The following is a 42,472-nucleotide window of genomic DNA, read 5'->3' as shown; positions in this document are numbered from 1 at the left end:
GCGCGGTCGGGCGAGTAGTAGAACATGGCAGCCGGCGGCGCGTGCCCGGCAAAGGGACGGTCGTCGCGCACATAGGTCCAGACGCGCCCCGTGCGCGTCTTGCCCTTGGCCAAAACCGGCACCGTGGTGTCGTCGGCGTGGATGCGCTCGCCGGCAAGCACGTGCGCCTTGATCGCCTCGACCAGCGGCATCAACGTCGCAGCCGCCGCGCCGACCCAGTCGGCCAGCGTCGAGACGTCCAGCGCCACGCCCTCATGCGCGTAGGTCGTGCTCTGCCGGTTGAGCGGCAGATGCAGCCCGTATTTGGCGAACAGGATGTGTGCGAGCAGGCGCGGCCCCGCACGTCCGCGCGAGATCGGATGGAACGGCGCCGGCGGCTGGCTGATCGCCTCGCAGCCGCGACAGGAGAACTTCTCGCGCACATGCTGGATCACCTTCCACTGCCGTGGCACGAGCTCCAGCGTCTCGGTGACGTCCTCGCCGATCTTGCGCAACCTGTCACCGCCGCAGCACGGACAATTGGCCGGTGCGGGATGTACGACGCGCTCGCGCGGCAAGTGCTCGGGCAGCGGCCGCCGTGCTGGGCGCCTGCGTTCGAACGGATGGACATTGATCGTCTCGGCCTTGGCCCGCTCGGCGGCCATCTGCGCCGCAGCTTCAGCCTCGGCCGCATCCTCTTCGAGATCGGCGAGTTCGAGCTCGAGTTGCTCCAGCACCGACGCCCGCTCCGACGACGGCCCATACTGCTCGTGCTTGAGCTTGGCGATCGTGAACTTCATCTGCTCGATCAGGAGCGTGCGGGCGCGGACCTCGGCTTCAAGATTGCGTGCCTTGGCTTCCGCCGCGAGCTGCGCCGCCTGACCGGCGAGCACCAGCGCCTTCAGCGTCGCGACATCATCGGGGAGCGAATCGGCTGTGATCATCGCGGGAGATGGAATCACAGCGCCGGTCGGCGCGCATCAGCGCTGTCACGTTCGAGCGCTCAACCAACAGCTTCCGGCCGCCACGTCCGCTGCGGATGCCGCCAATCGATGCCTTCGAGCAGATAGCCGAGTTGCGCCGGCGTGATTGTCAACGCTCCGTCCACAGCCTGTGGCCAGATGAAGCGGCCACGCTCCAGCCGCTTAGCGAACAGGCACATGCCCTGGCCGTCGTGCCACAGCACCTTGATCAGGCTGCCGCTGCGGCCGCGGAACACGAACAGATGGCCGCCATGCGGATCGCGCTTCAGCGTCTCTTGGACCAGCAGCGCCAGACCGTCGAAGCCCTTGCGCATATCCGTGTGCCCGGTCGCCAGCCAGACCTGGGTGCCGGAGGGGATCGGGATCGTCATCGCGAGCCCACCCGGAGCGCCGCGATCACCGCCGTCACCGTCGCGGCATCCGCCGGGCCGCTGATCCGGATCTTCGTCTCAGTCCCGATCTCGACCTCGATCAGCCCTTGCGTGCAGGCTGGCGCCGCATGCGGATCGGCCGCGATCGTCACCGCGGCAAAGCCGGGCGACGGCGTCTCCTTCCCGCACAGCTGCTGACGCCAGCGGAACACCTGACTGGAATGCACACCGAACGCTCGCGCCACGCCCAGGATCGTCGCGCCTGGCTGCAACGCTGCAGCCACGACGCGCTCCTTGTCCGCCCGCGACCAGTGCCGGCGCCGCCGCTCCGACGTGATCACTTCCACTTCCGACTTGGCCATAGGACTAGCTCCAGGACTAATCCTATGGCTTCGCGAAGCCTCACTGCCGACGCAAGGCGGCCGTCACCGGGGGGTTACATCGCAGGCGCACAAGCGTGTGATCGTGCTCCGCGGAACCGATTCAGGCGCGGTTCATTCCCCAGAACGTACGCAATGCTGCGCTGTCTGTCGTCGTAGCCATTGTCCCACAGGAGATCCTCATGCGCATGTTCGTCCGGACCACCTTCGTCGCGCTGGCCATTGCAGGCTCGGGCGCCGCGATGACGGCCCTTGCAACGCTTCCGGCCCTTGCGCAGGCGGCCAAGGATTCCCCGGCGCAACCGCCGGGTCCGACCATCAGCCAGCCGCCGCAGCTCAAGCAAATCGCCCTGACCGACAAGCAGATCGAGAACGTTCTGGCGTCGCAGAAGGACATGGACGCGATCACCGACAAGCTGCCGGACAACGCGCCGCCGGACCAGAAGGTGGTGACGCAGCTCGACGGCGTCGCCAAGAAATACGGCTTCGCCAGCTACGACGATTTTAACGTCGTGGTCGACAATATCAGCCTGGTGATGGGCGGCATCGATCCGAAGACGAAGAAGTATGTCGGCCCCGAAGCCGTCATCAAGGACCAGATCGAGCAGGTCCAGGCCGACAAGAAGATGAAGCCGGACGACAAGAAGCAGGTCCTCAACGATCTCAACGCGGCCCTGAAGGCGAAGCCGCCGGAGGTCGAGAACAAAGGCAACATCGATCTCGTCGTGAAATATTACGACAAGCTTGCCGCGGCTTTCGGCGAGGACGACAACTAGACGAGCGTTTGGAACAGCTCGTTTCCGGGTCGAGTTCTCGCCATCTCCACCGCCGTCAAACTTCGCGAAGCTGGGCATCCAGTCCTCCGCGGCAGAAGAGATTTCACCGAGGTGTCACGGCGTATTGGATCGTCCGCTTTCGCGGACGATGACAGCCAGGGTTATATGATCAGTGTGCCGGGACTCGGAAACGCCCGTCTAGGAACAGCGGCTGCTAGGGACAAAAGATTCGCCTCTCGCCTACAGGCCACCAAGCCCCGACCAGCGGTCGGGGCTTTTTTATGCGGCTCGCGCGAGCGAGGCGCGCGAACGCTCACCGGGCGAACGCCGTCTCCATCTGCTTGCGATACTTCACTGTCTCGTCCGCCGCATCGGCTGCGACGTCGCTCCAACGCACCACGTGGCCGTGCGCAACGTCGTTCACCAGCTTGACCCGATGCGCCAATCCAATTGGCAGCGCGCCGAGCTGCAGGCTGGCGCTGGCGGGCATCACCTTGCCCCACACCGTATAGCCACCTTCGCCATCGAGGATCTCGCCTGCGCGCAGATCCTTCTTGGCGACGGCGACGACATCGCCGCGGAAGCAGAGCGGCTGCCCAGTTGGTTCGCTGCGTAGCGCGGCCGAAAGCACCGACACGTTCAGCTCGAGCCCGATCAGATGATAGGGCTTGTACATCGCGGCGTAGCGCCCGGTCGCGTCGGTCTTCAGTCCGTATTGCTTGAAGCAATCCGCAGCGTAGTCGTTCGGTGCTTCGAGCACGACATAGACACCCCAGCGTAAATCACGAAACACCGGGCGACCGTCGCGCTCGAGCGACGACACCACCTCGACCATGCCGGAACGCTCCAGCACGCCGCCGCGCTCGCGCGGCCGGAGCACTTGCGGCAGGTCGTCGACGCCGCAGGGCGGAAACAACAGGCCGTCGGACGGCACGTCGAGTCCGGTCGCATTGGCGATCGCCGCCATCTCGATGGCCGACTTCGTGCCGTCGAGAAAGGAGTTGAACATCTGCGGGTTCATGCCGCCGGACTGCGCCTCGCCCGCGGTAAGCCCGTAATGCTGCCAGACGCCATCGGGCGTCACGTCGTGATAGGCCGGCAGATATTTGGTGCCCTTGCCCGCGGCCACGACATGAAAGCCGGTCGCGCGCGCCCAGTCGACGAGCTCGGCCGTCAGCGCCGGCTGGTCGCCATAGGCGAGCGAATAGACCACGCCGGCCTTGCGCGCCTCGTCGGCCAGCAGCGGCCCGGCGAGCACGTCGGCCTCGACATTGACCATCACGATGTGCTTGCCGGCCCTGATCGCCGCGCGCGCATGCCGGATGCCGGCAGCCGGACTGCCGGTCGCTTCGACGACGACATCGATGGAGTCGGCGAGCGCCTTGGCGCTGTCGGCGCTGAACGTCGTGCGTTCGATCAGCTCGGCGCTCCAGCCGACCGTGCGGCAGGCTTCGCGCGCCCGCTGCGGATCGAGATCGATGATCACGGGCACGTCGAGACCGGCGACATTCGGCACCTGCGACAGGAACATCGAGCCGAACTTGCCAGCGCCGATGAGTGCGACGCGCACCGGCTTGCCGGCAGCGGCGCGGGCTTGGAGGAGGGCGTGGAGGTTCATTCTGTTATCCGGCTTCAAGGATTGTCGTGTGACAGGCAGCTACCAACCCAGTCGTCATGGCCGGGCTTGACCCGGCCATCCATCTCCTCACAAGGCTCGCTCTTGCTCAGAGGATGGATGCCCGGGTCGAGCCTGGTCGAGCCCGGGGCATGACGACCTCTTTTGTGGCGAGCGCTGTGCCTTACTCCGCCGCCTCGCGATGCGCCCGCGCCAGCTGCAGCAATGCATCGTCCGGCAACGTCTCGATCGGCGTGAAGTCGCGATGCGCGATGTACTCCGGCCTCGTCGGGGTGCGAATGTGGTTCGAGACCGCGTTCAGCGTCAGGTACACGATCTTACGCGGGTAGGGCGTGATGTTGCCGGCGGAGCCGTGCACGAGATTGCCGTGGAACATCAGCATGCCGCCGCGCTTGCCGGTCGGCGCCACAATGCCGCCTTGGGCGACCAGCCGCGTCACCGTCGCCTCGTCGAGCGTCCACAACGGATAGGACGTCGTGGCCAGATCGTGTGAGGCCTCGAGATCGCCTTCGTGCTGGCTGCGTGGCACCAGCATCAACGGGCCGTTGATCGGCATCACCTCGTCGAGGAAGATCGCGATGTTCATCGCGCGCGGCTCCGGCATGCCGTCGTCGCGCTTCCAGGTGCCGTAGTCCTGGTGCCACTGCCAGACGTCGCCGGTGAAGGCGGATTTGGCGTTGATCTTGAACTGATGCATGTAGAGCTTCTCGCCGAAGATCTGCTCGATCGGCTCGATCATGCGCGGATGCGCCGCGAGCACGCGGAACGCGTCATTGTACAGATGCGCGGCAAACGCCGTGCGCGGTACGCCGCTCTTCTCGCGCCAGACCTCGGGCCTGTCGGCGGCGTAGATCGCCTCCGCCTCGCGGGCGAGGAAGGCGGTCTCCTCCGGGCTGAACAGTTCCGGCAGGAACAGCCAGCCCTCGCGGTTGAAGAATGCGATCTGCTCCGGCGTCAGCTTCATGGTGGCCTCTCTTGCTCGTTTCCTCTTGGAGGCGCCCGGTCTTCGCCGGGCTGCGTCCGACGCGAAGCTACATCTTCTTGCCCTGCTCGATCAGCATGCGGGTCATCAAATACAGGCGAGGGACGATGGTGGTCGCGTCGATGTACTCGTTGTGCGCATGGTAGTTGAAGCCGGCGATACCAAAACTCTCGACCACGATGGCCTTGCCGCTGCGATTGGCCAAGCCGGCATCGGTGGCGCCGCCGGTCATGTCGACCAGCGCGAGCGGCCGTTCCATCTCGGCGTAGATCGCCTGCGCCTCCTTGCCCAGCGCACGGCCGCGCTCCGAGGCGATGAAGGGCGGACGGCCCTTGTCGATCCTGACCTTGACCTCGGTGTCCGGCACGAGATGAGTCTTGATCGTCTCGTCCAGCGCGGCCTGCAGCTTCTCGACGCCGTCGGCCACCGTGAGGCGCACGTCGCCGCCGGCGCTGGCCTTCTCGGGAATCTGGTTGCGCACGGTGCCGGCGGTCGCGGTCGTCCAGTTCAGCTGCGTGCCCGGGATCGACTTGGCGATATCCCTGGTCTGCAGCAATTGATGCGACAGCTCGATCAGCGCGTTGCGGCCGCGCTCAGGGGCGGCGCCGGCATGCGCGGCGCGGCCGGTCACCTCCATCGTGGCGGTAGCCGTGCCGCTGGCGCCGAGCAGCAGGCTGTCGACCGGCGCGGCAGGCTTCGCCGCCGTCGGCTCGCAGGACAGCACGACGTCGTGCTGATCGGCGAGCTCGGCGATGAACTCGCCGGAGCCGATCGAGCCCACCTCTTCGTCTGGATTGAAGGCGACGGTCAGCCTGGCGTAGTCGCGCCAGCCCATGTCCTTCAGGATCTGCAGGCTGTGCAGGATCACCGCGATGCCGCCCTTGTCGTCGGCGATCCCCGGCCCGTAGATCAGGTCGCCTTCGACATGATAGGGCTCGGTCTTGAGAATGCCGGGCTGATACACCGTGTCCATATGCGCGATCAGCATCAGCTTGCGGCGGCCGGTGCCCTCGAAAGTGCCGATCACCATGTCGGCGCCGACGCCCCGCGTGGTCTTGCGCCGCTCCGTGGTCGCGCCGAGCGCCTTGAGCCGGGCTTCGGTGAGGTCGGCCATCTTCTTCAAGCCCTCGACGTCGCTCGATCCGGATTCGATCAGCACCATCTCGCGCAAGCTGTCGATCACCGCCGGCTTGGCCTGCTCGGCGGCGGCTCTGATCTTGTCGTCGGGCGCCGCGTATGCGGCAGAGACGGTGGCTGAACTTGCCAACAGGACGAGGGCGGCAAGGCGGGAGGTCGAAGGCGTCATCCGGGGTCCTTGTATTCAGCGGCTCGCGGCGGGCCTCGCCCGGCGGCGGCTGTCGACATTGGCAGAATCCGGGTGGATCGCAACATTCTCCAAGCCTATTTTGACCGGCAGATGATACGGGGCAGAGCGACGAGGAGCCCGCCATGACAGACCACTTCATGACAGACCAGTTGATGTCAGACCAGTTCATGACAGACCAGAGCTACGCCATGTTCGAGACCGCGATCGGCACCTGCGCGATCGCCTGGGGCCCGCGCGGCATCAACGCGGTGCAGCTGCCGATGGGCGGCGTGGCGCAGCTCCGCACGCGGATGCAGCAGCGCTCCGCCGGCATTGACGAGGCTGAGCCGCCGCAGCATGTGCAGCGCGTCATCAGCCGCATCACGGCGTTGCTGGCCGGAGAGCCCGATGACCTCACCGACATCGATCTCGACCTCGACGGTGTCAGCGCCTTCCAGCGCGGCGTCTACGCCATTGCGCGCCGCATCCCGCCCGGCCGGACCTTGACCTATGGCGACATCGCCAAGCAGCTTGGCGGCGTCGAGCTGTCGCGCGAGGTCGGCCAGGCGCTCGGGCGCAACCCGTGCCCGATCGTGGTGCCCTGTCATCGCGTGCTGGCGGCAGGCAACAAGCCGGGCGGCTTCTCCGCCAATGGCGGCGTCGATACCAAGCTGAAGATGCTGGCGATCGAGGGCGCGGCGGTGAACCACCAGCCCAGCCTATTCGATTAAAGGCGCAGCTCGGAGGCTCACTTAGCTGTCGTCACCCGCGAAAGCGGGTGACCCAGTATTCCACCGGCGGTCGTTTTCTGCGGAAAGTTCACGGCGTACTGGATGCCCCGCCTTCGCGGGGCATCCAGTGGCGTTAAAGTCAGACCGCCGCGCAGGCGAATGCGTTGCCCTTGCGCCCGATGCGGCCGATGGAGGGCGAGGGGAAATGCGCCGTGCAGCACAGCGTCGCCGTGCCGCAATAGCGATCGAGAAAAGCGCGTCGGGTCAGGGCGGCGAGCTTGCCGTCGACGTCGAACTTCGGTGACAGCTCGGGATAGGCCAGCTGCAGCGGCGAATGGATCAGATCACCGGCGAAGACTGCGTCGTCCCTCTCCTTGCCGACGGCGATCGCGACATGGCCGGGCGTATGCCCCGGCGTCGGCAGCAGGCGAACATGGTCGCCGATCGCGAAGTCGCCGCCGACGATATCGGCGCGGTTGGCCTCGACGACCGGCAGCACGCTGTCGGCAAAGGGCGGCACCTCGGCCTTGGCGTTCTGCGCCACCCAGTAATCATATTCGGTTTGCGCGAACACGTAGCGCGCCCGGGGGAAGGTCGGCACCCAGCGGCCGTTGTCGAGCCGCGTGTTCCAGCCAACATGGTCGGTGTGCAGATGCGTGCACATCACGACGTCGATGTCGTCGACCGAAACGCCTGCGGCGGCGAGCGCCCGCATGTAGGTCTCGTCGCTCTTCATGTTCCAGACCGGCCGAGCGCGCGGCTTGTCGTTGCCGATGCAGCTGTCGATCAGGATGGTGTGGTGAGGCGTCTTCACCACGTAGGACTGGAAGCAGAGGATCAGCATATCCTGTGCGTCCAGCGCCTTCGCCGCTTGCAGCGCGGTGCGCTCGGCCGCGAGCATCTCCGGCGTGAGATCCGGAAACATCTCGCGGGCCGGCAGGAACGTGGTCTCCTGCTCGATGATGCGATGGATGGCGGTGTCGTTGATCGAGAATGTCAACACGGGCACGTCTCTGCGAAACGATCAGGCCGCCGGCGGCACCGAGATCTTCACCGACTCGCGCTGCATCGTCTTCTGATAGAAGGCCTCGAGCGCCGGATATGCCTTGCGCCAGCCGCAATCGGCAAAACGGAAATCTGCGTAGCCGAGCACGCAGACGAGGCCGATCGACACGATGTCGAACGGGCGCGTGAGCAGGTCGCTCTGCCCATTGAAGCGCGCCATGCCCAGCCATGCGCGGTTCCAATGGTCGTCGGACCACGCCTGCCAGCGCAGGCCCTCCGGGCGCACCAGCGCCTCGTAGCGGCACAGCAGCATGGAATCGAGCATGCCCTGCAGCATCGAGTGCTCGCTCTTGACCTTCCAGCGCGACGGGCCGGAGGCGGGGATCAGCTTGTTGCCGCCAGCGAGCTCGTCGAGATATTCAACGATGACGTAGGAATCCAGGATGACGTCGCCATTGTCGAGGATCAGCACCGGCAGCTTCTTCAGCGGCGTGATCTTCGAATACTCGTCGTTGGCCTGACCGGGCACGACGGCCGCTGGCACGAACGCGAGTCTGTCGATCAGGCCGAGCTCGATGGCGGCGATGCGCACCTTGCGGGCGAATGGCGAGGCGGGCGAGAAGGTGAGTTTCATCGACGTCTTCCTGTTGGCTCGATGCGGATTGTTGTTCGTCATTGCGAGGAGCGAAGCGACGAAGCAATCCAGAGTCCCGAGGTTGCTCTGGATTGCTTCGCTTCGCTCGCAATGACGGAGGGTGACGTTAAGCCTCGACGATCACGCCTCGACGATCTCCTGGCGCTGCTCGCCGAGGCGCTCGATGCCGAGCGTCACGACGTCGCCGACATTGAGGAAGGTCGGCGGCTTCATGCCCATGCCGACGCCCGGAGGCGTGCCCGTGGTGACGATGTCGCCCGGCAGCAGCGTCATGAACTGCGAGACGTAGGAGATGCACTTGGCCATCGAGAAGATCATCGTCGCGGTGGTGCCGGTCTGGCGGCGCTGGCCGTTGACGTCGAGCCACATCGACAGGTTCTGCACGTCCGGAATCTCGTCCTTGGTGACCAGCCACGGACCGACCGGACCGAACGTGTCGTGCGACTTGCCCTTGGTCCACTGGCCGAGGCGCTCGATCTGGAAATTGCGCTCGGAGACGTCGTTGCAGATCGTATAGCCGGCGACGTGGTTCAGCGCGTCGGCCTCGGACACGTACTTCGCGCGGGTGCCGATGATCGCGGCGATCTCGACCTCCCAGTCGAGCTTGGTCGAGCCGCGCGGCTTCTCGACCTGGTCATAGGGGCCGCACAGCGAGGTGTTGGCCTTGAGGAAGAAGATCGGCTCGGCCGGGATCGGGTTGCCGGTCTCCTTGGCATGATCGGAGTAGTTGAGGCCGATCGCCACGAATTTCGAGATGCCGGTGACGGGCGCGCCGAGGCGCGGCGTGCCGGAGACGGCGGGCAGGGAGGCCGGGTCGAGCGCGGCGAGCTTCTTCAGGGACTCCGGCGCATAGGCGGCGCCATCGAGGTCCTTCACGTGGGCCGACAGGTCGCGCAGCTGGCCGGAGGCATCGATCAGGCCCGGTTTTTCCGCGCCTTTGTCGCCGTAGCGAACGAGCTTCATCTGGTTTCTCTCCCTCAGTTCCTTGGTATTCCAGAGCCCTGTCATGGAGCATGGCGGGACGAAATTCAACCTTGCGGGCTATGCGCTGCCGCTGCCCGGCACTGCCTGAAAGCGGAACGCCGCGCCGTCGCGGCGGATCTGACCGGCATCGAAATGGCCGCCGATCACCAGCGTGCCGGTATCGGCGAAACGCGAGAACAGCGCCTGCCGGGTGGCGATGGCCTGGGCAGGGTTGAAGTCGACGGTCGAGCTCCAGTCCAGATGTGCCATCTGGCAGGGATGATGTGCGACATCGCCGCTCAGCAGTGCCTCCGCACCACCGGAGCGGATGTGCAGGCTGACATGACCGGGGCTGTGGCCCGGCGTCGGGATCAGCGTGATCTCGTCGCTGATGACAGCGTCGCTCGCAACCAGCTCGGCCCTGCCGGCCGCGACGACCGGCTGCACGGAATCGGCGAAGGTCGCGGTTTCGTCGGCAGCCTCGCTGTAATCGCGCCAATGCTCATATTCAGTGCGGCCGAACACGTAGCGTGCGTTGGGGAAGGTCGGAATCCAGCGGCCGCCGACCAGCCGCGTATTCCAGCCGACATGGTCGACGTGCAGATGCGTGCAGATCACCATGTCGATGCTCTCGGGCGGAAAGCCGGCCGCGCTCATCGTCTCCAGGAACGGCGTGCTGCGGCCGTTCCACACCGGCACGCTGCGGCCCTGCTTGTCATTGCCGAGGCCGGTGTCGACGACGATGCGCCGCGTCGGGGTCTCCAGCACCAGAGTGTGGATCGACATCTTCAGCTTGCCTTCGGCCGTGGCGAACTCCGGTGTGATCCAGGGCAGCGCGCGGATGGCCTCGGGGGCCGACTGCGGCAGGATGAAGCGGGTGCCGCCGACCGTTTCCAGCTCGGCGAATTTGGTGATCCTGACCCGGCCCACCGTCCACTGCATGCGCGCTCCCCGCTTGTTTCTTCGCTGCAAGTGACGATGCCGCGTCGCGCGCCGCAGCGCAATGGATCGAGTCGCGGGAACACGCGTTGTCGTGGCCAGTCCACGAGGAGACATGTCATGCCAGAGTTGACGATATCGCCCGAGAAAGTGGCATTCCTGATCGAGAAGGCGCGCGAGTTCGACGTCAAGGAGCAGGTGAGCGACCCCGACTCCGGCTCCAATGCCGCCGACGACGACATGATCGACGTGCTGGAGGATACTGGCGACGATCCGGTGGTGCGCGAGATCACCGGTTTCATCAATGCCATGAGCGAGGACGAGCAGGTTGATCTCGTCGCCCTGATGCGGCTCGGCCGCGGCGACGGCGACATCGACGAATGGGACGATCTGCGCCGCGAAGCCGCCGGCCAGCGCGACCGCCACACCGCGCGCTATCTGCTGGGTGAGCCGATGCTGGGCGACCTCCTGGCGGAGGGCCTTGACGCGTTCGGCATCGACTGGACGGACGCACGCACGACGGCGGATTCGTCGAGCCCGAGCGAGCGCGACGAGGATGAGATCACGAAGCAGTAGGATGAAGGAAGGACCGCGGGTGGCGCGACGCCGTACGACCGGTCACGACACGTCAGCTCGCTCGCCGGAGGCAAGCTTTTCCCGCAACGGAAGTGCGCTCCCTCTCCCCGTTCTTCACGGGAGAGGGTTGGGGTGAGGGGCAGCCGCACGGGCGGTGTGAGAAGGGCACACGCGCCGGGAGTGTTCGCGGACGGACCTGTACCCCCCGGATCGTATCTGGCGATGCGATCCGACCTCTCCCCGCAGGCGGGGAGAGGCGCAGACCGAACAAGCGGCGAGAGCTCTTTACTCCACTCTTGCAATACGACCTACAGCGTGCCCGGGAATGCACCACCGTCCAGCAGGATGTTCTGCCCGGTGATGTAGCCGGCCTTGGCGGCGCACAGGAAGGCACAGGCGAGGCCAAATTCTTCGGGATCGCCGAAGCGGCCGGCGGGGTTGGTCTTGGCGCGGTCGGCCAGGATCTGCTCCGGCGTGACGCCGCGCTTCTCGGCTTCGCCCTTGGCTGTCGAGCGCAGCCGGTCGGTCTCGAACGGGCCCGGCAGCAGCGCATTGATCGTCACATTGTTGATCACCGTCTTGCGCGACAGGCCGGCGACGAAGCCGGTGAGTCCGGCGCGGGCGCCGTTGGACAGGCCCAGAATGTCGATCGGCGCCTTCACCGCGGCCGAGGTGATGTTGACGATGCGGCCGAACTTGCGCGCCATCATGCCGTCGACGGTCGCCTTGATCAGCTCGATCGGCGTCAGCATGTTGGCATCGAGCGCCTTGATCCAGTCGTCGCGGGTCCAGTTGCGGAAGTCGCCGGGCGGCGGGCCGCCGGCATTGTTGATCAGGATGTCCGGATCCGGGCAGGCTTTGAGCACGGCGGCGCGGCCTTCCGGCGTGGTGATGTCGCCGGGCACCTCGGTCACGGTGATGCCGGGATTGGCGGCGCGGATCTCCGCCGCGGTCTTGGCCAGCGCCTCGGCGCCACGCGCGGTGATCGTGACGTCGACGCCCTCATTGGCCAGCGCGATGGCGCAGGCGCGGCCCAAACCCTTGCTGGAGGCGCAGACGATGGCGCGGCGGCCCTTGATCCCGAGATCCACGATTGATCACTCCGATATGTGTGGGGTGGAAAAACGATGGGTGCATTCTAACCAACCGGACCGCGGCTGATAAGAGCAGCCGGCCTGTGCCGAATTGCATGGCTCTGAGCGCACGTCGCGCAGCATCTTTTCGGAAAACCGGCTCGCGTTTTTCCGGATCGACCGTCAGATCCGCCGTTCCTGCTTCAGGCGATCGATCAGGCTCGCCACCTCCGGCGGCAGCGAGCGGAAGCCTTTCGCGCCCGCGAGCGAGAGGATCGGCCGCAGCCGCGAGCCGTCCAGGAAGCGCGGCTGGCGGTCCGGCGGGACGATCCGGTCGAACACCAAAACGAGCGTGATCGCAACCATGCCGACGCGCACCGCGCCGAGCAGGGCGCCGGCGAGCCGGTCGCCGAAGCCGGCGTCGGGGCCGATCGCCTCGTCCAGCATCATGCGGCCGACCTTGCCAAGCGCGACGCCGATGACCAGAAAGGCGGCGAAGAACTGCAGCCAGTTCTGCGCCAGCGGCGCGCCATGCACGTCCTGCAACTGCGGGCTCATCGCCGCGACCGCGCCCATCGCCAGCGGCATGGCCAGGAGATATGCGAGGATCGTGATGGCGCTGCGCAGCAGCCCGGTCGAGAAGCCGCTGTAGACGGCAATCATGAGGGCGGCACAAGCGGCGAGGTCGAAACTATTCATGGCTGTTATGCTGTGGTTGTAGACAGCCCGAGTAAACAAATCCGGTTTGCGCTGCTTCAAATCGTCTGTATCAATGCGCCGCAACAAGAGAGGAAACACGAGGGTAATATCATGTCCGACCTGTTCGATGTCAGCCGTGAGGTGATCCTGATCACCGGCGCAAGCCAGGGACTCGGCCGGCAGTTCGCGCGGGTGCTGGCGGCGCATGGCGCAGCGGTCGTGCTCGCGGCGCGGCAGATCGGCAAGCTCAAGGCACTGGAGGACGAGATCAAGGCCAAGGGTGGTCGCGCGGTCGCGGTCGAGATGGACGTGACGAATACCGCCTCGATCGCAAGAGGCCTCGATGCCGCGGAGGCCGCGCTCGGCCCGGTCACGGTGCTCGTCAACAATGCCGGCATCGCAGTCGAGAAGCTCGCGCTCGAACAGAGCGAGGCCGACTGGGACGCCGTGATCGGCGCCAATCTGAAGGGCGCCTATTTCGCCGCGACCGAAGTCGCGCGCCGCATGATCGCGCGGAAAGCGCCGGGCAACATCATCAACATCGCCTCCGTGCTCGGCTTGAGCGTGGTGAAGTTCATCGCGCCCTATGCGATCTCCAAGGCCGGCGTGGTGCAGGCGACCAAGGCGCTCGCGCTGGAGCTTGCCAGCAACAACATCCGCGTCAACGCGCTGGCGCCGGGCTATATCGACACCGACATCAACCACGATGTCTGGGAGACGCCGGCCGGCGAGAAGCTGATCAAGCGCATCCCGCAGCGCCGCGTCGGCCATGAGAGCGATCTCGACGGCGCCATCTTGCTGCTGGCGTCGAACGCCTCGCGCTACATGACCGGCAGCGTCATCACCGTGGACGGCGGCTTCCTGCTGACTTGATCCATTCGGATTTGAATCAATCCGGCAAAGCTTCCTCAAAAGGCGTGCGGTATTGCTGGCGGGATCTCGAGGGAGACCTGTCGGCAGGATGCGACAGCGTTCCCTGGAGTTGGTGACAGAAGAGGGGCAGGCCTGATGGCCAGGCTGTCCCTGGCTCGATCGAGCAAGTCGGAACAGGGGATGTCTGAAATGAAGTACCTGGTTTGCGCAGCTGTGTTGTTTGCAGCCACCGCGGCTTCGGCCGAAACCTACACGACCACCGTCAACCGGAGCGCCGACACGGTGACGACCACGGCCTCGAACGGCACGGTTGCGACGACGCAGATGTCGCGCAACGGCAACACGACGACATACACGACGACCGTTACGCGGGGCGGCGCCGCCTCCTACCAGCCGATGGGCTCCGGCGGCTACAAGCCGATGGGGCGCTGAGGCTCTCAGCGCCGATAGCCGCGGCTGCGGTCTGTGATGGCACGATTCAGGACTCGCGCAGCTCCGCCTTGATCATATCGGCCGCCTTCTCGCCGATCATGATCGTCGGGGCGTTGGTGTTGCCGCCGATCAAAGTCGGCATGACCGAGGCATCGACGATGCGCAGGCCGGAGAGTCCGTGCACCTTGAGGCTCGGATCGACCACCGCGAGCGGATCGGCACTGCCCATCTTGCAGGTGCCGACCGGGTGATAGACGGTGTCCACGCGGGCCCGCAGGACGCTGCGGATATCGTCGTCGGTCCTGACGTCGGCGGTGAACAGGTCGCGCGTGGCGAGGCTGCGCATCGCCGGCGTCTCCATCAGCCGCCGCGTTGTCTTGTAGCCTGCGACCATGGTTTCGACGTCGTCCTGCTCGCCGAGGAAGTTCGGATCGATCAGCGGCGGCGCCAGCGGATCGGCGCTTCCGAGCGCCACCCTGCCGCGGCTCTTCGGCCGCAGCAGGCAGAAATGACACGAGAAGCCGTTGCCGTGGCGCTTGCGGCCATGATCATCGGTGACGGCCATGCCGAAATGCAGCTGGATGTCGGGAATGTCGAGATTCGGAGCGCTCTTCAGGAAGCCGCCGCACTCGGCGAAGTTCGATGTCAGCACGCCGCGGCGCTCGCGCCGATACTGCCCGATCCCGGCCAGCAGCCTGCGGATGCCCTTTGGCGAAAGCGAGTTGAAGTTGGGATTGTCGGACGTATAGGCGAAGATGAAGTCGGGATGGTCCTGCAGGTTCTGGCCGACGCCCGGCAGGTGATGGACGCTGGCGATGCCGTGCCTTGCCAAGGCGCCCGCATCGCCCACGCCGGAGAGCATCAAGAGCTGCGGCGTCTGGAAGGCGCCGGACGCCAGGATCACCTCGCGGCGGCAGCGGATCTCCTTGATCTCCTTGCCCTGGCGATACTTCACGCCGACGGCGCGCTTGCCATCGAACAGGATCAGCGAGGCCTGGGCCCTGGTCTCGACGCGCAGATTGCGGCGCTGACCCAGATGCGGCTGGATGTAGGCGCGCGCTGCGCTCCAGCGCTCGCCATTCTGCTGGGTGACCTGATACAGGCCGAGACCTTCCTGGGTCTCGGCATTGAAGTCCTCGCGGATCGGAAACTGCGCCTCGCGCGCCGCCTGCAGGAAGATCTCGTGGACGGGATTGTCGGTGCGCAGGCGATTGACCGGCAGCGGGCCCGACTGGCCGTGATATACGCCGTTGAACTCGGCATTGTTCTCTGCGCGCTTGAAATAGGGCAGCACGTCCTCATACGACCAGCCGGCGTTGCCGAGCGCGGCCCACTGATCGTAGTCGGCGCGGTGGCCGCGGATGTAGACCATGGCGTTGATCGCGGAGGAGCCGCCGAGGCCGCGGCCGCGCGGCTGATAGCCGATGCGGCCGTTGAGTCCCGGCTGCGGCACCGTCGTGAACGACCAGTTGTTGACGGGGCCGGCGACCATCAGGAACAGCATATAGGGGGTGGTGACGATCCAATTGTCGTTGCGCCCGCCGGCATCGAGCAGCATCACCGATGTGCCCGGATCCTCCGACAGCCGTCCCGCGACGGTCGCTCCGCCACTGCCGCCACCCACGACGATGAAATCGACCTCGTCCGCCACGCGCGTGTTCTCCCTGATGTGTCTTTTTGTTTGTTGAAGTCATTCCGGGGCGCCGCGCAGCGGCGAACCTGGAATCTCGAGCTTGGCTTGCGTCGCAATCATCTCCGGATTCCAGTTTCGCGCTACGCGCGCCCCCCGGAATGACGGATGTCTCCGTCGCTAGCTCAGAAACCGCAGCAGCTTCTCGATTCTCGCGACGCTGGCGCCATAGGGCGGATAGAGATCCTTCATGCGGTTGAACGGCGAGCGGTAGAACACCGGCTTCAGCTTGCTGAAGCTGTTGAAGCCCCATTCGCCGTGATAGTGGCCGATGCCGGAGGCGCCGACGCCGCCCATCGGCTGGTTCATCTGGGCGAAGTGCAGCAGGCAGTCGTTGATCGTGACGCCGCCGGAGACGGTGCGTGCCAGCACCTTGTCGCGCGCCGCCTCGTCGGTGCCGAACCAGTACAGCGCCAGCGGCCGGTCATGCGCGTTGATGAAGCGAATCGCCTCGTCGGCGTCGCGATAGGACAGGATCGGCAGCAGCGGACCGAAGATCTCCTCCTGCATGATCGCCATGTCGGACGTCGCGCCGACGACGACCGTCGGCGGGAATTTGCGCAGCTTCTTCCAGGCGGGATCTTCCGGGCTGGTGACGGTCAGCGGCTTGGCGCCGCGGGCGATCGCATCGCGCAGCAGGCCTTCGAGGCGCTGATAGTGCCGCTCGGAAATGATCGAGGTATAGTCGCCATTCGCCGGATGGGTGCCGAACATGCGGACCATGTGGCCGTGCACCTTGCCGGCGAACGCGTCACGCTGCGCTTCCGTCACGAAGACATAGTCCGGCGCGATGCAGGTCTGGCCGGCGTTCATCAGCTTGGCATAGGCGATGCGCTCCGCGGCCTCATCGATATTGGCAGAGACATCGACGATGGTCGGCGACTTGCCGCCCAGCTCGAGCGTGACCGGAGTGAGATTGCGTCCCGCTGCCTCGGCGACGATGCGACCGACGCGGGTTGAGCCGGTGAACACGAGATGATCGAATGGCAGCGCGGCGAAGGCCTGCGCGATTCCATCCTCGATGCCGGTCACCGTGAGATCGTTCGGATCGAAATGCGCGGCGACCAGCTCCTTGAGCAGCGCCGAGAAGCCCGGCGTCAGCTCGCTCGGCTTGATCAGCACGCGATTGCCGGCCGCGATGGCGCCGATGGCGGGCGCGAGCGTCAGCTGCAGCGGATAATTCCAGGGCGCGATGATGCCGACGACCCCGAGCGGTTGCGGGATCAGCCGATTGCGGGCGGGAAAGAACTGCAGCGAGGTCGCGATCCGCCGCGGCGCCATCCAGCGCGGCAGCATCGTCATCGTGTGCTTGGTCTCGGTCTGCAGGAACAGCGTCTCGGCGATCGTGGTCTCGACCGCGCAGCGATGACCGAAATCGGCCGAGATCGCCTGCTCCAGCTGTTTCTCATTGTCGGAGATCATCGCGCGCAAACGCTTGAGGCGATCCAGCCGGTCCGCCAGCGGCGGCGGAGGCGCGCTCCGCGACGCCTCCACCATGGCGTGGAAGGCGTCATCGAGCGCCGACACCGGGGGGCTCTTCAGGGATTGATCCATCGCCGTCTCCTCCTGTGTGCTGGCGGCCGTGGCCGGGCCGTCGTTCTCTGTCGAAGCTGCCGCGTTGCGGAACCCTTGGCAAGCGCAAGCGGGCTAGGTCTGGCGACAGGGGGCGATCCGCGTTGCGGAACTCCTGCCGCAGTCCGCGCTGGTCATCCGCGTGCCGTCGTCCACGATCGTCCGGAAACGCCGTGCGCGAGCGAAAGTTTGCTCCCCAGGCACAACCAGCAATCATCTCGGTTTCGCTATAAACTATTGACTGAACGAGAACATTTCACCGGTAAAAAGTCTCGCGGCGACTGTCACAATAAGGCAAAAAAACTTCCCGAAAGCCCTTTCCAAACCGGCTTCGCATTGGTACATACCGCCCGCACCCGATGGCCGACGCGGCCAACGGGCTCAAGCCTTCTCAGGAAGCCTTTGGGATGGATCGGCAGCGCTCAGGAGCGCTAGCCAGGAGCGCCCGATAATTCTCTGAAGGCCGTGCACCAGTTAACGCGGGGTGGAGCAGCCCGGTAGCTCGTCAGGCTCATAACCTGAAGGTCATAGGTTCAAATCCTATCCCCGCAACCAACGCCCCCCTAGACTCTAGGGGTTCAGCCGCCCTCTCAGAAATCCTGAGCAGGGCGGCGAGTTGGCCATAAATCTCGATCTGCACGGGTTTGTACCGGCCCCGTGGATGAACGACCACTTTCTCAACAATCTCCCGAATTGCCTCATGGGCAGCCGTACGGCTGTCCTCATCCGACTCTGCCAGGGCCTTCTTCAGGTTCCGCACCTTGCCGCGGTAGGCGTCCGCAGCATTGGCGTGGAATTCCACGATTGGCGGAACGACCTCGGCGATGTCGACCTCGATCTGGTCGCGCTCGGCCTCTAGGGCCGCCAAGCGCTCGCGGAGGGCACGGCTGGGAGCCTCGCCGAGCAGGGCGTCCACAGCCTTCGAGATCGCGCCGTTGACGTTGCCTAGCCGCTTTTCAAGGTCGCGCCGCCGATGCGCGGTGGAGCTGTGCAGCTCGCGCGACATCCGGTGATATTCTCGCACGTACTCGGCAATCAGTTCGGGCGCAGCCAGGTTCTCTTCGATCCCTTTCAACACCAGCGCCTCGATCGCCTCGCGTGGCACGGTGCGCCGGTTTTCGCAGAGCCCGGTTTCCTTCATGCGGGTGCAGACCAGGATCGAGCCACGTTTGTCGTTGCCGCCGACCACATAGCCCGAGCCGCAGCAGCCGCATTTGATCAGACCCGAGAGCAGGTTTTTCGGCCGGGTGGCATAGGTGCCTTTCGGTCCGCCCCTTTCCTCCCGGCGAGCCCTGACCTTCGACCACGTATCCGCGTCGACGATGCGCAGGTGTTCAGCGTCGGCCGTCATCCACTGGTCGCGCGGGTTCTCGCGGCTGATGCGCTTGCCGGTCTCAGGGTCTTTGACGAAGCTCTGCCGGTTCCAGATGATCCGGCCAGCGTAGAGTTCATTTTGCAGGATGCCGTTCAGGCGCTTGCGGCTGCCGGCAATGGTCGACGCATTCCAGACGCCGCCGCGTGGCCCCGGCACGCGCTTCTTATTCAAAGCCGCGGCGATGTCCCGCGGCGAATAGGCGTTGAGGTAGTCTGCAAAGATCTGGCGGACAACCGCCGCCTCGGCCTGGTCGATCTCAAGCTCTCCCGGCTTTCCAGGGATAGCCCGATACCCAAAGCTGCGCCCGCCATTGTGGCGGCCGTCGCGAACAACGCCCGCTTGCCCGCGTCGCGTCTTCTGCGCCAGGTCTTTGAGGTAGAGCGAGCCGAGCAGTCCCTTCACGCCGATATGGATGTCGCCGGCAATGCCGTCCTGCGCGGTCCGGATGTCCACGCCTGCGAAGCGCAGCCGCTTGTGAATGCCGGCCAGGTCTTCCTGGTCCCGCGATATGCGGTCGAGGGCTTCGGCAACGACGACATCGAACTTGCCGGCCTTGGCATCGCGCATGAGGCGCTGCCAGCCGAGGCGGTTCACCGTGCTTGCGCCCGAGATTGCTCGGTCATCGTAGACCGCAACGACAATCAGCGCCTCGCGTTCACAGATGGCGCGGCAGAGCGCAACCTGATCTTCGATAGATCGGTCGGTTTGCTTGTCCGAACTAAACCTTGCGTAGATTGCCGCTTTCATTGTCGCTACTCGCGTCCGTTAGGCGGTTCTGCCGCTCATAATCGGCGATTGCCGCCGCGCGAGCAAGGGCACGAACGAATCGCAGCAATGCGTCCTTGGAATCGCTCTCGCTGGTCGTATCCTGAACGCCGGGCGCGGCTCCGTCGCCGCTTCCCTGGAGCGACGAAGGCCGAAAATCGACGCGGCAAAGCTCGTCCTGCTCGCGACCAGCCAAGCTGATCACTCCCATCAAAGCGCAATCGCACGTATTGCCGACCACGGCCCCATGTCAGGGCATGGCATGCGCCACTGCGTGCAGGGCGCATCCGCTCGGAAACACGTAGCTGAATGTTCAGCGGCTATGGCTTGGGAAGTTGCTGCTCAGACGGGCTGGTTCGGTTTTAAGAAGCTTTTGCTGGCCTGGGATGAGGTGATTACCACCGGGTGGCCGATATCAATTTTAAAGCGCTTCTGTAGAGCCCTTAGCGACTCGGAACCTATCGTAAGTAGCCTATCCTTTCAAGACGGTTGCGCTCCACTGTGCGAGGAGTTGAAGCGAAGGGCTCGGTTTAGCCGTCGGGGAGCTTGTAGTTGAAGTTTGTGGTTGGACGACCTATACAGGTTCTGCCACTGACTTTCATGGCGTTAGCAAAAAGGGGCCGTTCGTGCGGCCCCTTTCGCTTTGGGTGCAACAGCTTACCGTGCCAAGATTTTCCTACGGAGCTGCTCAAACCGTTCGATCAGCTTGCGCGTTCGTTCGGCGTCGCCTTTCAACTCGTCAGCCAACCTGAGATAATGTGCCGATCCGGCATCGGTACCCACCTCAGCTGCGGCTTTTACCACGTCATCGATGGTACTTTCGAGACGCCTAAGCCGCTCTTTGTTGTCCAGCAATCTGGCGTTCAATCTGTCCAATAAAATCACGGTCGCTCTCTTCCTGGACGGTCGCCTCCAGATGAACGAGTAAGCCGCGCCGTAACCGTTCGAGCAGGTAACGCTCGCGATCTGTCGTGGCCAGTTCCTGCCTTGCGACGAGCTCGGCATCACGCTTGTTGAAATCATCGTAGGCTGTTTGGAGATTTTTTAGGTCCATAGGACGACACATGCGCTCAGCTCGTCAGCCTCACAAGTGTTGGTACTGATCCGGTGCACATTATTTAAGCATCATCCGCGCTCAGGATCTTTCAATCTCGAAATTGTCGAACAGCTCACGTCATAGTCACGCGCAATGAGCTTCTGCGGCTCACCGGAACGCCTACGGGCAAGAGCAGATGACCGTTGCTCGGCCGTAAGCTTCGGCTTTCGACCGAACCGGACTCCGTTCTTGAGCGCCCGTTCGCGGCCTGCACTTGTGCGGCGAAGAATATCCTCGCGCGTCTTTCGGGCAATGTAGCCCACCAGCGCCGCCAGCACTTCGCCGAGCTCATGCGTGGTATCTGCCCAGGGCTCAGCAAGAGATCTGTAGCTGGCGCCGCGAGAGGTGATGTCGGCGAGCACGCTCAGCATCTTGAAGGGGCCGCCACGGGTAAGCCGATCGAGCGCAGGGACGATGACGGTATCGCCCTTGCGGAGACGGCGCAGCAACCGCGCCAGTTCTCGGCGTTGATCGTTAACCCCGCTCTGCTTCTCGCAAAGGATGCGCTCGCAGCCCGCCGCTTCGAGCTGCGCGATCTGAATATCCAACTCCTGGCCGGACGTACTGACGCGGGCGTAACCGAAGATGGTCATTGCCGCCGGCCACCTGTTGCAAAACTCCTGAATTTTGCAAGGCCATCGGCAATGGATAGGCGAGGGGGCAACAAATCGCCGCTTTCCTGAGTCTGATCAACAGCTTGTACAACTGACTCAGGGCCTGCGATTGTTTTCATCCAAAGCTAATTCTGCGCTCAGACCGCCGTGTGCGCAATTCAGGAGTTTTGCATAGAAACGGAGACCTTTTCTGAGGGGTCTCCGATGAGTGCCGTCGCTGTTTTGCTGCCGTGGCCGGCCCTGTTCTTGCGAAGAAGGGCGGTCCAAGTCATCGCCGCACTGCTCTGCATGCTCGCCACCAGCGCCCATGCCGCCAAGCTTTACGCGCCGGTCTACGTCAAGCAGACCACCGCCGCCTGCCGGAATCTCGCCAGCGTGCAGTATCGCGACTCGCTCATCCGCGAGCAGCGCACCGAAACGCTCTCAGGCATCAACACCATGGCGACATTCACGGGCGAGTGCGGAAACGCGCCCGAGGGGCAGTGGATGTTCTTCGACCAGTCCAATGGGAACTACGCCTGCCTCAGGCCCAGGCTCGGTGCCGACTGCGCCTGGTTGCGCAAATCGGCGCTCGGTGAGATCGTCGAGCTGACCACGCCCGCCAACAAGCCAAACTGTTCTGCGCTATCGGCCGCCGTGGAGAAGTCAAAGAAGTTCGAAGCCGAGCTAACCGAACGCTGGAGGGCCGAGCGGCCCAAGAGCAGGGCGGAAGATTTTGCGCGGGGAATGCTCGGCGACATGCTTGGCATGGTCACGGGCGTTGACGGTGGCCGCGTCGACCACGCCAAGAACTGCTTGTACTACGCTATCAGCGCCCAGGAGAAGGCCAGGCGTACCCTGATTTTTGAGGCTTGCCCCGTTCTCGGCAATGCCGCGCAGGAACGCCAGTATTTCTCGGCGCTGAACAGGACGATCAGCGACACCTGCGCGCCCCACTAACGCACCAAGGAAGTTCCGCATCCCCTACCGGGAGTCTGTAGTGTCATGATTTTCTTGTTGGTGCTCGTGATCATCGCCGTGGTTGGCGGCGCCCTCGTCCACGCCGACAACTGGCTCGATGGGCTCGCCATGCTCATTATCGTCCCGTTGGGAATCTGGGGCTTCCTCGCCCTTCTCAACTACATCTTTCGTCTTCCCTAGCGAGCGCGGAGGGCAGCGGCAGCGTCAGTTCACGAATATCCTCTCGCACCGCGCCAGCGCCGTCCGAGCAAGGGTCACGCCATCAGCCCGGCATGGTGCCGCAGCTGATACACAGGAGAGATCCGATGAGTATCTTCGGTAAGCCTACGCATTCTTCTTCCTTCGGCGACAGGGCAACGGGCAGGTCGACGCCCACTCACGCTGCCTCGTTCGGTGAACGGGCGACGGGCGCGGCTGTTCAAGTCTCCGCCGCCTCCGCGGGGCAGCGTGCCTCGGGTTCATCAACGCCGACGCACAGGGCCAGCTTAGGCGAACGGGTTTGCGGCCAATCAACCCCGACCCATTCGAAGGACTGATGATAACGGCCGCGCGGTCGCTCCGAGTGCTGCGCGGCCCATCGCCTGAACGCCTGGCATTGATTTAGAAGCATTGTAGTGGCCCGTACTGAGGAGAGTTTCGCCTTCGCGCCGACAAATGCTTAAAACGACGTTTGGGGACGTCGGTGGTGTATGCGTCAGTGAGTGCAGATCGGATAGGTGGACGTGCGAGCGTATCCAGTTTGGGAAACCGGACCCTGTGGATGTGGCAGAACCTTTCGCATCTCAGCATGAAGTTGTCGGCTATTTCGATAGTCGAAGTACGGTTTGTCAAAAACAAACCTCGATAGGTGATATACGGTTTTGTCAAAACCGTTTGTCAAAAATGGGTATTTTGGGGAAAAGCAGATAGTAGAGCGTGCAGTTTGATCCAAGGGCTGCGCGGCTCACTGCCCGAACGCCTTGCACGGGCTTTAAAAGCGCTTTAGCAGCCCATCCTGAGACGGCCTTCGCCTGGGAGCGGAAAAGTGCTTTGAGCGGCGTTTGGTATCGTCGGTGGTGTATGCGTCAGTGAGTGCAGATCGCATAGATGACTTACAAGCTTTGGACGACCATGGACGTCCATTAGCTCTTCCCCTTCTCTTCTTTTTTGAAGAAAGAAGAAAACAGCCGAAGGCGTTTTAAGAGGTATTCATAGTTTTAAATAGTTTTAGCTCCGCCGAGCCTGGGGATATGTCAAATCGGCCCGAATCAATTCATGCGCTTGGTTGGAAAAGCGATAGGCGATATACGGCGCCAAAATAGGTGATATACGGTTTGTCATAGGCGATATACGGTTTGTCATAGGTGATATACGGCCTTTGGTAGGTGATATACGGCTTTGTCAAAATTCGACCGCCACCCCGACTGGACGATAGGTGATATACGGTTTTGTCAAAAATTCTCTGTCAAAAACCGGAAGTCGGATAGGTGATATACGGTTTTGTCAAAACCGTTTGTCAAAATCAGCCCAGCAAGGGGATCGAAGCTTTAGCCTTGGGCGCCTTGGTCCCTTCCCCGCGATAGCGCATCCACAACAGTTCTCCGCTCTGGCCTTCGATCAGATCGATGTCATAGTCGGGAAGTGGAAACATTTTGCAATGGGCCACCAGCTTTCGCAGGATCTGTGCGAACTGAGGCAATGCCTGGGGTGACCCGCTACGCTTGTGGACCTCCAAAATTGAGTATCGGGCCTCTGTGCGCCCCGCCGCCCGCCGCGCCAAGCGGTAGACCATGCGGCCGAGGCCTTGGCTAATGAGGAAATAGTCGGGATTGAGTGTCAGGATCTGCGGCGTTCCTTTCTCCCGTACCACCGATTCATAGACCCAGCTGGGAATATAGATCTCGATGTCGTCGACGTGGCCCGTGGAAGTGGCGCTTACCACACGGTACTTGTCGATCAGCGGGACATTGACCACCTCTCGGCGTCGTCCGCCCCGGAGATTCGCGACCTTCAAGCGTGTGCCTGACAGACGATCCAGCGCGGCTTCTAGGCTCTTGTATTGCAGACCGCCTGAGCCGCGCCGGCAGAATTTGAGGATGTGCGAGGCTTTGGGGCGGTAAACCTGCGCCGGCAGACTTGGGCGAAGTCCCTTGGCAGCTTCGATATGATAGCGCCTAGCCTCCTCAGCCAGATACGTGACCATGTGCAGGAAGATGTCGTAGTCGAAAACGGTGGCAAGGCCGTGCTCCGCGCTCCCATCGACGGTGACAATGCAGTCGTTCAGTTCATACCTGATCGCGGTATTCCGGCGACTTTTGGAGATTGTGAACGGGGCGACATCCATCAGGTTGACGTCGTCTTTGAGCGGAGCGTCATAGATGACGGGAACGAAAAGCGACAGTTGCTGATCATCCGTAGGCGCTTTGCGCAGGATCGGACCCGGTAGCTCCGATTTCAGCATGCCTACGAGATCATCTTTCCGCTCGCTATCCTTGATGGTCTCCCCAAGGCTCCGTAAGGCTGCAGCCAAATCGGGGTCAGCGATATTGAGATCGGTCTTCCCCCGCTCCAAGTCAGCGAAACTGCGGCGCAAGTAGAACCGCCGCAGACGGGCCAGGCCGTCCTTGTCCAAGGCGACGGGCGCGCGACCGGTCTTCTCAGCAAATTCGGCCGTGAGCTTTTGCAGGTATTCATTGCGCTCTTGCAAGTTCAGCGCCGCGAAAGCATCGCGAGACATCAGATCGAGCTTGAGCGGTTGCATGTCCGCAGAATACCGCGTCCCCTTCCCGCTCACGAGGGAGCCGCCAATCATTTGGGCAGCCTTGTCGATCGCACAGTTCGCGAAAAACTGGCGGCTTTCAGCGGAATCCGTCGTTCGTGCTGCTATACTTGCATGCTGATATACTGTCATCATGGTGTCCTGCCATGCTGCCATCGCAGGATGGCGTTGTAGCAAAATGCTGCCCTGCTGCTGTTCTGAACGCGGGGTGCCGGGCTGCTATGCTGTCGTCTTAGTGTACTGACACAGCAGTATGGCAACAGGCTGTTGTAGTGTTGTAACAGCCTGTCAGTGAACTGCTGTGCTGTCATGGTCGTCGCATCCAGCTTGCCGCTATGGTGGATGCATGAAAGTGATCAGCTTCGTTAATCAGAAGGGTGGTACCGGCAAGAGTATGCTTGCCATCAACATCGCCGTGGCGGCCGAGGGTACGGGCGAGCGCGCCTGCCTGGTCGACCTCGACCCACAAGGGACGGTGAGCAACTGGTTTGATACGCGGACGGCAGAGACGCCGCCGGTTGTCAGCTACGAATCCGCGACGGATTTGACGAGGACCCTGACCGCGCTGGAGAAGGCAGGGTTCACCCTCGTTATCATCGACACCAAGGGGGAAGACGGGCACGCAACCCGCGCCGCCATGCGCGAGGCGGACCTTTGCCTGATTCCGGTACGTCCGGCGGGGCCCGACCTTCATGCGACGCGCACAACCATGGACGCGTTGCGGACGATGCGGCGGGACTTTGCCCTTGTGGTCAACCAAGCCACGCCGAACAAGGCGGCAAAACTGACGTCAGCCGTCATGGCAGGCTTGGCGCAGAGCGGGACGGTCGTCCCGATCCCGTTGGCCTCACGGATGGACTTTCAATACAGTTACGCTCTCGGGCAGGGGGTTGCTGAGCATGCGCCATCGTCGAAAGCAGCGGAGGAAATCGCGGAGCTTTGGGCCTGGTGCCGGAAACGTATCAACAAGGAGAAAAACGGTGAGCAGCAAGAGCGACGCCGCGCGTAATGCCGTAGCCGCGGCTGCGGCCAATGGATTTCTGCGGCCCAAACCGGCTCAGCCCGTCGAGGGGCGATCTGGCAACGTGGTGGAAATCAAGCCTGAGGCCGCGCCCGTGGATATCGAGACCACGCCGAAAGAACGGGGCAAGCCCGCCAAGGCATCGGAAGGCAAGGTCCGGACGACATACAAGCGCTCTATGCTGTATCTGCCTCCAAAGGCAAAGAAGAAATTCAAGGAGATTGCCTTCATCTCTGACCGTAAAGAGCACGACATCTATCTTGAAGCATTGCGGGAATACCTGGAAAAGCTAGGCCATCCCGGGCTGCTATAGCAGCATGGCAGCATACTAACACGCTGCTGCTTTCGGACGATGGATCTCGGGCCTACCAAGAGATCTCGACGTCGAAGCCATCGGCCTGCCGACCACCTTCCACAGTCGCGGTGCGGCTTATCCAATCGAGGTGCAGGCCATTTTCCTTGGCCCACGCCTTGAAAATCTCAGCGCCGTCCGTCTTGCGCAGGTCAATTCCATCGGGCAGCAGAATGCGGAGCGCGCGGTGGCCCTTCTTGGCAGCGCTGTGCAACTCCATCTTGATTTTGTCGCTACGCAGGTGTTTGGCTGCCAGGTCTTCGAGCGCATGCGCGCAGGAGCGCTCAAGTTCAGGCACGAGCTTCGAGAGAGGGGCTTTCATGTCGCGGACGACTCTGCGCCTTTGCGAAGCGGCTGCCAAGATAGGTGTCGGTAATGGCCAGCCGAGCATGGCCGAGCTCGCTGGAAATCTGTCGCCGGGCGCGGAAGTCCGCCGCTTTCTCGGTACGGCTCAAACGCTCATAGGTCGCCCCGCCGGATGCAGGGCAGGGGCGGCCGGTGAGTGTCTCATAGCGCCACTGGGCGTACCAGTGCCGGTGGCCGTGCATGTTACGAATGCCGGCGCCCCAGGTCACACGCTCAACCTCTTTGCGAAAATCCACGTACTTCTGGCCCTGCGGGATGAGCGAGCCGTCGCCGCAGACCTGGCGCAGCTCATCCAGCAATGCTCGCTGGCGCGGATGCGTTACCGGGATCTCGCGGGCGCGACCGCCTTTGCACCAGCTCGACTGCATCGCCAGGCGGTGGCCCTTGTCGGCCTGGCTGACCCGAAACTTGAGGCTTTCCTCCAATCGCATGCCGAAGGCCATTTGCAGCCGCAGCGCCAGCTGAATGCGGTGGGGCAGGGCGGCCATCTTCTCAGCTTGTGTGGTGTGGGCGCGGTTGCCGTTGAACGCGGTGCGGTTCTCAATGCCGGCGCTCTCGTTACCGCGGGGCACCACATTGGCCTTGCGGACGCGGCCCGCCCACCAGCGCAGCCAGCCCATGCGGTTTTTCAGGGTGCCGGTCGAGAGCTCGGCGGTCTGCCAGTGGCTGATCAGCGCCTCGACGTGGCGCGGCTTCAACGACGACGCGGCCGGGAGCTTGAACCCCAGGCCGCGCAGTTCGCGCGCCATCAGTTGCAAGCCCCGGTGCCGCTGGTTACGCGTCAGGTACGACCCTTCGCCATCGCCCAGGGCGATGCGTTTGAGATCGTAGGCCAGCGCGTCCATCGTCGTTGTCTCCGTTAGTGTTCATGACCGCCGTACCAGCCTTGGCATGATACGGCCCGCCAACATGGCGGAGAGGTCGTGGCAACGCGGCGAGCGACGCCGCGTTGTCGCGTTCTAGTCTGTAATCGGTTCGCTACCGGCATGCGGCCAGCTCCTTCCAGGCTGGGCACGGGCATTGCCGAGTCTATAGCCATTCCTTGTCATTACTCACCTCGTATGGGTCGCGGCCGGCATTGCCCGTAGGGTTGCACTGGCGGCGGGATTGCTGGGAGGCGCCCAGCTCGCTTGCGTCTCGTGGTCATCGGTTTGCTCCGTTGGAAAAGGTCGTGGCCTCACGGCCGGGGATGTTGCGTGATGGTCGTACAACAGCCTGGCGATTGGCTTCTGGCACTCGCCGGCACTCATAGCTTGCAGAGACCGTGCCTAATCGGCACGTCGTGCAGAATATTTGCGCGGAATTGGGCCAAATCTGTCTGACAAATCCTGCAGCGTGCCCGGAGCTTGCGCCCTCACTACCGTAGCAAGAAGGTAGTGAGGGCGCATTCAGCGCCTGTTGCCGACTTGTCGGCATCGGGGCGGGGAGCCTCCCCGAACCCTTCCCATGGCCGCTTAGGGCTCTGCCATCCAGCGGCCAGCGGCGGCCTTGCGCAGGCCTCCGCCCTCCCTGCGACCGGGGACGCCCCGGCCCCCCCCCAGCGCCACGAACGGTTAGTTATGCGTGCTTACTTGTTCAGCAACAAACGCCGCTGACCGCTTTACCCCGAACGCCATCGGCGCAGCATCGGACCACAGCATCTCGCTGGAAACACCCCTCGTTTTGTAAAGGAATAGCTATGTCCGAGAGTCGAAAGCCATCGCACGATGCCTTCGCGGTCGCCGGTACTGGTCGAAACGCGACGTGGACGCGTATTGGGGCTGCCTGGCCGAACGAAGACGGGAAGGGCTTCAATATCGTCATCGCGCCAGGTGTGGCGGTGTCGGGCAAAATCGTCCTGCGCGAGCCACGCGCTCCGACCGATCCGGAAGGCGAGTAGAGGCGGCCTTGATCCTACTCGCGACGTGCCAGGCTCTCCTTCGGGAGAGCCGTTTTATGTCGGGCGTGTCCTGCGGCCGGGCTTAAGGCTGCGCCCGGAGCCGCTGTGGCGTCTCCGCCCTTGCGGGTCATAATCCCTCACGCGAAGGCATCCGGAGCCCTCGGCCGGGCGCAGTCGGTCCCGCATCCCGCGGGCGCGGCGCTATGCTGATGCTCCTGCGGCTGCGCTCTTAACCGATCCTCGGGCTGGCGAATGGCCTGCGCTTCGCTGCGGCTGATACGCCGCTCTTTCTCTCAGGAAGACCACACCCGACCGAGCGCATCAAGGCCAAGCCCTTCGGGCGCTACGCGGCCTTGACCCGCTCGGTGCGTGGTGTGGAGTATCGTCTGCCGTTGGTCTAAGCCGGGCTGCGGCTTCGGTACGCCACACCACTGACGCCTAACGAGGCGGGCGGTGAGACAGTTCAGCGGCTTAGTCCTATTGTCCGGCTTATGCGTGCGCTTTTGCTCGGGGTGATGCTGGCCGGTGTGGCCAGCGCTGCCGTGGCCCAGGATTGGGGCAACATGGCGATTATCTCGTCGACGCTTGGCAATAACACCAATCGGCTCTGCATCGGCGATCACTCCCGGGCGGGAGACATCGGTTGTCCGACGTATGCGCCCAGTCTGACCACGGCGGGTGACTTGACGGTGAGCGGCATGGTCAGCGCTGCTGCGTTTGTTGGTGACGGCTCGGGTCTCACCAATATCGGCGCGGCAGGCCGCTCCGATCGCATCGTCAGCGGCACCGGCAGCGCCACCAGCATGGTCGCTATCAGTGATACTGGCATCATCTCGGTGACGCAGAATGGCACCAATACAGCTTATTTCCATCCCAGCATGGGCCTAGTCACGGTCGGTGTCAGCAGCACCGGGCCGATCAGCGGCACAAGTGGCTATCTGAGCGGTGGGCTCACAATTGTTAACAACCCGATCTACATGAACTCTCTGCAGGGGATGTATTGGGGAAACAACAGTAACAATAGCATCACCGGGCATGCCACTCAGAAGTACATAACATTTTATACCTCTGGCACGGAGGCCATGCGCATCGTCAGCTCCGGTTACGTCGGCATCGGAACGAGCACACCCGGAAATCTGCTCGAATTATTGACAGCGTCTAACGTGAATGGCCTCCAAATTAGACGGACGGGTTCATTAACGAATAACGCTGCGATCCTGGGATTCCGCAATTCGGCAAGCGCGAGCAGTACGAATTCTGCGGACATTAGGGCGATCCGAATAAACTCGCCGCAGGCAGGGGATACGGCATTGACGTTCAATGTAACCAGCAACCTTGCGCTCGCCGAATTTATGCGTATCGACAGTACCGGCAATGTCGGCATCGGAACAGCAACGCCCACCACCGCGCTCGAAGTCTCGGGCACGATCAGCGCCACGAATTTCGTCGGTAACGGCTCTGGCCTGACCGGTGTTGTAGCCGGCAGCAGCGACCGGATTGTGAGTGGCACCGGAAACGCCACCTCCATGGTCGCCATCAGCACCACCGGCATCATCTCGGTGACACAGAACGGCACGAATACAGCGTATTTTCATCCCCAACTCGGGCTGGTGGCGGTCGGAATTTCCACAACCGGTCCCGTTAGTGCAACCGAGCTGTATAGCTCCGACGAAGTAAATGCAGTTCGTTGGTTCCGCACAGCCTATGGCTTGGGCACTGGAGCGCTGGGCTCAGGTACGCCGCAAACCCGCATCGATCTGGCGACGCCGAATACCATGGGCCTGTTCTCCGGCGGTCAGCAGAATGTCAGCCTCACCTCTGGCACCATCATTCTCACCACTTCCGGCACCGAGGCGATGCGCATCGTCAGCAGCGGTAACGTCGGTATCGGCACGGCTACGCCAGCTTCTAAGCTTGAAGTAAATGGTAGCGCTAAAATAAACGGTTCGGGAACGTTCGGAGGCGGCTCAAACTACGTTTACATTTCATATAATGGTCCTGTAGGCGGTGCCGCAAACGTGATGGGCGGAGGGGCTTACCCGCTGGTGCTTGGCACCGGCTCGACCGAGCGTATGCGCATTACTTCCACCGGCCTTGTAGGCATTGGAACCCTCACTCCCACGACGGCTCTCGAAGTCTCCGGCACCATCAGCGCCACCAACTTTGTGGGCAACGGCTCCGGCCTGACCGGTGTAGTCGCCAACAATAACGACCGGATTGTCAGCGGCAGTATCAATATGATCGCCGAGCAGACCAGCGGCACGGTGCGGGTGAGCGGCACCTTGGCGCTCAATAATACAGGGAATGAGGTGTGCGACGCAGCCCATTACTACACGCTGCGCATTAATCCGACCACACAGCGACTGGAGATGTGTCGGCCGTAATGGGTTGTAGCTCGCAAAAGAAAGCCCCGCAGGGCTGGTTGCGGGGCTTTCGGCCGGCGGCGGGTTCAGGACAGCCGCCAGCTTGTCTGCGCTCAATATCGGCCACCCGCCGGGGGCGCAACTCCGTACCCTTGCGGAGATGATGTAGAGTGACGGCAAATCGTGTGTTTATCGGGTGCAGATGAAGTGAGCTGTGGAATGCTGAGCAGGGCGACGCTGGCGCTTTTCGCGCGCGCTGCTAACCTTGCGGGCGAATCATCGGTGTGAGAAGTCCAGGTCACGGCCAGCTGGGGGGAGGGCAATGGCTCCCGTTTTGCGGCGATTGCCCCGGTGCCGCGGGAGCGTGCCGCGCAACCTATCCGCGACTGAGTGTGCTAAATGCCGGGTTGCCCAAGAGGTCATCACAACCCAACGGATTGTCCGCCATGAGTGTTCCGAGAGACCACCATTATATCCCGGTGTTCTATTTGAATCACTGGTGTGGGCCGAACGAAAAGCTGGTCGAGTACGCGAGGCCGATAGGTCGCAAGGTGGTCGTCAAGGACGTCGGACCGAAGGCCACGGGATTCAAACGGGACCTTTATGCGTTTTTGGACTTGCCGGAAGAAACGGCCCAGTTTCTTGAATCCCACTTCCTCGCCAAAGCAGACGAACTGGCATCGATAGTCCACAAGAAGCTATTGTTGGGCACGGCAACGCCTTGGACGCCGGAGATAAGGAGTGCCTGGTCGAGGTTTGTGATGAACTTTCTCGTTCGGCATCCAGATCCGTTCGCGGAGATCAAGGCTGTCGCCCATGCAGCGTGGCTGCAGCCGGACGGAATAACTCAGCAAAGATACGAGGAGCTGAGACGTCCTGACGATCCGGCGACATTCGAGGAGTGGGTTCTCGCTCAAGGTGAGCACCTGGCAGACCGGATACGAATTCGCCTGATCCAAAGCGTGATGGATAATATACGCGTAGGCGGCAGGTTGAATGGCATGAACTGGAATGTGCTGGACCTTAGCGCATCCCGATTTCGATTGCTGACCTCTGACTGGCCTCTCTTCCGGGAACTCAAAGGAGAGCGAATGTTGTTCGCGTTGCCTATTAGTCCGACTAAGCTTTTCACGGCTGTTACGCATCCCGACATCTTGCAGAAAATGCGCCAAGAGAAGCCGGATGAGGTTGTGAAAACGATGAACGCCGCAACGGTCGCTGCGGCTCGCCGGTTCGTCTACGCCAGCGATCGATCTCAGGATCGCTTTATCCGCAACCGGATATCGACGGCAATGGTCAAGGAGCCGTTCTTCCCAAGCCTTGCTGCGGTCGCAGCCGGAGGGTAAGCAGCTGCATGCGGAGAGTTCTGGGGCTCCTTAGGACGATCAGCCCAGCGATGGAACGACCTCAGGGTTCAGACCGCCGGTCAGAACGGCGCGATGCCTTTAGGCTGGCGCCCTGGACAGAACACCGCCACCCGGCCACAGGCCAAGGGTTTGTGTTCCCACAACCACACTCTTTCTGGCGGTTTCTGCCATCTGGCGGGGGTGTTAAGCCCCAGGCGACCTTAGGATGATGTCGTGGGTGGTGTCTGCGCATGCGCCCAATTGGCGAGCAGCTGTCTCTCCGTTGCATGAATCTAAAGAACTGCAAGACTGGTAGTGACGGGGGGTGCCGGGGCTTTGACTGTTGGGAAAGTCCGTGGCCGGCTCGCCAGCTGATGTACCTAGCGAGGCGGCCAGGCCGGGCATACGGGACTTGAGCGGCTCACGGAAATAACGCTACACTGCAATACTTGCTAGATGTAGCCAACAGGTGGAGAAGCAATGATTTTCTACACAAGATCGCTTGGCCTGCGCGAGGATGATGCGATCTATAGGTTTAACCTTGCGAGGTTCTTTATAGGTCTTTTCCTTGTCGGTGGTCTTATCGGCGCATCGTTTCTTGCCAAACGGATGGATTGGTCGGGTGGAGCTGACACGCTACTAGACTTCAGCAAGATCGCCTTGGGAGGCTTGGTTGGGCTGCTCTTTGGCGAGAAGCAGGCGTTGACAGAGGTGCGGTCCAAAACTCGAAACCGCTCTCACTGATTGCCGTACGCCCGCTCGTTTTGCGGGTGCCGGTCGGGATCGATGTTTCGAGCGCGCCAACTCGCTTCGTATGCAGCGACAGGCGCGAGATTATCCATTAGTGTTTGGTTGTATTCAAGCAGGGTGGCATGATGTGAGGAATCCAATCGGGTGATTGGCCCATTCCCACCAGTGCTTATGCGAGCCAAGAGACCTCCGACAAATGAATAAAGGTCTCGTCCAGACAATATTCCGTCTGTCGCGGGCGTAAGCGGGTGAAGCGGCGGCATCCCCGGGTTGGTGCGAACCGGCGTCGTAAGCAAGTTCAATGAACGCCACAGGCGGTAAGCGCTTGGGGGGTGGGAGCGTTTGGGGACGTCGGGAGACCGCGGATCGGAAAAGAACTTGTCATCGTTACCCTTGCCGACAAGTGCAATTGATAGAATCATGGAGATGAGCGTTATATTGAGGCGGTCGCTCTTCTTGCAAAATGCGAAATGACCAGGGTCTTGCTGCCACGGCTTAGCTTGATAATCGTGCTCCTTCTCGAAGATTCTAAGGGATGTTAGGAAGCGGAGGGTGGCGAAGTCATCTGATTGTGATTCGATTAGCTGAGCGACCCAATCTGACGACCTGAGGGCGTCTGGCATCTCGTAGTGTCCCCATACGATGTGGGTTGTCTCGTGGACGAGTATCCATTCCAGAGCCTTGTACATCAGCGTGTAAATTAAAACTTGCCGCCAACGTTCCTGCGGCAAAATTGGGCCAAAGATGCCAAAGCGTAGCATCTCTAATGTTCGCTCATGGCCTTCGTTTACCGTGGCCCTAACAGACGGATCGTAATGACCTAAATTTATGGCTAGCGGAAATAGCGTCTCGATCGTTCTGGCGACCGCGTTTGCGTAGTAAAATGCTTGAATGGCGAGACCTACCGAGAGGGTGACTTTCGCAGTCTTTAAAAGTCCTTTGTCTACATATGCCGTTGAATCATATGTCCTTAAAAGCGAAAGGCTCGCCCGGCGCGGCGGTTTTAGCTGGTAGGTCAGGTTAGATAGGCGAAATGAGAGTTCTGCTTGGATCTGTTGAAATATCTGTGCACGTAGAAATTCTGCTTGGGCTTCGGCAATCGCGTCAGAAAGTTCCCTGTCCATCGGAGACCCTCCAAGAAGCAGGTTGTTGCGCATGGTAGCATCGCTAGTCCGTGAAACGAAATGAAATTGTTCAAAAAAGTGTCGGCTAGGCTCATGTTCGTTGCGGCTCTGGGGTGCACCCAATTGCCACAGTGGGTCTGGCCCAAAAAAGTGTGTCACATAAATCGATGCTGGCTATTGTTGACACGTGAGTCATCACCTCTCAGAATCCACGCCACAGAATGAAAGCATGGGAAGGTGACGGGACAGGTTGTCGGTTATGTACGGGTGAGCACACTCGACCAGAAGACCGATCGGCAGCTTGTTGGCGTCGACCTTCATCGCACCTTCACCGACCACGCCTCCGGTAAAGATACCGATCGGCCCCAGCTTGCCCAGATGATCGCCTATGTGCGCGAGGGCGACACGGTGGTGGTCCATTCAATGGATCGCTTGGCGCGCAATCTTGAAGATCTGCGGGCCTTGGTGCGGACGCTCACCGTGAAGGGCGTCCGCGTGCAGTTCGTGAAGGAGAGCCTCACGTTTACGGCTGAGGCCTCGCCTATGTCCCAGCTGTTGCTCAACGTCATGGGCTCCTTTGCCGAGTTTGAGCGGGCGCTCATCCGCGAGCGCCAGCGGGAAGGCATCGCAGTGGCCAAGCGCAAGGGCGTTTATAAAGGGCGTAAGCGCGTTCTCACGCCTGATCAAGTCGCTGAGATCGTCAAGCAGGTCGACGCCAGGGCGAAGAAGGCCAAGCTTGCCCGCGACTTCGGCGTCAGTCGCGAGACTATTCACCGCTACCTACGGGCTGCGGCTTCGGCCGCTGCCGCCGAACAAGAACAACAAGAGGAGGAAACTGCATGACCGCCATCATGCTCACCCGCATCAATGACAGCCGCAACATGGCGCGGTTCTACAAGCTGGACGTCCAGCCGACGCTCTTCGGCGAGTGGTCGTTTGTGAAGGAGTGGGGTCGTATTGGGCGGGCTGGCACCGTTCGCGTTGAAACGCACCAGACGCGGGGCAGTGCCGATCTGGCCTTGGCTTCGAATTGGGTACGCAGGCTCAAGAAGGGCTATCGGTAGCTAAAGTACCCTGCAATCGCAGTTACGATTTTACGATTCTTCCATAGGCTAATGAACTCACTATTGTCTTCAACAGGCCGTTCATGAATGAGCGTGCCAGCCAACACTCACCGCCAATCCAGCCGCTCCGCGTCTTCGTCGTGAGCCTTTGCCTGACGATCATAATCTTTGGCAAGATTCTCTAGTATTCCCGACGTACGCGGCCAATCGAAGGCCGTGGCCTCGGACCAATCACGGTATTGCTTGGCGAGTCTCCGTTCCTGACCACCGCCAGCCCCAGATGGACGCGACGTCACACCCCGGCGGTTAAACTTCCCGACCATGACTCCGGTTTCGAGGTCGCGACTGCGGATCGCTTCGATTACCTCACGGACGGCAACAGCGGGCCAGATGCCGTCTGCGTCAACCTCAGAGGCCGACAGCATCTCCCCAATCTTCTGATCGGCAATCAACCCTCGTCCCACCGTATGGGCGAGTTTGCGGGCTTCTTTGATCCAGCCTTCGAGCTTCGCGCCGTCAATAGATCCGTCGGGTTGGGTACCTGGGATCACATCCCATAGCCTCAGGAGCCTATAGGCCTGGTTTGCGACGGCCCGCGCATGCTCCTCATTTTCGGCGGGGGGATCGACAACCCCACTGTCCGGGCTCGGCCGATAGACCGCCGCGATCAGTTGAACGAAAAGGTCGGGATTGGAAGCAAGCTCTGCCATGACCCACTTTGCTTTGCGCTGTGAGTGCTCAAATAGAGGCAGATAGAGCCATTCCAGCTTGACGAGGGTATCAGTCGACACATCTTTCGCCTCGTCCAGGCGTTTGAATATCTCCTCCGCATAGTACTGGAGCATCTGGTCGTTCCCCTCCGGATCGCTCTCGACTGGCCGGCTCCCTGCCTCGAACAGTGCTCTAGCCAGCAGCTCAGAGGCGAATGTCGTTCCGTCATTCAGGTGATGACCAATGAAGTGAATACTGGCTCGAGCCCGTCCGGCCTCGATCAGCTTCTCAATGGCGTAGGCGGGGTCGGCATCGTCTTCCTTGCTCCAAAAGCTGTTCAGCCGCTTCCAATAGGACCCTTCGTTGGTCTCGCCAGCCCGTCTGGTCAGGGCCCACACCCAACCTGTTGAGGGCAGCGCCAGAAGGATCGTTAGGAGCGCCTTATCGCCCCAGTGACCCGACACCGCCTCATCGAACAAGCCTTCGGCCCATGCGCGGCCAGCACTCCGGTACTTGGTCCAGACCAAACCTCGCGCGAAGACCTGATCCGCATCTCGTTCGCTGCGTAGCGCCTGCACCAGAAGTGTTCTCCGAACATCTTCACGTGTATCAGATTCCGCGATCGCCTGACCGAGAAATCCGGGTTCACGGACCGTCCCGATCAGGTCGAAGAATCTCTCTGTGCCATAGTCCCGGAGGAGAGCAGATGCTGCAGCCGCTCTTTGAGAGTGAAGGAGCTTCTCATCCTTGTCCCAGTCGCCAGTAGGGTTGGGCAGGGACACCGATGGGTCAAACAACCAAGCAACACTCTCGATTGGATCCAGCGGCGCGAGGGCGTCGTAAATGGCCTGAAGTGCTGCGATGTCCTCCTCGGGAAGAGCCCAATCGGCATCCCTGAAGCTGCGATGATGGTGCAGCACGCCCCTAAGTTTGGCGCGAAGCAGCTCGCGGTCGTCCTTTGTGGGATTGCCCTGAGCGACTTGCTTTAGCTGCTCGGCCGCTTTTTGGCGGCGGTCGCCCAAATCACTCCATCGGTCAAGTAGCGCGACCCAGCGGGCGGCGTTCGAGCCAATGTCTTCCAAAAGGCGATCCAGAACCGCTTCCGCCCCTTTGCCGATGAGCTGATAGGTGACGACTTCCTTCTTGTCGGTCGAAAAGTCTCGCCACCGCGTGGACGGCGTTGGCGAGAAAGAATCGTGACCGGTGGGCAAGATACCAAGCATCAGCTTCCACGCGGGAGTCGGATATCGCTTCCTGATCCGGTCCAGAACTTTGAGACGCTGGCTGAAGGTGGCGTTTGTCTGCGGGCTCCAGAGCAGGAAAGCGGTGCGAAGGCTTGCGGCCGGTCGGTTCAGATACCGGCCGCCTCGATCGATTTCGTCGAGTCGGGCCAGTACGAGGGAAACATGAAGCAAAAGCTGCGGCGACCAGGCGAGCGACTCCAGCGCCCAGAGCAAGTCCGAGATGTGCTCGGCGCTGCCGAAAACAGGGTTCTCGTCAGGCTTGAAGAGTGCCGCGATTGGTTGATCTTCACTATCGAGGCTGTCGTCCACTGCCGAGAGAAATTCATCCGGGGAAGCTTCCGCGAGCAGCTGGAAATCTCGCGACAAGGACCACCAACGCTGGCCGTCGGCACCTCGCAGCACCTTCCGGACGATCATGTCGGGATATTGAGAGGCGTGGGGCACCATGGCCGCGCGATCCCCGAAGAGCGCAAGCAAAATAAGGGTCTCGCCCAAGCCATGTCGCAAGTAGGCGGAATAGGCCGGTACGATGCCTCGCATCGACGCGTACCAACGGTCTTCGGGGCTCAGGGTGTATCGCGGATCGGTTGCACTCAGCACGTCGACGATGGCGGCCTGGTATCGCTCGATATCTGCGGTCGTTAAATGAGAGGCCAGAAGCAACCAGGCGTCCCGTGGCGAAGCGACTTTCCAGGCTGTTCCAACCTTACGGATCGGGCTGTCGAATTCGCTGACGTACGGCGCGATACTGGCGATGAAGGCTTCATACGACATCTCAGACAGGCGCGACAGGATCACCTTGTCGGCCTCTTTGTCTTCATCCCACATGCCCGCCAACAACGCCCCGAGTAATGACCGGGAAATCGTACCCTGAGCCCAATGCGGCAGTCGGCTCGCAACCCCTGGCATCAACCGGCGCAGAATCGCTAAGCTTCGCGCAGAATCCCGAGCAAAAGTCTTTGCCTTGTCTTCCGGAAGGCCACTATCGATCAGCGCGGCTTCGATCCCGTCGCGCGATGGACGACTCAGCTTCCGCACAGTGCCGATTGAGCCAGGGTTCTGGCCGAACGCCGCCAGAACGTGATGACCTTTTGCCGAGATGGCCTCTGCAACCCCGGCTTCGGGTTCGAGGATCACGATGATCAGTGGTGTACGACTGCTCGCAAGCTGCCGGGCTGCGTCGGAGCTAGAGGCAACGACACAGCGCGCGAAATAATGCTCCGCGATATCGGTAGGCAGCTGATCGATTGTGGCGTAGGCGAAGGCCGCAACTTCCTCGGAGCTTTCGCTCTGGAAGGCGATGTGCGAATGCTCGCCGCGCAACCAACGGAGCAGGACAGCGCTGTCCTCGCTACGGTCGCTGAGGACCACGTCGGGAGGAAGCGGCCACTGGGTGGCGCGGGACCACTCGTCCCACACTTCTTCTAGTTGTCGCACGCCAGCTGGACGCCTCCCTAGGGCGCTCGCCAGCCACTGGCCCACCGCCGGGTACTGTTCGATCCAGTGGACCAGATCCGTGCCGTCGTAGGCCTTGACGTCCTTCCAGACGCCTTCAGCGCGCTTCTCTTGAGCCCATTCGTCTTTCTTGGGCCAAGGGCGCGGTGTGACGAAAACGAAGGTGGTTTCGCTCTGTTTTAGGCCGAGCGCATCCTTGGTTCGCTTGACGTAATCCTCATTGGCTTTGCCGGCGACACCCTCGCGTTGCGTGCCGATCTCCCAGCCCGCAGAGCCAGCGGGGACATATTCGGATCCAGTGGTGGCTTGGGTAATGCCATCCCAGCCTGCAAACTGGACGGCTTCATCAGAAGGGAAGTGCGGGGTGGCGCCACCGCTCGCCCGAATAAGCTTCGAGAGCAGGGTCGGCATTGAAGCCTGACCGTCGCGCCGCTCCGCCCATTGAGCCAGGTCGGTGCCGTTTACATATCGGATTGGCGCCCCGGACTTGGTCAGATCGGCAAGCTTCGGCAGCGCCGGCCCCAGTACGGCGCCTCCTGCCGGAAACGAGATCCCGGCACGTTCGAAAGCCGTCCGCATGGCTTCCGCGTTCTGTGGAACCGGCGTTCTGCGGCCCCGTTCGAAGTCGGCCACGGTAGAGGTTGCGACATTGGCATGGGTCGCCAGGTCCTGTTGGGACCAAGCCAAGAGGGCCCTGGCAGCACGGGCCTGCGCGGGCGTGAGATCCGAGGGAGGAGCGGAACTGGGCTTCTTCATGTCATATTATTTATATGACATCCTATTTCGCTGCGCAAGTCTTTGGCGATGAAGAGATAAATGCCCTTATTCCAATCACCAGATGATCGGAATGCCTTGAAGATGAAGAGATTAGCCCCATAATCGGTCGAGGGGGCAAAGATCGTGGTTTATATTCATGAAAGAGCGGAGTGGCCGGACTTCGAGTGGAACACCGAAAAGCTGACCGAAACGCTCGCTCTGGTTCGCCATAAGCAGGGGCGGCTGCTTGGTCGGATGGAGCGTCTGGGGTTCCAGCTGAAGGCGGAGGCTTCCCTCCAGACGTTGACCGAGGAGGTAGTCAAGTCGAGCGAGATCGAGGGCGAGATCCTGGACCGCGACCAGGTGCGATCGTCGATCGCCCGCCGGCTCGGGATGGACATTGGCGCCCTTACGCCCTCTGAACGGCACGTCGAGGGAGTGGTCGAGCTGATGCTCGATGCAACCCAGAAATACGACCAGGCCTTGACCGCGGAACGGCTTTTCGGCTGGCATGCCTCCCTCTTCCCGACGGGACGAAGCGGGATGCAAAAGATCACGGTTGGCGGATGGCGTACCGACCAGACGGGGCCCATGCAAGTGGTGTCAGGAGCCTTTGGTCGCGAGCGCGTTCACTTTGAAGCGCCGGCTGCCAGGCGGCTTGAAGCCGAGATGAAGGGCTTCCTGGAGTGGTTCAACGCCGACCAGGGCCAGGACCCTGTGATCAAGGCCGCGCTTGCCCATCTGTGGTTTGTGACTATCCATCCCTTCGAGGACGGCAATGGACGAATCGGGCGTGCAATCGCCGATCTGGCGCTCGCTCGTTCCGAAGAAAGCACACAGCGCTTCTACAGCATGTCCGCTCAGATCCGGAAGGAGCGGAAAGCGTACTACGACATCCTTGAGCGAACCCAGCGTGGGAGCCTCGACATTACCAGCTGGCTCGACTGGTTTCTCAGTTGCCTGGGGAGGGCGTTCGACGGTGCCGACACGATACTGAGGAATGTCTTGCAGAAGGCATCCTTCTGGGAGAAGCACGGGGCAACCGCTCTCAACGACCGGCAGAGATTGCTGCTGAATCGCGTGCTCGACGGCTTCGAGGGGAAGCTCACCTCGTCGAAATGGGCGAAGATAGCCAAAGTCTCGCAGCCGACCGCCACGCGCGACATTGACGACTTGATCAAGCGTGGCATCCTGCAGAAAGACGCCGCGGGCGGCCGAAGCACCAGTTATTCTCTTGTGCTTGGTGAGCTAGACCAAACTGATCGGCCCACCTAACGGATTTTGCACGTATGAAACCAGGGGCTTTATGAACCATGGCTGTCGGCGATCGGCGCGTTGACGTTGCGAGGGCGCTTCAGGAGGCGCAGGAGGCCATGAAGTCCGCGGCCAGCCTTGAATGGATAGGTGCGGCCTCAGCCGTGTCTCGGTTGAAGCCGCATCTCAAAAATTCAGGACACGCTGCCCAAATGCGGATTTGTGAGCATGCCTACGGCAAGCTCATTCGGTCCAAGGCGCGCCGGTATATAATCGGCGATGAAATTCGCGATGACACTGCGATCCCTCACGTGTTTTGGTGGGCCAAAGGTCATGCAGCCCTGACCCAGGACTGGGCAACCGGCAGCTTTAGCACTTACATCAATGATATTGAGCACCGCGCCTTCGGTGTATCATTTGTTCGCGAGGACATCGAAATCATGATCCCTGAAGACGCCCCACCAGCCGCTCCAGAGCCCACTCCGGGGAGCAATAAGATATTTCTTGTTCACGGTCGCGACGAGGCCGCAAGGAATGAAGTGGCGCTTTTTCTGCGTAACCTTGGGCTCGCTCCTATCGTTCTTCACCTGCAACCTAACGGTGGTCGCCATCTGCTGACAAAGTTCAGGGAAGAGTCAGACGGAGCCAACTTCGCTGTTGTCTTGATGACGCCAGATGATGTTGGAGGCATTGCAGGCGCGGACGTTCAGCCCAGAGCGCGACAGAACGTTGTGTTCGAGCTTGGCTTCTTCATCGGGAAACTCGGCCCGGCACATGTCGCAGCGCTCCTGAAATCAGGCGTGGAGAAGCCGTCCGATTTTGACGGTATCGCCTACATTTCCTATGGACAGGGTACGTCCTGGAAAACGGAGCTGGCCCGCGAGATGCTCCACGCCAAAATCTCTTTTGATACCTCGGCGGTTCTTACCGCTTAGGTCAGGTCCGGCGGTCTATCCGCCTATGTCGGCGTCCGGCTTTCCGGGGCGATTGCTCCTCAGGTGGAATCGGATCTTATCAGATCTCGATTTCCATCTCCCAGAGATCCGTGAGGGCAGGTCAGCTCAACCGAGCACCCAGTCCTCTTCATCGATCAACTGCATTAGGTTGATGCACTCCACCTTCATGTGGTTGCAGACACCGGGAATCTTGCCAAGACTACCGATACCGGTTTCTTCGGTGATGACCGTGTAGCTGTTCACTTTGGCTAGGGCGATCACGAACGGATCGGCCTGAAACTTCTGCTTACCGGCCGAAACAAGGCCCGTGTAGGTGTTGACGATGTGGTCAACTTGCAGCTGCACCGCTTCGTCAGGCGAGATGAACATGGCCTCGCGTGGCTTTAGCCAGCCATGCAGTTCTTCTGATCTCTGCTTGTTGCATTCGCGCAGGACGAGGGTCGATGAGACCAGCCTCCCATCCGTTACCAGCTGATCAAGTTGGTCCCATAGCTTCGGAAAGCGGTTGGGTTTGTACCGCTCGTACCAGGCGGCGATCAGAGCGCTTGTATCGATGCAGTAGATCTTCTTAGCCATGCCAGGCTATCCCGCCATGCCAAAGGCTGCCTTTTCCATCACGGGAACGGTCGTAACCTTCATGTT

The 42,472-nt window shown here is 61.9% G+C and carries 41 protein-coding genes and 1 tRNA gene (2 of these 42 only partly in view); 18 read left to right on the top strand and 24 right to left on the bottom strand.

What is annotated here, in order from left to right; translation table 11 throughout:
- The 3 genes in view from BRADO_RS29880 to BRADO_RS29870 are tightly spaced (at most 59 nt apart) and all read right to left on the bottom strand, a layout consistent with a single transcriptional unit that may run on beyond the window.
- Nucleotides 1-923, bottom strand: the 5' portion of a protein-coding gene (locus tag BRADO_RS29880; RefSeq protein ID WP_041755978.1) for an IS66 family transposase. 685 nt of this gene lie to the left of the window's left edge; only the first 923 of its 1,608 coding nucleotides appear in the window; the start codon lies at nt 921-923; its stop codon lies beyond the left edge, outside the window.
- 59 nt (nt 924-982) lie between these two features.
- Complete coding sequence (gene tnpB, locus BRADO_RS29875; protein WP_011923537.1) at nt 983-1,333, bottom strand: IS66 family insertion sequence element accessory protein TnpB; 351 nt, start codon at nt 1,331-1,333, stop codon at nt 983-985.
- On the bottom strand, nt 1,330-1,695 hold the full coding sequence (locus BRADO_RS29870) for a transposase (protein WP_011923536.1): 366 nt from the start codon (nt 1,693-1,695) through the stop codon (nt 1,330-1,332). The genes tnpB and BRADO_RS29870 overlap by 4 nt, the downstream gene beginning before the upstream one ends.
- A gap of 200 nt (nt 1,696-1,895) precedes the next feature.
- Here BRADO_RS29870 and BRADO_RS29865 point away from each other — a divergent pair, with 200 nt between their 5' ends.
- Nucleotides 1,896-2,489, top strand: coding sequence for a hypothetical protein (locus tag BRADO_RS29865; RefSeq protein ID WP_012029941.1), 594 nt, complete (start codon nt 1,896-1,898; stop codon nt 2,487-2,489).
- A 313-nt stretch (nt 2,490-2,802) separates the two neighbouring features.
- Here the strand turns inward: BRADO_RS29865 and BRADO_RS29860 are convergent, their stop codons facing one another.
- The 3 genes from BRADO_RS29860 to BRADO_RS29850 all read right to left on the bottom strand — a co-directional run bounded on the left by BRADO_RS29860 (nt 2,803) and on the right by BRADO_RS29850 (nt 6,413).
- Nucleotides 2,803-4,107 carry an NAD(P)H-dependent oxidoreductase gene (locus BRADO_RS29860; protein ID WP_041757141.1) on the bottom strand — a complete coding sequence of 435 codons (1,305 nt, stop codon included), beginning with the start codon at nt 4,105-4,107 and terminating at the stop codon, nt 2,803-2,805.
- A 181-nt stretch (nt 4,108-4,288) separates the two neighbouring features.
- Complete coding sequence (locus tag BRADO_RS29855) at nt 4,289-5,089, bottom strand: phytanoyl-CoA dioxygenase family protein (RefSeq protein WP_012029939.1); 801 nt, start codon at nt 5,087-5,089, stop codon at nt 4,289-4,291.
- Between the two features lie 67 nt (nt 5,090-5,156).
- Nucleotides 5,157-6,413 carry a M20/M25/M40 family metallo-hydrolase gene (locus tag BRADO_RS29850; protein ID WP_012029938.1) on the bottom strand — a complete coding sequence of 419 codons (1,257 nt, stop codon included), beginning with the start codon at nt 6,411-6,413 and terminating at the stop codon, nt 5,157-5,159.
- A 188-nt stretch (nt 6,414-6,601) separates the two neighbouring features.
- On the opposite strand from BRADO_RS29850, the gene BRADO_RS29845 reads away from it, so the two are divergent.
- Nucleotides 6,602-7,144, top strand: coding sequence for a methylated-DNA--[protein]-cysteine S-methyltransferase (locus BRADO_RS29845; protein WP_041757839.1), 543 nt, complete (start codon nt 6,602-6,604; stop codon nt 7,142-7,144).
- 139 nt (nt 7,145-7,283) lie between these two features.
- Here BRADO_RS29845 and BRADO_RS29840 read toward each other — a convergent pair whose 3' ends face one another.
- From BRADO_RS29840 to BRADO_RS29825, 4 genes are all read right to left on the bottom strand, one after another.
- Nucleotides 7,284-8,147 carry an MBL fold metallo-hydrolase gene (locus BRADO_RS29840; RefSeq protein ID WP_041757837.1) on the bottom strand — a complete coding sequence of 288 codons (864 nt, stop codon included), beginning with the start codon at nt 8,145-8,147 and terminating at the stop codon, nt 7,284-7,286.
- Nucleotides 8,148-8,168: 21 nt separating this feature from the next.
- Entirely contained in the window at nt 8,169-8,783 is a 615-nt protein-coding gene (locus BRADO_RS29835) for a glutathione S-transferase family protein (protein ID WP_012029935.1), read from the bottom strand.
- A gap of 141 nt (nt 8,784-8,924) precedes the next feature.
- A complete protein-coding gene (locus tag BRADO_RS29830; RefSeq protein WP_012029934.1) occupies nt 8,925-9,767 on the bottom strand; it encodes a fumarylacetoacetate hydrolase family protein in 843 nt (280 codons plus the stop codon).
- Between the two features lie 78 nt (nt 9,768-9,845).
- Complete coding sequence (locus BRADO_RS29825) at nt 9,846-10,709, bottom strand: MBL fold metallo-hydrolase (protein ID WP_041757140.1); 864 nt, start codon at nt 10,707-10,709, stop codon at nt 9,846-9,848.
- 117 nt (nt 10,710-10,826) lie between these two features.
- On the opposite strand from BRADO_RS29825, the gene BRADO_RS29820 reads away from it, so the two are divergent.
- On the top strand, nt 10,827-11,282 hold the full coding sequence (locus BRADO_RS29820; RefSeq protein WP_012029932.1) for a DUF3775 domain-containing protein: 456 nt from the start codon (nt 10,827-10,829) through the stop codon (nt 11,280-11,282).
- Nucleotides 11,283-11,590: 308 nt separating this feature from the next.
- Here the strand turns inward: BRADO_RS29820 and BRADO_RS29815 are convergent, their stop codons facing one another.
- Together BRADO_RS29815 and BRADO_RS29810 are read right to left on the bottom strand one after the other, a co-directional pair.
- Nucleotides 11,591-12,373, bottom strand: a complete 783-nt coding sequence (locus BRADO_RS29815) for an SDR family oxidoreductase (protein ID WP_012029931.1) — start codon at nt 12,371-12,373, stop codon at nt 11,591-11,593.
- A gap of 165 nt (nt 12,374-12,538) precedes the next feature.
- The gene (locus BRADO_RS29810) at nt 12,539-13,054 is read right to left on the bottom strand and encodes a CvpA family protein (RefSeq protein WP_012029930.1); all 516 of its coding nucleotides are present in this window, start codon (nt 13,052-13,054) and stop codon (nt 12,539-12,541) included.
- A gap of 111 nt (nt 13,055-13,165) precedes the next feature.
- On the opposite strand from BRADO_RS29810, the gene BRADO_RS29805 reads away from it, so the two are divergent.
- The gene (locus BRADO_RS29805) at nt 13,166-13,927 is read left to right on the top strand and encodes an SDR family oxidoreductase (protein ID WP_012029929.1); all 762 of its coding nucleotides are present in this window, start codon (nt 13,166-13,168) and stop codon (nt 13,925-13,927) included.
- A gap of 189 nt (nt 13,928-14,116) precedes the next feature.
- Nucleotides 14,117-14,359: a hypothetical protein gene (locus tag BRADO_RS29800; protein WP_012029928.1), complete on the top strand. Its 243-nt coding sequence runs from the start codon at nt 14,117-14,119 to the stop codon at nt 14,357-14,359.
- Nucleotides 14,360-14,405: 46 nt separating this feature from the next.
- On the opposite strand, the gene BRADO_RS29795 is transcribed toward BRADO_RS29800, so the two are convergent.
- Nucleotides 14,406-16,010 carry a GMC family oxidoreductase gene (locus BRADO_RS29795; RefSeq protein WP_012029927.1) on the bottom strand — a complete coding sequence of 535 codons (1,605 nt, stop codon included), beginning with the start codon at nt 16,008-16,010 and terminating at the stop codon, nt 14,406-14,408.
- Between the two features lie 159 nt (nt 16,011-16,169).
- On the bottom strand, nt 16,170-17,603 hold the full coding sequence (locus BRADO_RS29790; protein WP_012029926.1) for a coniferyl aldehyde dehydrogenase: 1,434 nt from the start codon (nt 17,601-17,603) through the stop codon (nt 16,170-16,172).
- 496 nt (nt 17,604-18,099) lie between these two features.
- On the opposite strand from BRADO_RS29790, the gene BRADO_RS29785 reads away from it, so the two are divergent.
- Nucleotides 18,100-18,176 (top strand) — tRNA-Met (locus tag BRADO_RS29785).
- On the opposite strand, the gene BRADO_RS34520 is transcribed toward BRADO_RS29785, so the two are convergent.
- The 3 genes from BRADO_RS34520 to BRADO_RS29765 all read right to left on the bottom strand — a co-directional run bounded on the left by BRADO_RS34520 (nt 18,133) and on the right by BRADO_RS29765 (nt 21,450).
- Nucleotides 18,133-19,743: a recombinase family protein gene (locus tag BRADO_RS34520; protein ID WP_012029925.1), complete on the bottom strand. Its 1,611-nt coding sequence runs from the start codon at nt 19,741-19,743 to the stop codon at nt 18,133-18,135. The genes BRADO_RS29785 and BRADO_RS34520 overlap by 44 nt on opposite strands.
- 847 nt (nt 19,744-20,590) lie before the next feature.
- The gene (locus tag BRADO_RS35225) at nt 20,591-20,827 is read right to left on the bottom strand and encodes a hypothetical protein (RefSeq protein WP_012029924.1); all 237 of its coding nucleotides are present in this window, start codon (nt 20,825-20,827) and stop codon (nt 20,591-20,593) included.
- Between the two features lie 59 nt (nt 20,828-20,886).
- Entirely contained in the window at nt 20,887-21,450 is a 564-nt protein-coding gene (locus tag BRADO_RS29765; protein ID WP_012029923.1) for a recombinase family protein, read from the bottom strand.
- 225 nt (nt 21,451-21,675) lie between these two features.
- Between BRADO_RS29765 and BRADO_RS29760 the strand changes: the two genes are divergently transcribed.
- Nucleotides 21,676-22,410 (top strand): hypothetical protein, encoded by a 735-nt coding sequence (locus BRADO_RS29760; protein ID WP_157872633.1) that lies wholly within the window; start codon nt 21,676-21,678, stop codon nt 22,408-22,410.
- 45 nt (nt 22,411-22,455) lie between these two features.
- Nucleotides 22,456-22,611: a hypothetical protein gene (locus tag BRADO_RS35220; RefSeq protein WP_012029921.1), complete on the top strand. Its 156-nt coding sequence runs from the start codon at nt 22,456-22,458 to the stop codon at nt 22,609-22,611.
- 1,321 nt (nt 22,612-23,932) lie between these two features.
- On the opposite strand, the gene BRADO_RS29755 is transcribed toward BRADO_RS35220, so the two are convergent.
- A complete protein-coding gene (locus tag BRADO_RS29755) occupies nt 23,933-25,324 on the bottom strand; it encodes a replication initiator protein A (protein ID WP_244422923.1) in 1,392 nt (463 codons plus the stop codon).
- Between the two features lie 211 nt (nt 25,325-25,535).
- On the opposite strand from BRADO_RS29755, the gene BRADO_RS29750 reads away from it, so the two are divergent.
- Both BRADO_RS29750 and BRADO_RS29745 read left to right on the top strand, forming a co-directional pair.
- Nucleotides 25,536-26,198 carry a ParA family protein gene (locus tag BRADO_RS29750; protein ID WP_012029918.1) on the top strand — a complete coding sequence of 221 codons (663 nt, stop codon included), beginning with the start codon at nt 25,536-25,538 and terminating at the stop codon, nt 26,196-26,198.
- Complete coding sequence (locus tag BRADO_RS29745) at nt 26,170-26,523, top strand: hypothetical protein (protein ID WP_012029917.1); 354 nt, start codon at nt 26,170-26,172, stop codon at nt 26,521-26,523. The genes BRADO_RS29750 and BRADO_RS29745 overlap by 29 nt, the downstream gene beginning before the upstream one ends.
- Nucleotides 26,524-26,575: 52 nt before the next feature.
- Here the strand turns inward: BRADO_RS29745 and BRADO_RS29740 are convergent, their stop codons facing one another.
- Both BRADO_RS29740 and BRADO_RS29735 read right to left on the bottom strand, forming a co-directional pair.
- Complete coding sequence (locus tag BRADO_RS29740) at nt 26,576-26,884, bottom strand: hypothetical protein (protein ID WP_041757134.1); 309 nt, start codon at nt 26,882-26,884, stop codon at nt 26,576-26,578.
- Nucleotides 26,853-27,773, bottom strand: a complete 921-nt coding sequence (locus BRADO_RS29735; protein WP_012029915.1) for a phage integrase N-terminal domain-containing protein — start codon at nt 27,771-27,773, stop codon at nt 26,853-26,855. The genes BRADO_RS29740 and BRADO_RS29735 overlap by 32 nt, the downstream gene beginning before the upstream one ends.
- Nucleotides 27,774-28,606: 833 nt before the next feature.
- Here BRADO_RS29735 and BRADO_RS29730 point away from each other — a divergent pair.
- The 4 genes from BRADO_RS29730 to BRADO_RS29715 all read left to right on the top strand — a co-directional run bounded on the left by BRADO_RS29730 (nt 28,607) and on the right by BRADO_RS29715 (nt 33,260).
- On the top strand, nt 28,607-28,807 hold the full coding sequence (locus BRADO_RS29730; RefSeq protein ID WP_012029914.1) for a hypothetical protein: 201 nt from the start codon (nt 28,607-28,609) through the stop codon (nt 28,805-28,807).
- 491 nt (nt 28,808-29,298) lie between these two features.
- Nucleotides 29,299-31,191, top strand: a complete 1,893-nt coding sequence (locus tag BRADO_RS29725) for a hypothetical protein (RefSeq protein WP_012029913.1) — start codon at nt 29,299-29,301, stop codon at nt 31,189-31,191.
- Nucleotides 31,192-31,616: 425 nt separating this feature from the next.
- Nucleotides 31,617-32,516 carry a DUF4238 domain-containing protein gene (locus BRADO_RS29720; protein ID WP_012029912.1) on the top strand — a complete coding sequence of 300 codons (900 nt, stop codon included), beginning with the start codon at nt 31,617-31,619 and terminating at the stop codon, nt 32,514-32,516.
- A 480-nt stretch (nt 32,517-32,996) separates the two neighbouring features.
- Nucleotides 32,997-33,260, top strand: coding sequence for a hypothetical protein (locus BRADO_RS29715; protein ID WP_041757133.1), 264 nt, complete (start codon nt 32,997-32,999; stop codon nt 33,258-33,260).
- Here the strand turns inward: BRADO_RS29715 and BRADO_RS35215 are convergent.
- Nucleotides 33,254-34,423 (bottom strand): hypothetical protein, encoded by a 1,170-nt coding sequence (locus BRADO_RS35215; protein WP_157872632.1) that lies wholly within the window; start codon nt 34,421-34,423, stop codon nt 33,254-33,256. The genes BRADO_RS29715 and BRADO_RS35215 overlap by 7 nt on opposite strands.
- A gap of 204 nt (nt 34,424-34,627) precedes the next feature.
- On the opposite strand from BRADO_RS35215, the gene BRADO_RS29710 reads away from it, so the two are divergent.
- Both BRADO_RS29710 and BRADO_RS29705 read left to right on the top strand, forming a co-directional pair.
- Nucleotides 34,628-35,233, top strand: a complete 606-nt coding sequence (locus BRADO_RS29710) for a recombinase family protein (RefSeq protein WP_012029910.1) — start codon at nt 34,628-34,630, stop codon at nt 35,231-35,233.
- Nucleotides 35,230-35,454 carry a WGR domain-containing protein gene (locus tag BRADO_RS29705; protein WP_012029909.1) on the top strand — a complete coding sequence of 75 codons (225 nt, stop codon included), beginning with the start codon at nt 35,230-35,232 and terminating at the stop codon, nt 35,452-35,454. Before BRADO_RS29710 ends, BRADO_RS29705 begins: the two co-directional genes overlap by 4 nt.
- A 107-nt stretch (nt 35,455-35,561) precedes the next feature.
- On the opposite strand, the gene BRADO_RS29700 is transcribed toward BRADO_RS29705, so the two are convergent.
- The gene (locus BRADO_RS29700) at nt 35,562-39,443 is read right to left on the bottom strand and encodes an XRE family transcriptional regulator (protein ID WP_244422922.1); all 3,882 of its coding nucleotides are present in this window, start codon (nt 39,441-39,443) and stop codon (nt 35,562-35,564) included.
- Nucleotides 39,444-39,764: 321 nt separating this feature from the next.
- On the opposite strand from BRADO_RS29700, the gene BRADO_RS29695 reads away from it, so the two are divergent.
- Together BRADO_RS29695 and BRADO_RS33395 are read left to right on the top strand one after the other, a co-directional pair.
- The gene (locus BRADO_RS29695; protein WP_012029907.1) at nt 39,765-40,895 is read left to right on the top strand and encodes a Fic family protein; all 1,131 of its coding nucleotides are present in this window, start codon (nt 39,765-39,767) and stop codon (nt 40,893-40,895) included.
- Nucleotides 40,896-40,993: 98 nt separating this feature from the next.
- The gene (locus BRADO_RS33395; protein ID WP_197535372.1) at nt 40,994-41,809 is read left to right on the top strand and encodes a TIR domain-containing protein; all 816 of its coding nucleotides are present in this window, start codon (nt 40,994-40,996) and stop codon (nt 41,807-41,809) included.
- Nucleotides 41,810-41,935: 126 nt separating this feature from the next.
- Here BRADO_RS33395 and BRADO_RS29685 read toward each other — a convergent pair whose 3' ends face one another.
- Both BRADO_RS29685 and BRADO_RS29680 read right to left on the bottom strand, forming a co-directional pair.
- Nucleotides 41,936-42,406: a DUF4411 family protein gene (locus BRADO_RS29685; protein ID WP_012029905.1), complete on the bottom strand. Its 471-nt coding sequence runs from the start codon at nt 42,404-42,406 to the stop codon at nt 41,936-41,938.
- Nucleotides 42,407-42,412: 6 nt separating this feature from the next.
- A protein-coding gene (locus BRADO_RS29680) for an ImmA/IrrE family metallo-endopeptidase (RefSeq protein WP_012029904.1) crosses the window boundary here: on the bottom strand, nt 42,413-42,472 show its 3' portion. It continues 1,113 nt past the right edge of the window; the window shows 60 of its 1,173 coding nt (coding positions 1,114-1,173); its start codon lies beyond the right edge, outside the window; it ends in the stop codon at nt 42,413-42,415.

The sequence above is a fragment of the Bradyrhizobium sp. ORS 278 genome, assembly GCF_000026145.1.
GTDB lineage: Bacteria > Pseudomonadota > Alphaproteobacteria > Rhizobiales > Xanthobacteraceae > Bradyrhizobium.
The sequence above is the reverse complement of the archived record's forward strand: the minus strand, read 5'-3'. Positions and strand labels throughout refer to the sequence as shown.

Excerpts from the sequence above, each read along its gene's own strand:
- tnpB (WP_011923537.1), bottom strand. The coding sequence starts at position 1,333 with ATGACGATCCCGATCCCCTCCGGCACCCAGGTCTGGCTGGCGACCGGG.
- BRADO_RS29870 (WP_011923536.1), bottom strand. The coding sequence starts at position 1,695 with ATGGCCAAGTCGGAAGTGGAAGTGATCACGTCGGAGCGGCGGCGCCGG.
- BRADO_RS29865 (WP_012029941.1), top strand. The coding sequence starts at position 1,896 with ATGCGCATGTTCGTCCGGACCACCTTCGTCGCGCTGGCCATTGCAGGC.
- BRADO_RS29860 (WP_041757141.1), bottom strand. The coding sequence starts at position 4,107 with ATGAACCTCCACGCCCTCCTCCAAGCCCGCGCCGCTGCCGGCAAGCCG.
- BRADO_RS29855 (WP_012029939.1), bottom strand. The coding sequence starts at position 5,089 with ATGAAGCTGACGCCGGAGCAGATCGCATTCTTCAACCGCGAGGGCTGG.
- BRADO_RS29850 (WP_012029938.1), bottom strand. The coding sequence starts at position 6,413 with ATGACGCCTTCGACCTCCCGCCTTGCCGCCCTCGTCCTGTTGGCAAGT.
- BRADO_RS29845 (WP_041757839.1), top strand. The coding sequence starts at position 6,602 with ATGACAGACCAGAGCTACGCCATGTTCGAGACCGCGATCGGCACCTGC.
- BRADO_RS29835 (WP_012029935.1), bottom strand. The coding sequence starts at position 8,783 with ATGAAACTCACCTTCTCGCCCGCCTCGCCATTCGCCCGCAAGGTGCGC.
- BRADO_RS29830 (WP_012029934.1), bottom strand. The coding sequence starts at position 9,767 with ATGAAGCTCGTTCGCTACGGCGACAAAGGCGCGGAAAAACCGGGCCTG.
- BRADO_RS29825 (WP_041757140.1), bottom strand. The coding sequence starts at position 10,709 with ATGCAGTGGACGGTGGGCCGGGTCAGGATCACCAAATTCGCCGAGCTG.
- BRADO_RS29820 (WP_012029932.1), top strand. The coding sequence starts at position 10,827 with ATGCCAGAGTTGACGATATCGCCCGAGAAAGTGGCATTCCTGATCGAG.
- BRADO_RS29810 (WP_012029930.1), bottom strand. The coding sequence starts at position 13,054 with ATGAATAGTTTCGACCTCGCCGCTTGTGCCGCCCTCATGATTGCCGTC.
- BRADO_RS29805 (WP_012029929.1), top strand. The coding sequence starts at position 13,166 with ATGTCCGACCTGTTCGATGTCAGCCGTGAGGTGATCCTGATCACCGGC.
- BRADO_RS29800 (WP_012029928.1), top strand. The coding sequence starts at position 14,117 with ATGAAGTACCTGGTTTGCGCAGCTGTGTTGTTTGCAGCCACCGCGGCT.
- BRADO_RS29790 (WP_012029926.1), bottom strand. The coding sequence starts at position 17,603 with ATGGATCAATCCCTGAAGAGCCCCCCGGTGTCGGCGCTCGATGACGCC.
- BRADO_RS34520 (WP_012029925.1), bottom strand. The coding sequence starts at position 19,743 with ATGAAAGCGGCAATCTACGCAAGGTTTAGTTCGGACAAGCAAACCGAC.
- BRADO_RS35225 (WP_012029924.1), bottom strand. The coding sequence starts at position 20,827 with ATGTGTCGTCCTATGGACCTAAAAAATCTCCAAACAGCCTACGATGAT.
- BRADO_RS29765 (WP_012029923.1), bottom strand. The coding sequence starts at position 21,450 with ATGACCATCTTCGGTTACGCCCGCGTCAGTACGTCCGGCCAGGAGTTG.
- BRADO_RS29760 (WP_157872633.1), top strand. The coding sequence starts at position 21,676 with ATGAGTGCCGTCGCTGTTTTGCTGCCGTGGCCGGCCCTGTTCTTGCGA.
- BRADO_RS35220 (WP_012029921.1), top strand. The coding sequence starts at position 22,456 with ATGATTTTCTTGTTGGTGCTCGTGATCATCGCCGTGGTTGGCGGCGCC.
- BRADO_RS29755 (WP_244422923.1), bottom strand. The coding sequence starts at position 25,324 with ATGATGACAGTATATCAGCATGCAAGTATAGCAGCACGAACGACGGAT.
- BRADO_RS29750 (WP_012029918.1), top strand. The coding sequence starts at position 25,536 with ATGAAAGTGATCAGCTTCGTTAATCAGAAGGGTGGTACCGGCAAGAGT.
- BRADO_RS29740 (WP_041757134.1), bottom strand. The coding sequence starts at position 26,884 with ATGAAAGCCCCTCTCTCGAAGCTCGTGCCTGAACTTGAGCGCTCCTGC.
- BRADO_RS29735 (WP_012029915.1), bottom strand. The coding sequence starts at position 27,773 with ATGGACGCGCTGGCCTACGATCTCAAACGCATCGCCCTGGGCGATGGC.
- BRADO_RS29730 (WP_012029914.1), top strand. The coding sequence starts at position 28,607 with ATGTCCGAGAGTCGAAAGCCATCGCACGATGCCTTCGCGGTCGCCGGT.
- BRADO_RS29725 (WP_012029913.1), top strand. The coding sequence starts at position 29,299 with ATGCGTGCGCTTTTGCTCGGGGTGATGCTGGCCGGTGTGGCCAGCGCT.
- BRADO_RS29720 (WP_012029912.1), top strand. The coding sequence starts at position 31,617 with ATGAGTGTTCCGAGAGACCACCATTATATCCCGGTGTTCTATTTGAAT.
- BRADO_RS29715 (WP_041757133.1), top strand. The coding sequence starts at position 32,997 with ATGATTTTCTACACAAGATCGCTTGGCCTGCGCGAGGATGATGCGATC.
- BRADO_RS35215 (WP_157872632.1), bottom strand. The coding sequence starts at position 34,423 with ATGCGCAACAACCTGCTTCTTGGAGGGTCTCCGATGGACAGGGAACTT.
- BRADO_RS29705 (WP_012029909.1), top strand. The coding sequence starts at position 35,230 with ATGACCGCCATCATGCTCACCCGCATCAATGACAGCCGCAACATGGCG.
- BRADO_RS29700 (WP_244422922.1), bottom strand. The coding sequence starts at position 39,443 with ATGCGGACGGCTTTCGAACGTGCCGGGATCTCGTTTCCGGCAGGAGGC.
- BRADO_RS33395 (WP_197535372.1), top strand. The coding sequence starts at position 40,994 with ATGAAGTCCGCGGCCAGCCTTGAATGGATAGGTGCGGCCTCAGCCGTG.
- BRADO_RS29685 (WP_012029905.1), bottom strand. The coding sequence starts at position 42,406 with ATGGCTAAGAAGATCTACTGCATCGATACAAGCGCTCTGATCGCCGCC.